47 protein-coding genes (2 of these 47 running past the window's edge) are annotated in these 57,671 nt (G+C 33.0%); 24 read left to right on the top strand and 23 right to left on the bottom strand.

What is annotated here, in order from left to right; all coding sequences use genetic code 11:
• Positions 1-224: the 3' portion of a M23 family metallopeptidase gene (locus FEF17_RS12055; RefSeq protein ID WP_139002650.1), read on the top strand. Its footprint begins 670 nt before the window's first position; only the last 224 of its 894 coding nucleotides appear in the window; its start codon lies beyond the left edge, outside the window; its stop codon occupies positions 222-224.
• Between the two features lie 215 nt (positions 225-439).
• Here the strand turns inward: FEF17_RS12055 and FEF17_RS12060 are convergent, their stop codons facing one another.
• Complete coding sequence (locus FEF17_RS12060; RefSeq protein WP_139002651.1) at positions 440-1,081, bottom strand: peptidase associated/transthyretin-like domain-containing protein; 642 nt, start codon at positions 1,079-1,081, stop codon at positions 440-442.
• A gap of 143 nt (positions 1,082-1,224) precedes the next feature.
• Positions 1,225-1,776: a DUF4251 domain-containing protein gene (locus tag FEF17_RS12065; protein WP_139002652.1), complete on the bottom strand. Its 552-nt coding sequence runs from the start codon at positions 1,774-1,776 to the stop codon at positions 1,225-1,227.
• Positions 1,777-2,030: 254 nt separating this feature from the next.
• On the opposite strand from FEF17_RS12065, the gene FEF17_RS12070 reads away from it, so the two are divergent.
• Positions 2,031-2,303: a hypothetical protein gene (locus tag FEF17_RS12070; RefSeq protein ID WP_139002653.1), complete on the top strand. Its 273-nt coding sequence runs from the start codon at positions 2,031-2,033 to the stop codon at positions 2,301-2,303.
• A gap of 32 nt (positions 2,304-2,335) precedes the next feature.
• Here FEF17_RS12070 and FEF17_RS12075 read toward each other — a convergent pair whose 3' ends face one another.
• From FEF17_RS12075 to FEF17_RS12090, 4 genes are all read right to left on the bottom strand, one after another.
• Positions 2,336-3,145, bottom strand: coding sequence for a DMT family transporter (locus tag FEF17_RS12075; RefSeq protein ID WP_246046848.1), 810 nt, complete (start codon positions 3,143-3,145; stop codon positions 2,336-2,338).
• 16 nt (positions 3,146-3,161) lie between these two features.
• The gene (locus FEF17_RS12080; protein WP_139002655.1) at positions 3,162-4,076 is read right to left on the bottom strand and encodes an EamA family transporter; all 915 of its coding nucleotides are present in this window, start codon (positions 4,074-4,076) and stop codon (positions 3,162-3,164) included.
• Between the two features lie 39 nt (positions 4,077-4,115).
• Positions 4,116-4,571: a cold-shock protein gene (locus FEF17_RS12085; protein ID WP_139002656.1), complete on the bottom strand. Its 456-nt coding sequence runs from the start codon at positions 4,569-4,571 to the stop codon at positions 4,116-4,118.
• Positions 4,572-4,773: 202 nt separating this feature from the next.
• A complete protein-coding gene (locus tag FEF17_RS12090; RefSeq protein ID WP_139002657.1) occupies positions 4,774-6,327 on the bottom strand; it encodes a DEAD/DEAH box helicase in 1,554 nt (517 codons plus the stop codon).
• Positions 6,328-6,530: 203 nt separating this feature from the next.
• On the opposite strand from FEF17_RS12090, the gene mgrA reads away from it, so the two are divergent.
• Entirely contained in the window at positions 6,531-7,544 is a 1,014-nt protein-coding gene (gene mgrA, locus FEF17_RS12095) for an L-glyceraldehyde 3-phosphate reductase (RefSeq protein ID WP_284698438.1), read from the top strand.
• A 4-nt stretch (positions 7,545-7,548) separates the two neighbouring features.
• Here mgrA and FEF17_RS12100 read toward each other — a convergent pair whose 3' ends face one another.
• From FEF17_RS12100 to FEF17_RS12115, 3 genes are all read right to left on the bottom strand, one after another.
• On the bottom strand, positions 7,549-8,232 hold the full coding sequence (locus tag FEF17_RS12100) for a hypothetical protein (protein ID WP_139002658.1): 684 nt from the start codon (positions 8,230-8,232) through the stop codon (positions 7,549-7,551).
• An 853-nt stretch (positions 8,233-9,085) separates the two neighbouring features.
• Entirely contained in the window at positions 9,086-9,490 is a 405-nt protein-coding gene (locus FEF17_RS12105) for a 3D domain-containing protein (protein ID WP_246046845.1), read from the bottom strand.
• A 193-nt stretch (positions 9,491-9,683) separates the two neighbouring features.
• Entirely contained in the window at positions 9,684-11,660 is a 1,977-nt protein-coding gene (locus FEF17_RS12115) for an alpha-ketoacid dehydrogenase subunit alpha/beta (RefSeq protein WP_139002721.1), read from the bottom strand.
• 160 nt (positions 11,661-11,820) lie between these two features.
• Here FEF17_RS12115 and FEF17_RS12120 point away from each other — a divergent pair, with 160 nt between their 5' ends.
• The 5 genes from FEF17_RS12120 to FEF17_RS12140 are packed head-to-tail and all read left to right on the top strand — an operon-like array spanning position 11,821 to position 15,778.
• Positions 11,821-12,771, top strand: a complete 951-nt coding sequence (locus tag FEF17_RS12120) for an isopenicillin N synthase family dioxygenase (protein ID WP_139002659.1) — start codon at positions 11,821-11,823, stop codon at positions 12,769-12,771.
• A gap of 6 nt (positions 12,772-12,777) precedes the next feature.
• A complete protein-coding gene (locus tag FEF17_RS12125; RefSeq protein ID WP_139002660.1) occupies positions 12,778-13,107 on the top strand; it encodes a translation initiation factor in 330 nt (109 codons plus the stop codon).
• Between the two features lie 3 nt (positions 13,108-13,110).
• Complete coding sequence (locus FEF17_RS12130) at positions 13,111-14,052, top strand: DUF1835 domain-containing protein (protein ID WP_139002661.1); 942 nt, start codon at positions 13,111-13,113, stop codon at positions 14,050-14,052.
• On the top strand, positions 14,042-14,911 hold the full coding sequence (locus FEF17_RS12135; RefSeq protein WP_139002662.1) for a nucleoside phosphorylase: 870 nt from the start codon (positions 14,042-14,044) through the stop codon (positions 14,909-14,911). Before FEF17_RS12130 ends, FEF17_RS12135 begins: the two co-directional genes overlap by 11 nt.
• 12 nt (positions 14,912-14,923) lie before the next feature.
• Complete coding sequence (locus tag FEF17_RS12140) at positions 14,924-15,778, top strand: substrate-binding domain-containing protein (protein WP_139002663.1); 855 nt, start codon at positions 14,924-14,926, stop codon at positions 15,776-15,778.
• Between the two features lie 79 nt (positions 15,779-15,857).
• Here FEF17_RS12140 and FEF17_RS12145 read toward each other — a convergent pair whose 3' ends face one another.
• The 3 genes from FEF17_RS12145 to FEF17_RS12155 form a co-directional block, all read right to left on the bottom strand.
• Entirely contained in the window at positions 15,858-18,035 is a 2,178-nt protein-coding gene (locus tag FEF17_RS12145) for a T9SS type A sorting domain-containing protein (RefSeq protein WP_139002664.1), read from the bottom strand.
• Between the two features lie 222 nt (positions 18,036-18,257).
• Entirely contained in the window at positions 18,258-22,031 is a 3,774-nt protein-coding gene (locus FEF17_RS12150) for a T9SS type A sorting domain-containing protein (RefSeq protein WP_170181006.1), read from the bottom strand.
• Positions 22,032-22,403: 372 nt separating this feature from the next.
• On the bottom strand, positions 22,404-24,209 hold the full coding sequence (locus FEF17_RS12155; protein WP_139002666.1) for a T9SS type A sorting domain-containing protein: 1,806 nt from the start codon (positions 24,207-24,209) through the stop codon (positions 22,404-22,406).
• A gap of 507 nt (positions 24,210-24,716) precedes the next feature.
• Here FEF17_RS12155 and FEF17_RS12160 point away from each other — a divergent pair.
• Positions 24,717-26,096, top strand: coding sequence for a T9SS type A sorting domain-containing protein (locus FEF17_RS12160; protein WP_139002667.1), 1,380 nt, complete (start codon positions 24,717-24,719; stop codon positions 26,094-26,096).
• Between the two features lie 79 nt (positions 26,097-26,175).
• Here the strand turns inward: FEF17_RS12160 and FEF17_RS12165 are convergent, their stop codons facing one another.
• A complete protein-coding gene (locus FEF17_RS12165) occupies positions 26,176-30,648 on the bottom strand; it encodes a T9SS type A sorting domain-containing protein (RefSeq protein ID WP_139002668.1) in 4,473 nt (1,490 codons plus the stop codon).
• 578 nt (positions 30,649-31,226) lie between these two features.
• On the opposite strand from FEF17_RS12165, the gene FEF17_RS12170 reads away from it, so the two are divergent.
• The gene (locus FEF17_RS12170; protein WP_139002669.1) at positions 31,227-32,612 is read left to right on the top strand and encodes a TlpA family protein disulfide reductase; all 1,386 of its coding nucleotides are present in this window, start codon (positions 31,227-31,229) and stop codon (positions 32,610-32,612) included.
• Between the two features lie 46 nt (positions 32,613-32,658).
• Here the strand turns inward: FEF17_RS12170 and FEF17_RS12175 are convergent, their stop codons facing one another.
• Positions 32,659-34,215 carry an NAD(P)H-hydrate dehydratase gene (locus FEF17_RS12175; protein ID WP_139002670.1) on the bottom strand — a complete coding sequence of 519 codons (1,557 nt, stop codon included), beginning with the start codon at positions 34,213-34,215 and terminating at the stop codon, positions 32,659-32,661.
• A 344-nt stretch (positions 34,216-34,559) separates the two neighbouring features.
• On the opposite strand from FEF17_RS12175, the gene thrA reads away from it, so the two are divergent.
• The 4 genes from thrA to FEF17_RS12195 all read left to right on the top strand — a co-directional run bounded on the left by thrA (position 34,560) and on the right by FEF17_RS12195 (position 39,682).
• Complete coding sequence (gene thrA, locus FEF17_RS12180) at positions 34,560-37,004, top strand: bifunctional aspartate kinase/homoserine dehydrogenase I (protein WP_139002671.1); 2,445 nt, start codon at positions 34,560-34,562, stop codon at positions 37,002-37,004.
• Between the two features lie 78 nt (positions 37,005-37,082).
• Positions 37,083-38,006: a homoserine kinase gene (locus FEF17_RS12185; protein WP_211342484.1), complete on the top strand. Its 924-nt coding sequence runs from the start codon at positions 37,083-37,085 to the stop codon at positions 38,004-38,006.
• A gap of 87 nt (positions 38,007-38,093) precedes the next feature.
• Positions 38,094-39,386 (top strand): threonine synthase, encoded by a 1,293-nt coding sequence (thrC, locus tag FEF17_RS12190; RefSeq protein ID WP_139002672.1) that lies wholly within the window; start codon positions 38,094-38,096, stop codon positions 39,384-39,386.
• A gap of 53 nt (positions 39,387-39,439) precedes the next feature.
• Positions 39,440-39,682: a CBU_0592 family membrane protein gene (locus FEF17_RS12195; protein ID WP_139002673.1), complete on the top strand. Its 243-nt coding sequence runs from the start codon at positions 39,440-39,442 to the stop codon at positions 39,680-39,682.
• 110 nt (positions 39,683-39,792) lie between these two features.
• Here the strand turns inward: FEF17_RS12195 and FEF17_RS12200 are convergent, their stop codons facing one another.
• A complete protein-coding gene (locus FEF17_RS12200; protein ID WP_139002674.1) occupies positions 39,793-41,421 on the bottom strand; it encodes an aminopeptidase P family protein in 1,629 nt (542 codons plus the stop codon).
• 136 nt (positions 41,422-41,557) lie between these two features.
• On the opposite strand from FEF17_RS12200, the gene gcvT reads away from it, so the two are divergent.
• The 5 genes from gcvT to FEF17_RS12225 all read left to right on the top strand — a co-directional run bounded on the left by gcvT (position 41,558) and on the right by FEF17_RS12225 (position 45,744).
• On the top strand, positions 41,558-42,640 hold the full coding sequence (gene gcvT, locus FEF17_RS12205; protein ID WP_139002675.1) for a glycine cleavage system aminomethyltransferase GcvT: 1,083 nt from the start codon (positions 41,558-41,560) through the stop codon (positions 42,638-42,640).
• Positions 42,641-42,668: 28 nt separating this feature from the next.
• Positions 42,669-43,508: a sugar nucleotide-binding protein gene (locus FEF17_RS12210; protein ID WP_139002676.1), complete on the top strand. Its 840-nt coding sequence runs from the start codon at positions 42,669-42,671 to the stop codon at positions 43,506-43,508.
• 43 nt (positions 43,509-43,551) lie between these two features.
• Positions 43,552-43,842, top strand: a complete 291-nt coding sequence (locus tag FEF17_RS12215; protein ID WP_139002677.1) for a 4a-hydroxytetrahydrobiopterin dehydratase — start codon at positions 43,552-43,554, stop codon at positions 43,840-43,842.
• A 64-nt stretch (positions 43,843-43,906) separates the two neighbouring features.
• Positions 43,907-44,650, top strand: a complete 744-nt coding sequence (locus FEF17_RS12220) for a YebC/PmpR family DNA-binding transcriptional regulator (protein ID WP_139002678.1) — start codon at positions 43,907-43,909, stop codon at positions 44,648-44,650.
• An 89-nt stretch (positions 44,651-44,739) separates the two neighbouring features.
• Positions 44,740-45,744, top strand: coding sequence for a DUF3500 domain-containing protein (locus FEF17_RS12225; protein ID WP_139002679.1), 1,005 nt, complete (start codon positions 44,740-44,742; stop codon positions 45,742-45,744).
• A 21-nt stretch (positions 45,745-45,765) separates the two neighbouring features.
• Here the strand turns inward: FEF17_RS12225 and FEF17_RS12230 are convergent, their stop codons facing one another.
• Positions 45,766-46,503, bottom strand: a complete 738-nt coding sequence (locus FEF17_RS12230; protein ID WP_139002680.1) for an NYN domain-containing protein — start codon at positions 46,501-46,503, stop codon at positions 45,766-45,768.
• Positions 46,504-46,677: 174 nt separating this feature from the next.
• Between FEF17_RS12230 and FEF17_RS12235 the strand changes: the two genes are divergently transcribed.
• On the top strand, positions 46,678-49,269 hold the full coding sequence (locus tag FEF17_RS12235) for a zinc-dependent metalloprotease (RefSeq protein WP_139002681.1): 2,592 nt from the start codon (positions 46,678-46,680) through the stop codon (positions 49,267-49,269).
• Between the two features lie 166 nt (positions 49,270-49,435).
• Here the strand turns inward: FEF17_RS12235 and FEF17_RS12240 are convergent, their stop codons facing one another.
• From FEF17_RS12240 to FEF17_RS12270, 7 genes are read right to left on the bottom strand one after another with little or no spacing between them, the layout of a single operon-like run.
• Complete coding sequence (locus FEF17_RS12240) at positions 49,436-49,984, bottom strand: 1-acyl-sn-glycerol-3-phosphate acyltransferase (protein WP_139002682.1); 549 nt, start codon at positions 49,982-49,984, stop codon at positions 49,436-49,438.
• A gap of 1 nt (position 49,985) precedes the next feature.
• The gene (locus tag FEF17_RS12245) at positions 49,986-51,068 is read right to left on the bottom strand and encodes an iron-containing alcohol dehydrogenase family protein (RefSeq protein WP_246046846.1); all 1,083 of its coding nucleotides are present in this window, start codon (positions 51,066-51,068) and stop codon (positions 49,986-49,988) included.
• 48 nt (positions 51,069-51,116) lie between these two features.
• Positions 51,117-51,734 carry a CatA-like O-acetyltransferase gene (locus tag FEF17_RS12250; protein WP_139002683.1) on the bottom strand — a complete coding sequence of 206 codons (618 nt, stop codon included), beginning with the start codon at positions 51,732-51,734 and terminating at the stop codon, positions 51,117-51,119.
• Complete coding sequence (locus tag FEF17_RS12255) at positions 51,734-52,438, bottom strand: HAD family hydrolase (RefSeq protein WP_139002684.1); 705 nt, start codon at positions 52,436-52,438, stop codon at positions 51,734-51,736. The genes FEF17_RS12250 and FEF17_RS12255 overlap by 1 nt, the downstream gene beginning before the upstream one ends.
• Positions 52,429-53,157: a 3-deoxy-manno-octulosonate cytidylyltransferase gene (gene kdsB, locus FEF17_RS12260; protein WP_139002685.1), complete on the bottom strand. Its 729-nt coding sequence runs from the start codon at positions 53,155-53,157 to the stop codon at positions 52,429-52,431. Before kdsB ends, FEF17_RS12255 begins: the two co-directional genes overlap by 10 nt.
• 38 nt (positions 53,158-53,195) lie before the next feature.
• Positions 53,196-53,771 carry a DUF4126 domain-containing protein gene (locus FEF17_RS12265; RefSeq protein WP_139002686.1) on the bottom strand — a complete coding sequence of 192 codons (576 nt, stop codon included), beginning with the start codon at positions 53,769-53,771 and terminating at the stop codon, positions 53,196-53,198.
• Between the two features lie 19 nt (positions 53,772-53,790).
• Positions 53,791-55,215, bottom strand: coding sequence for an ATP-dependent DNA helicase (locus tag FEF17_RS12270; RefSeq protein ID WP_139002687.1), 1,425 nt, complete (start codon positions 55,213-55,215; stop codon positions 53,791-53,793).
• A gap of 125 nt (positions 55,216-55,340) precedes the next feature.
• Here FEF17_RS12270 and FEF17_RS12275 point away from each other — a divergent pair, with 125 nt between their 5' ends.
• The 4 genes from FEF17_RS12275 to FEF17_RS12290 form a co-directional block, all read left to right on the top strand.
• On the top strand, positions 55,341-56,072 hold the full coding sequence (locus FEF17_RS12275) for a hypothetical protein (protein WP_211342482.1): 732 nt from the start codon (positions 55,341-55,343) through the stop codon (positions 56,070-56,072).
• Positions 56,056-56,877: a DUF3822 family protein gene (locus FEF17_RS12280; RefSeq protein ID WP_139002688.1), complete on the top strand. Its 822-nt coding sequence runs from the start codon at positions 56,056-56,058 to the stop codon at positions 56,875-56,877. Before FEF17_RS12275 ends, FEF17_RS12280 begins: the two co-directional genes overlap by 17 nt.
• Positions 56,877-57,416, top strand: coding sequence for a 16S rRNA (guanine(966)-N(2))-methyltransferase RsmD (gene rsmD / locus FEF17_RS12285; protein ID WP_139002689.1), 540 nt, complete (start codon positions 56,877-56,879; stop codon positions 57,414-57,416). The genes FEF17_RS12280 and rsmD overlap by 1 nt, the downstream gene beginning before the upstream one ends.
• A 168-nt stretch (positions 57,417-57,584) precedes the next feature.
• Positions 57,585-57,671: the 5' end (the start) of an ester cyclase gene (locus FEF17_RS12290; RefSeq protein ID WP_139002690.1), read on the top strand. Its footprint extends 831 nt past the window's final position; only the first 87 of its 918 coding nucleotides appear in the window; its start codon is at positions 57,585-57,587; its stop codon lies off the right edge, out of view.

The raw sequence follows: 57,671 nt of genomic DNA on the forward strand, positions 1-57,671 counted from the left end.
CTCATAATTCTAAAAGGCAAAGTAAAATAACGCCTTTATTTACCGAAGGAGCTGCTCTGGCTAGCCTGATTAAGGAACGCTCTATTTATGTGGTTAAACAAGGTGATACGCTTTCAAGAATTTCAAGGCGCAACAATGTATCGATAGCTTCAATTTGTGAGGTGAATGCCATAAGACGCAATGCAGTAATTCGAGTCGGTCAAAAATTATTGATTGAAAAATAGATGAATCTTCATATAAAAATCAAAAAGCTCTCTATTTTGAGAGCTTTTTAATATATTAATTATTAAATGTTGCTTTTTAGCGATTTTAAGAATCAATTACTTTATGTTTCATTTAATAAATAAACGTTCAAATTTATATTTAAAGTTTGGTAATAAAAACATCATATTTATCTCCTTATTACACTAATTTAACTTTATAAATATTAGAATAGGCCTTATTTGTAAGAATATATATTTTGTTTTAAAATTATATCTCTATTGGCGACAAATAATCCTTGTTCTTTATCTAATTTTACAATACCAGTGTAACCAATTCGTTCAAGCTTCTTTCTGCATCGATCGGTTAAATAGGGGTCTTCATCAAACATGAATGCATCAAGACTATATTCTGGAATTCCGGGTTCTTTAATAATAGGATGGATTTGTTTCGGCCCCATTTTTCTTGGATAAGTAAGAGGTTCGATAGCATTGCCTGGAACAAAGGCATAGAACGTATATTTACCGTTAGTGTCAGTTTTTACCCAACCTCGATGATTAACATATCGCTTTCCTTTTTTCTTTTTTGAAACGTAGTTACCGCTTTCATCTGGTTGATAGATATATAAAATAATATCTTTTGCTGGAGTCACTCCGTCACTTTGATAAATGGTACCCGTTATTTTAAGTTTACTAGAACGTCTTTCAAAATCTGGAATGGTGTCTGTGTTATTTAGGTTCTTTTCAGTGTAATCATAAATAGGGCTACGCTTTTTGTAATTAAGTGGAACCTCATCTAGGAGATAGGCATCTTGTGCATTAAGACTAGTTGAAACATTTAAAGCAAAAACAAAGCAGAATAAAACACCAAATATCTTCATGGGGCAATCTATTTAATTTTTATAAAGTTATGTGTTTCAATTCATTGATGCCCAAAAAACCTTATGAAACCTAAATATTTACGATGAAATGAAATTAAATGCAATTTCTATAGGTGAACGTCAACGTCTCATCTTAATACCATCTATTCTTTTGAAAGTTCTGGTTTTACATGTCCTTGATATGAAATACTGAAGCGTGAAGAACTATTTATTCTTATGGTACTATTTAAATTAGGAAAGAGCCTTAAGTAAACTCTAAAGTTTTCATTTTTATTATTTGCGTCAAAGCTAATATTATAGCTATTATCATTATTTTTTTCTATTTCGTAATTCTTGATGAGTCCCTTCAATACAATCGCACCGCCATTATTACCCCTACCATAACCCGTATTCATTTGACGCTCCCCAAAATATGGTAAATATGATGAAATACTATCTTTTGCAATTTTTAAGAAATTAGGATTACCAATTAAACTAATACTCCCTGCGTTGTTTCCAGGGCCTAATATTCCAGTATTTGATATTTGTTGCATAGCGTTGGTCATTTGTGGGTAAACCCATTCCGATTCAATAACAAAACGCTTTCCATTAACTAAATCATCTAATGCATCTATTTCCGCTTGGGTAGCTGTACTTTTTGATGAGCTACAAGAGACAAGCAATAAGAGTAATATAAAACTATATAAGTGCCTCATTTTCAATTAAATTACTAGTGTAAAGATACAAATTATAACAAAAAAAATGTTTTAAATAGCGTTAAAAATTGAAGGGATTTGTTCAAAAACGTTTAAAAATTGTAGAAATATTAGTCTGTAAAGAGTTAGGTTTTAACGATTACCTGTTATTAAATAGCAATTTACCGAAATAATTGGCATGCTATCAATAAATTTTGTGATGACAGGACTTAGCCCATAATTTTAAAATACCAAATCTCAAAAACTTATCTATTATGGATACTACATTTTCATTATTCAACCAAATTAATAGTTTATCGTATTGGCTACTTTTAGAAAGCAATTATAAAAGTTCTGTTACTTTAGATGCAGATAGTGATACTTATGTTGTTGCAATAAAGAAGGGTGCTGCCTATTTATACACCCATTCTATTAGTAGTTTTAGTAAAAAGAATAAGCGTTATTTACAGTTTGAACTTACTACAATTGTAAACCAATTGCTTCATATTAAAGATAGTATGAACGATATGAGAGTAAAAAGCGCTTAGTATAAAAAAACATAAAACTCAATTACTATTCTTTAATTTCGCTTATACAATGCATTAAGCGTTAACCCACAAATTATAAGTACTATACCAATTATGCTTAAAAAGGTATATACTTCAGCAAATAAGAATACTCCAAATAATACTGTAAACAACACTTCTAAGTACTTTAAAGGAGCTACTTGATTCGTACTTGCTATTTGAAAAGCCTTAGTCATATACACCTGACCAAAATAACCATAAACACCAAGACTTAATAATAAAAGTAATTGCAGAAATGTTGGTGTGATCCAATATTTAATTGACAAAACACCTCCTACAACAGCAGCAATAACCATAAAATAGTTAACTACAACAACGGGATGATCGCTTTTACCGATTTTACTTATGGTTATGTAGACCAATCCACTAAAAACTGCAGACGTTAATATTAAAATTAACCCATAACTATTTAACTGGCTATCAAATCCTTTTATTATAAGAACACCAATAAATGCCATTAAAAAAAAAGCCCATTGCCAAGGTTTTATTTTTTCTTTTAGAAAGAAAATAGCAAAAACAGCTGCAAAAACAGGAGCTAAATATCTTAAAGAAACCGCAGTTCCCATAGATAGGTATTTTATTGACATAAAAAACAGTGTCATTGAAGTAACACCGACAACCCCCCTAATAACCAAGAGCTTTCTTCTATTTCCAAGAATAGAAATATTATTTTTTATTAGGAATGTAAAAGTAAAAACTAGGGTGCCAATTGACCTAAAAAACACTATTTGATAAGCATTAATATCTATTAAATGCTTGACAGTTGCATTCATACATGCAAAAGCAAATGTGCTTATAAGCATAAATTTTATAGCATTCTTAACGTCCAAAAGGTCTAATTTTTAATTTTCTTTTTGATGTAATAAAATAAACACCTGTTAAAAGTACGATGGCAGCGACAATAGATTGCAATGTAAGTTTTTCATCTAAAACATACCATCCTAAAAGTAATGCAATGACAGGATTCACATAGGCAGATGTTGCAACTTTTTCGGTTGAAACGACTTTTAATAGATAGTTAAATGCGGTGAACGCTGCTATACCTCCAAAAACAATAAGAAAACTCATAGACCAAACCACAGGTTCGCTCCAATTAAATGGAGACACCCACTTTTCATTAAACAACAAGCTAGAAATGGCTAGCATTATACCTGCAGCAATCATTTGATAACCTGTACTTACAAAGTAATTGGTTGGCAAATTAGCTTTAGAAACAAAAATACTACCATAGCTCCAGCTTAAAACGCATGTTAAAATCATAAACATACCTAATAAACTGCCTTCCTTTATTAATAATTCTTCTTGACTTACAAGCATACACATACCAATTAAACCAAGAATAATTCCTATTAAAGACTTTGCTTGAATCTTCTTACCGTCAATAAGCCACATTAATACAAGGACGAATAATGGTTGTGTAGCGGCTTCTAATGCACCAAAACCACTATCGACAAATCTAAGTGACCAAACAAAAACACCGTTGCCATATACAAGAAATAAAAAGGCTGTAATAATTACATTAAGTAATTGATGCTTTGTAAGCTTTAGGCTTACACCCATAGCCATTGCTATGATGAATATTAAAATTCCAGAAGTAAGAAAACGAATGGATGCAAGAAAAAATGGTGCTAATTCTGCTACAGCAATTTTATTAAGAAGATACGTAGAACCCCAAATAACATAAATTGCAAAAAAAGATATAACTATAAGAAACGTTTTTTTATAAATACGCATTAAACCTTAAGCTACAATTTTGATATATGATGTAAGTGTTTAAATCTTTTTTACACGAACAGCATTCATCCCTTTTAATCCTCGTTCAAGTTCGTAAGTCACTTTATCATTTTCTTCGATACTATCAATTAAACCGGAGACATGAACAAAATATTTCTCTTGGTTAATACTATCAATTATAAAACCGAATCCTTTACTATGATCGAAGAACGAAACTTTACCTTCTTTAGCGCTTGGCTCCTCCTCTTCTCTATCTTCTTTCTTAGGAATACCCAATTCGATACTTTCTGCTTCAATTTTTTCTCGTAATGCTGGATCTGGCGGCGTGTCAGTCAGGTTACCGTTAAAATCTACATAGGCAAATTGAATCCCTTCCGATCCACTAGCCTCTTTTTCAGCTTTACGTGCTTCTTTCTTTTTTTGCTTTTCTTCTCTTTTCTTTAAGCGTTTTTTTTCTTTTTCAATTTTATTGAATGTTACTTGTGATTTTGCCATTATTGGATTTTAATTAATAAAAATTCTATTAAGTTATAAGGGAAAGATAATATTGTAAATCTCAATAAAAGCGCTACAAATACTATAATTTTTATCTGCTTAATTAGAAACAAAGATAAGACATACGAATCAATTTCTATGTCTGTAGGTAATTATTGCATCATCAATGGTTTTAATTTACCCAATTACCAACAAATTGAATCTACTCCACTGGTGGATACCCATGAATAGTTTCAAAAACTTCATCAAAATTAGAACGCAAATAAGCATTAAGCTTTTTTCTGTATTCACCTTTTAACCATTCAACAAAATTAAACGTGCTTTTGCTGATACATTTGGTGTAGCGGTTAATTCTAAAATCAATATCATCTCCAAGCTTTTTTGCCAATGCCAATGCATCATAAACATCTTCACTGTTTTCAATACAAATTTTGGCATGTTGCTCAATGGAACGCTCCAAAACTACTTTTGTAGATTCACCACTTCTTATGGACTCTACATACGTTTTTTGAATATCGAAATAGACCTCTTGAGAATTTGAAAATTCTTCACGAAGTTCATCAGGCATCTCGTATCTAAAGTTACTTTCTAATTCTTCATCACTTAATAGAGAATCTAAATAGTAGTTTGGCGATTTAAAAATCCTTTGCCAATCAAGATTATCACCCCAGGGTCCAAATCGGTGAAAATTATTTCCTAAATCAATTACTGAAAACGTCTTTTTATCTTTTAAAATTCTTGATCCACGACCAATCATTTGATAATATAAAGTCAATGATTTTGTTGCTCTGTTTAATATAATACTTTCTACGGTTGGCTCATCAAAACCTGTAGTAAGTATACTTACTGAAGTTAAAATGGCATCAGGTGTGTTTTTAAACCATTTTAAAATAAGTGCACGCTCTTTCTTTGTATTAGTATTATCTAGGTGAGCGATTTTATATCCCGCTCTTCTAAAGGTATCATAAACATGCAAAGATGTATTAATACCGTTGTTGAAAATCAAGGTTTTTTTACCTTTGGCGCGCTCTTCGTATGCTTGTATTAACTTGGATAACATATCATTATCGGTATACAAATCTTCAGAAGATTTTACTGTATAATCACCATTTGCACCAACAACCAATGACGTTAATCCAACATTATAAGAAAACATTTCGGCACGTGCTAAAAAGCCACGTTCTATTAAAGATTCAATACTCTCCCCGACTATCAACTCATCATAGTTGTCGGTCATTGGGAGTTCCATACTAGAACTTAATGGTGTTGCTGTAACTCCTAAAATAAAGGATTGACTAAAAAATTTAAAAAGCTTTGTAAAAGAGTTATAATGAGCTTCATCAATTATTACTAGCCCGATATCAGAAATATCAAGTTTGTCGTCATTCAACCTATTATTCAAGGTTTCAACCATGGCAACAAAGCAACTGTAGTTTCCTTGATCGCTCAGATCTGCTTTGCTGTCCACCACTTTATTAACAACACCAAACTCAGTAAGCATTTTAGAGGTTTGTTTACATAATTCGATCCTGTGTGTCATCACCAACACTTTCTTATTGTGATGCTTAAGATATTGTCTTACAATTTCAGAAAATATAACGGTTTTCCCTCCTCCAGTTGGTAATTGATATAACAAATGGTAATCGTCTGGGGACTCCTCAAAACTTTTAAATATTTTATTAATAGCTCCTTTTTGGTAGCTATATAAATCTTTACCTACTTTCCTATCTTCTAATTCGGTTGTTGAAATGCTCATAAAATCATCCTTCTCGGCCGCAAAAATAAGACCTTTAAAGCGTTTTTCACGAATCTTTAAACCTAAAGTTATAAACGATTGTAAATTTAAATGTTAACTATTTTGAACGAATGATTTTGTCAGTAATATTTAATTTCAAGTACACCGAGATAGAGACAATACTTAAAAAGTAATTTATATCTTTGAGTCACTAAAGAATTATTATGAATATAAACGATAAATCTGGGGTTATAAATTACAATGCTAATCCAAATCGCTATGATTCCATGGTGTACAATCGAACGGGGAAAAGTGGCGTTTTATTACCGGCACTTTCTTTAGGGTTATGGCATAATTTTGGTTTTGTTGACAGTATTCAAAATGCAAGAGAGGTAATCCGGTGTGCTTTCGATCTAGGTATTACACATTTTGATTTAGCTAATAATTATGGACCACCTTATGGTTCGGCTGAAGAAAATTTTGGAACTATTATAAAAGCGGATTTCAAACCATACAGAGATGAGTTGTTTATTGCAACAAAAGCTGGATATGATATGTGGCCTGGACCTTATGGTAATTTGGGTTCAAGAAAGTATTTAATAGCTAGTTTAGACCAGAGCTTAAAACGGATGGGATTGGACTATGTTGATATTTTTTACCATCATAGACCGGATCCAGACACACCTTTGGAAGAAACCATGGGAGCGCTTGCAGATATAGTAAAACAAGGTAAAGCACTGTATGTAGGTATTTCAAATTATGAAGCCAATGAAGCAAGTAATGCAGCTAAGTTGTTAAAAGAACTTAAAGTCCCATTTATATTGCACCAAGCACGTTATTCTATGTTCGATCGTTGGGTTGAAAATGGATTGTTAAACACATTGGAGGAACATGGAGTTGGTTGTATTGCATTTTCTCCATTAGCACAAGGGATGCTTACAGATAAATATTTAAAAGGTATACCAGAAGGTTCTAGAGCGGCTAAAAATATGACCTACCTAAATACCGAAACTGTGAATAGTAATCTTGAAAAGATTCAAAAGTTAAATGATATTGCCCAAAAACGAGGTCAGAAATTATCCCAAATGGCTATTGCATGGATATTAAGACAGCCACAAGTAGCATCTGTATTAATTGGAGCAAGCTCTGCTAATCAACTAAAAGAAAATATAAAGGCAATAGATAATCTGGAATTTGCTCAAGAAGAATTAGAACTAATTGATAAAATAGTTTCTTAGCGTTTTATTCTTTAACGACTATAACAGTAGCTTTAACACCGGTAGCAAGGTTCCATTGATTATGAGAAACTAACAAACCTTGATCGTCTACAACCTTAAATTCTGCGGTATTTGGTCCAGATTCCCCTTGGTTTAATGCCACAAAATCTATTTTATTAAATCCTTGCTGCAGATCTAGTTTAAAACCTTTAAATCCACCAGTTAGATAGACACGTGAATGTATGATGTCATCATTTACACGGACTTGAATGATATCTCCATCTGTAAATCCATGATCTCTATAAACTACATTTACGAATTTCGCTTTACTTCTGAAATCACCGAAATATTGATCGGTTGTACTTCCGTTTCTTCGTTCAACTTCTTCGGGTGAAAGCTTTAAATTATCTATATTTTTGTCAATTCTATCCTCATAAAGCTCCCCAGGGTTGCCAAATTTCTCTTTAGGAAACATAGAAAATTCATTCTTAGGATATTCTAAATTTCTGGAAATACGGGGTGTTGCCATATTATTTATATTACTCTTTATTGGGACAGAAGGTTTTATTGCAACTGCAGTAGAGGAGTCTTTTTTACTTTCAACTGCAGGAATAGAAATTGATTTATTCTTATTATCTATTTGAGCACTAATAGAAAGTCCAAAAAAAAGAAATACAATAAACAAAAAATTTAGTTTTATGTCTTTCATTATTCACTTCATGGATTTATTAACTAGGCTTTATGAGATGCAAAGATATTTCATTACAAATAAACCTACTTTACTTATGTCGATATTTTGAAAAATAATTAACAAAAACTATTCCGAATTGAAAATAATATTAAAATTTGTTTGACATTTTTCGTGTTAAGTCCTCTACTCTTCTGCATAATAATAGCCAAATGTGTTAAAATTTGTTAAAATAGTAATATGTTATGCATAGTACTGTAACAAAAAATATATTTTTTCGTCTACTTAGTATAAATCAATTTAAAAGAAAACAATAATGAGAACTTTAAACACAAATCAATTGACTAACACATCAATTCAAACAAAGAGTCATACTTGGAATATTAAAAGGCGTTATAGATAATACATCTTTTTAATTTTTAAAGAAGAATCAATAAATCAAAACAATCAAAAAACGGAAAATCATGAGAACATTAAACACAAACCAATTAACTGACACTCTAATTAAAACAAAGAGTCACACATGGAACACAAAAAGACGCTATAGATAATAGCGTCTTTTAACTCCTTCTTAATCAATTTAACCATCTTATAAAATGCGAACCATAATAAAACTTTCAAAGCGAATAAATAGTCTAACCGAGGAAACAATTTCTTCTAATAGGCGTATTTTAAATGTCTCACACCATGATCTTTTATGGAGAGGCGTAAAGCGATATGCTCATTAACTAAGTATAATTATTAGGCCTTATATTGTTGTATTTTTTTTCTATTTAAAAACCTTCTAAAGAATTAACAAAAGAAGAACTGCAAAAAGTAAAGGATGTTTATCCTTTTAATCTATCTGAAGCAGCAACAAAAAAACTCATTCGCTTTACTCTAATAAAGGAACCTGATATTTAAGAGTTACTTTTTTACGACCCCATAATTTGGCGGCTTTAACATTATTTCCCATATAAATATCAATTTTATTTTGCCATCTAGAATGCATTTTGTCTTTAACCAAATAAAGATGATCTAAGCCTTCAATAACAACTGGAGTATTGTGTTTTAGCCCTAAACGCAATAAATCTCTAGAAACAGCTATACACTTTAAACCAGGCGTTAAGCTATCCCCAAAAGCGGTAAGATAGGGATCTGAATCTGTTTGATAAACTAAAGAATTGTAAGCAGTAGCTGTTACTTCTATCGTCTTCCACTCATATTTTTGAGTGGCTTGTTCTTCACAAGAAAAACAAAAAAAAAGGGCAATTATAGAAAAACGTGTTAAACAATCCATTTATAAAGATATATAATTTGCTCTGTACTCTAGTCCTTATTGTCAAACCCAGAGCAAAAAAAAATTACTATGAGTCCCCAAAAATAATTGCTATACCACGAAACTTCAAAAATTATGTATTTCCAAGTCCAATTAACTGTTCCAATAATTGAATTAACAAAAGCCTTCGATGTAGGTATAAATATTGATAACCCTAATAATTTAAAAGTTTCTTTAATTCGCTTTCAAACCTGCTCTTTGCCAAATACTGATGCTCTAATTGGCTAGAAAATGGAATAGGTGTATCCAAACTAGCAACTCTTTTTACAGGAGCATCCAAAAACTGAAAACAATGCTCCATAATTAAAGCTGATATGTCACTTGCTATCCCACCAAATAAAGAATCTTCTTGAAGTATGATAGCCTTTCCTGTTTTTTTAACCGACTTATAAATAGTTTCAACATCCAATGGATGAAGCGTTCTCAAATCTAATACGTCGGCTGAAATACTTGGGTTAATTTCTAATGTTTCGAGCACCCAATGTACCGCTGCTCCATAGCTAATTATTGTAATAGAATCACCCTCAGAAAGTCTAGAAGCCTTTCCAAATGGTAATGTATAATAATCAATTGGAACATCTTGCCGAATACTTCTGTACAACGCTTTATGTTCAAAGTATAGCACAGGGTTTGGGTCATTGATGGCAGTCGCTAAAAGTCCTTTAGCATCATAAGGAAACGCTGGGTAAACGACTTTTAACCCAGGAGTTTTTGTAAACCAAGCTTCGTTGGTTTGTGAATGAAATGGTCCGGCTGCTACCCCACCACCACAAGGCATTCTAATAACAACATCTGCATTTTGGTTCCAACGATAATAAGATTTTGCCAAATAATTTACTACAGGATTAAATCCTGATGAAACGAAATCGGCAAATTGCATTTCAACAATACTTTTCATCCCAGCAATAGAAAGACCCATAGCCGTTTCAACAATAGCTGATTCACAAATAGGAGTGTTTCGTACACGGTCTTTTCCGAACAGATTAATAAACCCATCTGTAATTTTAAATACACCTCCATACTCAGCTACATCTTGTCCCATAATAACCAAATTACTATGACGCTCCATGTTCTGTTTTAAACCTTCAGAAATAGCATCTACAAATCTAATATTTTTTGATTCTTTATTTATTTCAATATATTGATATTCAAAACTTTGAAATACATCACCTAACTCTATACTTAAATCAGGAATTATCTTTTCTTCAGAAAAAGCAACTTCTAAATGCTCATTAATTTCATTAATTATCGATTCTTTAATATGAGTGTTTTCAATCTCGGTTAATAGGTTTTCATCTCTTAAAAATGACTCAAAATTAATTACAGGGTCTTTCGCTCCCCAATAATCCATAAGGTCCTGAGGAACATATTTTGTGCCACTTGCCTCTTCGTGACCACGTATTCTAAAAGTTTTAAACTCTATCAATACGGGTCTTGGATTATTCCTAATGCTCTTAGCTATTTCATTAATCTTAGTGTAAACCTCAATAACATTATTTCCATCAATTATATGAGATTCCATGCCATAGCCTAAGCCTCGATCGGCTATATTCTCACAATTATATTGTTCATTAGTAGGTGTGGAAAGACCATAACCATTGTTTTCTACGCAAAACAAAACTGGAAGTTGCCACACAGAAGCTACATTTAGAGCTTCATGAAAATCGCCTTCGCTAGTTCCTCCTTCTCCAGTAAAAACAGCAGTTACTTGATTTTTATTGTTTAGTTTAGACGCAAGTGCGATTCCATCAGCAACACCTAATTGCGGTCCTAAATGCGATATCATACCAACAATTTTATAGTCTTGAGTTCCAAAATGAAATGACCTATCTCTTCCTTTAGTAAATCCAGAGGCTTTTCCTTGCCATTGCGAAAACAAGCGGTATAATGGAATTTCTCTAGTAGTGAATACCCCTAAATTTCGATGCATAGGTAAGATGTACTCCACTTTGTTTAAAGCCATGGTAACACCAACCGAAATAGCTTCTTGCCCAATTCCAGAAAACCATTTACTTATTTTTCCTTGACGTAATAAAATCAGCATCTTCTCCTCTATCATTCTTGGTCTAAGCATGTTCTTATATAGAGCGAGTAATATATCTTGTTTTAAATCTGCAGTATTAAATGTCATATATGCGATAAAAATTATGGTATTCATAAAAATAACACCATTTCACTGCCAAATATAATATAAAAACTATGCATTAATCGAAAAATTACACATAACTCAACATATCGAACTTTGCAATGTTTTTGTACATTTGTATACTATCAAACTAAATTAACACCTCATGAATATTGTACCCAGTGTAAATTTGAATGATTTTGTTTCTGAAGATTCTACAAGAAAACAAAAATTCGTAAATGAAATTGGAAAAGCTTATGAAGATATTGGCTTTGTTGCTTTAAAAGGGCATTTCTTAAGTGATGCTTTGGTCGAAAATTTATACAAAGAGGTTAAAAGCTTTTTTAGTTTACCTACCGAAACTAAGCAGAAATATGAAATTCCTGGAATTGGTGGGCAACGTGGCTATGTATCTTTTGGAAAAGAAAGTGCAAAAGGGAAAAAAGAAGGAGATTTAAAAGAGTTTTGGCATTTTGGGCAGTATGTCGATAATAATGAAGCATTGAAAAAAGAATATCCGGATAATGTATATGTTGAAGAGCTTCCTGAATTTAATAAAATTGGTAAAGAAACTTATAAAATGCTCGAAAAAACTGCAAAATATGTTTTAAGAGCTTTAGCATTATATCTTGGTTTAGAAGAGACTTATTTCGATGCCTTTATCTATAATGGGAATTCTATTCTTAGACCAATTCATTACCCACCAATAAAAGAAGAGCCTAAAGAAGCAGTTCGAGCAGCTGCACACGGCGATATTAATTTAATAACACTTTTAATGGGAGCCCAGGGACGTGGCTTACAAGTCCAGAATCATAAAGGTGAATGGATTGATGCCATAGCAGAACCAGATGAGCTAATGATTAATGTTGGAGACATGCTCTCCCGTCATACCAATAATAAATTAAAATCTACAATTCACCGCGTTATAAATCCGCCTAAAGAACTTTGGGGTACTTCGCGTTACTCAATTCCGTTTTTCATGCATCCTATAAGCGCCATGAAATTAGATGTTTTAGAAAGCTGTGTGGATGATAAAAATCCTAAAGCTTTTGATGATATTACTGCTGGCGAGTTTTTAAATGAACGTTTGATTGAGTTAGGACTCATTAAAAAATAATTAGACGTGGATTTACAAGATCAACTAAAAAATCTATTTCCAGATCATATTCAAGAAGGAACAGATACCGAAACGACTAACGAATCTAATTTATGGTTACAAGACGATCCAATTATTTGTAAATATGAAAAGCGCAAAGGTAAACCTATAACTATTTTAGAGGGTTATACAGGTGCAAATGAAGATTTCAAAATTTTAGCAAAAGAACTAAAAACAGCATTAAGTGTTGGTGGAAGTTTTAAGGGAGACAAAATAATAATCCAAGGAAATTATCGTGATAAAATCATGAAAATACTTCAAGATAAAGGATTTAATGTTAAACGTGTAGGAGGGTAAATTATGAGCAAACAACCACTTCATATTACTAATGGCGGAGTTCTTACCAAGTATCTAAACGAACTAGAAATTGTAGGTGAAAAGATTACATGGCAAGAAATGTTATGTGAAGGCCCAACTCAAGAAATTGTTCACACGAATGAGTTTATTGAAGTAAGGCGAGTATTTCTCAGTGATTTTTATAATGTAGATTTAGATTTAGATAAAGTTGAATTGGCCTTGGGTCAATTAAGTAATCCAGATCGTTACTCTGAAGTCGTTCTTTGGTTTGAATACGATCTATTCTGCCATATTAATATGCTCGCGGTTATTAATCTATTGCTACAAAAGAAAATTTCTCTTCCAATTTATTTAGTTTGTAGTGGCAGGATTTCTGGTAGTAAAACTTTAAAAGGTTTGGGAGAACTAAGTCCAGAACAATTATTTAAACATTACGATAATAAGGTGCTGTTAACTTCTGAGGATTTAGATTTAGCATCTACGGTTTGGGGTATTTATTGTGGCAAAGACCATAATCTACTTAAACCTTATATTGTAAAACAGTCATCGTTTAAATATCTAAGTAACTGTTTAAAAGCTCATTTAGAACGCTTTCCAGATTCTATTAATGGCTTGAATATACTTGAAATGAATATTTTAAGAATTGTGAAAGATAATGCCATAAAGTCAAAACATCATTTATTAGGGTATGCACTTAATTATCAAGGCTATTATGGCTATGGTGACATGCAGTTAGAGCGCCTTATTGAAAAATTGGGTATCTTTTTTACTCAAGAGGAGGGTTCTTTAACACTAAATAGATTGGGACATGAAGCTTTGATTGGTCAGCATAACTTTTCTACGGAAATTGACAATAAAATGATTTTTGGAGGAGTAAATAAATTCGATTTTCAATTTAATAAGAAGTTGAATAAGCTTGTAAAAACAGTAATCAATGCCCATTAAAGAATCTGAACTTATCTTAAATCCAGATGGTAGTATTTATCATTTAAACTTAAAACCAGAAAATATCGCTGATACGATTATACTAGTTGGCGATCAATACCGCGTGGATAAGGTAAGTAAACATTTCGATTCCATAGAATTTAAGACTCAAAAGCGCGAATTTAAAACCCATACAGGAACGTTTAATGGAAAACGTATTACAGTACTTTCTACAGGTATTGGACCTGATAATATAGACATTGTATTAAATGAACTAGATGCGCTAGTAAACATTGATTTAAATACACGTCAGCCAAAAGAAAATCTAAAAAGTTTAGACATTATTAGAATTGGAACATCTGGTTCACTTCAAGAATCAGTTCCAGTGGATTCTTTTGTATTAGGCACCCATGGGCTTGATTTAAATGGGATGCTCCACTCCTACCGCCTAGATGATATATGCAATCCTGAAATAGAAAAAGCGTTTATAAAGCATACAAATTGGAGTTCAAATAAAGCAACACCTATAATTATAGAAAATAGCACCAAACTCGAAGGAAAGCTTTACAGCAAAAATACTTTTAAAGGAATAACGGCTACCTTAGGAGGGTTTTATGGACCTCAAGGAAGAGTTTTACGTTTAGCATTGCAGGATTCCAGTTTAAATAATAAAATCGATTCTTTCAATTTTAATGGAAACAAGATTACTAACATGGAAATGGAAACTTCTGCTATTTATGGACTGTCAAAGCTTTTAGGACATAGAGCTGTTTCCTTAAATGCGATTATTGCCAACAGATCCAATGGAACTTTTAGCAAAAACCCATCAAAAGTTATTGAAAATTTAATTTTATATACATTAAAAAAAATTACAGAATAAATTAGTCGATTAATGAAGAAAGTTAATATTGGTGGTGTTCCAGAGCATTTTAATTTAGCCTGGTATTTGACTTTAAAGAATGGCGAATATAAAGATATTGGCATTAATTTACGTTGGCATGATTATCCCGGTGGAACTGGCGATATGTGTAAAGCGCTTCGAAATAAAGATATTGATATTGCTGTAATTCTTACTGAAGGTATTATAACAGATATTATAAACGGTAACCCAAGTAAAATTGTACAAACATTTGTACAATCTCCTCTAATCTGGGGAATTCATGTAGCCCACGATTCTGAGTACAAATCTATCGAAGATATTAAAGGAACCAAAGCAGCAATAAGCAGGTATGGTTCTGGTTCTCACTTAATGGCATACATAAACGCTGAAAAAAACAATTGGAATTTAGAAAAAGATTTAAATTTTGAAGTTATTAAAAATTTAGAAGGTGCTGTTGAAGGATTAACAAATGGTACGGGCGATTATTTTTTATGGGAAAAGTTTACTACGAAACCATTGGTAGATAATGGAGTTTTTAGACGTATAGGGAACTGTACTTCGCCTTGGCCTTGTTTTGTAATTGCTGTTAGAAATGATTTTATTGGATCAAATAAGGATGATTTGGACGCTATTTTAAAAATTATTAATAATACAACTAGAGAATTTAAAGATATTCCTAGTATTGATAAAACTATTGCAAATAGGTACAAGCAACAAATAGATGATGTTCAAGAATGGTTAAATCTAACAGAATGGTCTCAAGAATTGATTGATGAGAATACCATAATGACTGTTCAAAAGGAACTCTACAACCTTAACATCATTCCTAAAATTGTAGGTTATAATAAACTGGTTACCAAACTTTAACCAGATATTCTGTCTTTAACATTTATATAAAACAATTAAATTTTAAAATTTAAGGCATTTGTTTTTTCAGTATCGTTTATTAGAATTTTATAACACGCCTAACAATGTATTGATTATTATCCTTGATTGATACTTTTAAAATATAAATCCCTTGAGATAATTCATCTAAATTCTCAATTTGAATTATCTTATTGCTACTCATAAGAGATCTGGATGTGATTTGTTTTCCTAACAAATTATATAAGGTGATTTCAAATATTTGATTACCAAAGTTTTGAGATAGATGAACAGATATGTTCTCTTTAAAAGGATTTGGAGAAATCTGGAGAGCTTTTAAATTAAATTCGTCATTACTCAAAGTATCATCTGTGGTAGGATTACAATCGTCATCTATTCCATTACCAGGTACTTCTATCAGTCCTGGATTAATAGCTCCGTTACCATCATCACAGTCATTATTAGTTAAACTATATCCGGTACCTGGGTTCGAACAAAAACCAGTTCCTAAATCATTTTCATCCCCGTAACCATCTAAATCAGCATCTACATAATATAGGGTTTGTCCAATTACAGAATCATCAGCATCATCTATTAAACCATCACAATCATTATCATCTCCATCGCAAATTTCTGTAGCTCCTGGATTAATTGCAGGGTTAACATCATCACAATCGTCGTTAGTATTTGATTCTCCTAATCCTGGGGTACTGTTCGAAGATGAGGTAGTTGAGCTTGAACCGTAACCATCACTATCACCATCAACATATCTTAAATAATTACCATCACAATCTTCATCTACATCATTCCCTGCTACTTCTGTAGCTCCTGGATTAATTGCAGGGTTACCATCATCACAATCATCATTGGTGTTTGATTCTCCTGATCCTGGGGTACTGTTCGAAGATGAAGTGGTTGAACTTGAGCCGTAACCATCACTATCACCATCAACATATCTTAAATAATTACCATCACAATCTTCATCTACATCGTTGCCTACTACTTCTGTAGCTCCTGGATTAATTGCTGAATTTCCATCATTACAATCTACATTTGGGTTATCTGCATATCCATCCATATCATCATCATCTACCGCAACATCTGACCATAATTTTAAATCAAAAGTTGGGGTCACAGGTGTTGTCGTTCCTAAAAAGTAAACCCGAACATAATAGGTTTCCCCAATTGTAAATTCGGGATTTGAGCTACTAAAAACAATTTCTTCGTCTGCTAAGACAGTGGAAGCATCATCTGAACAAGCAATATAACTCAATGCATTACAGTTTCCAGAATACAAAGTTAAAACACCATCAAACGTAGGATCCAAATAAATATGAATATCATCTGTTTGAGCAATAAATGTATACCATATATCATCTCTGGCATTACCTGTTTTGGTATTGCATGTCTCGGCATCTACATTGGTACCTGCTCCCCCGCTCAAATCTCCAGGGATAGCTGTAGCATCTCCTACAACGGCTTTGTTCAGTTCTTGGATTATATTAATTGCCCCCTCACAAAAATCATTATTTGGTGGTCCAACTGCGTTAGTAATATAGGTAGGCGGAAATTTAAACCAACCACTTTCTTGTCCTCCAGAACATGTTGATCTTACATAAATCCAATACGATGTACTGGCAGATAAAATTTCTCCTGTACTTACATTTGTAGTTGGTGCTGTTGTACTTCCCGAGCCTATTATATTTGTATCTACATCTCCTCCCGCTAATACGATGCGCCAATCGTAGCCTGTTGGGGTACTTAAGGCAGGACCGCTCCAATAAAAATCTATTCGTCCATCAGACTTATAGGTAATACCCCCGGGTCCTCCTGGCATATTACAAGTAGCATTTGTTAAATTCTGTATGGTTAAATCATGAAACTCCGTATCGGTTCCGCAACCAGCATTCAAATTGATATGAATTTCTATGGAACTAACATTTATTGGATCTATCTCTAAAGAGGAAGTGTTGCTTCCTAGAACATTGGTAGTGTTGGAAGCATCACGAATTGTGATAAAATCTGCATTGAAAATATTAGTACGGTTTGAGGTAAACCTGTAATGGTCTGAGGTGTTTAAACCACTTATAACAACATATTCTCCTGCTTCAATACCAAAGGCTATTTGATGTTCCTCTCCATCATTAATATCTACACCACCTGGAATAGCAGTACCATCGTAAAGAGTGTCATTATCACATTGTGACAGAGCAGGTTGAAAGGTTAAAATAGCAATTAGTAGGTAAAGAATTCGACTCATAAATTTAAATTTAGAATTGAACAATAAAACCCTATAATTATTTCATACGTGGTCTTACACTTTAAATTAGTTCAATTATTGAAATTCTCGAAGATTAATAGTTAACAAACCTTTAATTTCGATAAAGATGATATAAATGCTTATTACTCTGTTACTATAGACTTAAAAAAACAAAAAGGAGCAAGGTTATACCCTACTCCTTTTTAATTTATATTAAATTAACTATTCCTGCGGTTTTGATGAAATAATTTTTTTCACTGAACTTTCTTTACTAGTCGTCAGGCGAACAAAATACATCTGATCATCTCCGTTTGATAAATCAATAGTTTTAGTTCCGTAAGTACCTTTTGTATAATTCATGTCTTCTACTTGTCTAATTAAGGCACCTTTAACATCATAAACATTAATTTGAACATCAGTCTCGTACTCAAATTTGTAGCTTATATTAACTTGATCTCTAAACGGAACTGGGTATGCCGTTACTTTTGAATTATCAATTTTACTCCAAGGATCAACTACAACTTCACATCCCAATTCTCCTTCAGAAGGCACATTGCCTTGGAACTCACCATAGCCTGATCTAGGAACAAAACCATTAGGTGCATCATCTTCAGAAGTATCAGTACAGGCTACAGTATGCGCAATTACGTATACCATTCCACCACCAGGTACTGTTATTTTCTTTTCAGCATCTGTTGAAGTACTCCATCCTTCGGCAAAACCTAAGCCTTCGGCTGTAAGGTTGTATTGCCCAGGGGCAACTGTATAATTTCCGCTACCTTCATTAGTAGGATACGGATCACAACCTACATATAAATGTATTTCATCAAATCCAGTACTATCATCTTTTGGTGTAAACTCTACAGTAATTGTGTAGTCTAGATTATAATTTACAGTTACATAACCTACGTATTCACCTTTATCAAGAAGGCATCTTCCAGCACCTCTATATAAATCAAGAGTATATGGTTCGGCAGAAGGTTCAATGGCATTGGTCCAACCCCATCGTCTAAAGCTATCTTCTCTAAAGCATCTACTTGTACCACTTACGTAACCGCCATTACTATCTAAAACTAATTCATCAATGGCAGTCTTATCGGCATTTAAAGCAACACCAAAGGCAGTACCACATTCTGTACAGTCTACTACAGGAATTGTTACTTTATCACTATCAGTACAAGCTCCATCTTCAATAGGAGATGTGTAAGTATATGTTACTTCATAATCTCCTGCAGATATGCCTCCAACTGGCACCGTAAATAAACCTCCTGCAGTAATATATGGACCACTCCATGTACCGCCTACTGGAGACCCCGTAAGTTGGACACTACCACCTTGGCTACATAAGGCAGCTGGTGATAGGCCAGCATCTACAATTGGTTTAGGATATACATTAAAATCTGTTGAAGCTCCAAATGACGTTACGCAATTATCATCCGTTTTAATTTCAACAAAGAACTTATAACTACCTACTGCAGTTGGTGCATCAGGACAGTCAGAATTATTGTTATATGTTAAATTATACGGAGATCCATCTTTAGTTGCTCCTATCCAGTTAATTGTGGCATTAGGTACACCGTTTACATTTGCATAAGCGCAAAGTGTTGTTGGTTTTTGGGTATCATTTTCACAATAACTTGTTGGTGTAACATTTGGTCTTACTTTTGTGCCGCCTACTCTTAAAGTTTCACTACAAGATTTCATACAACCATTTCCATCTGTAACTGTAACAGTATATAGCCCGGGTAAAGTAATATCACCTGTATTAGCTGAAGTTGATATAGTATTACCATCAAATTTCCATACATAACTTGTACCACCGCTAGCTGTAAAGCTTGTTTTATCTCCTGGGCAGATAAAAGTGTTGCCTGTTATGCTGCAATTAGGATTCTCATAAATGGTTACTTTAACTTCATCAGTATCTGTACACCCTTTATCATCTGTAACCGTTAATGTATATGTATACATTCCTGGTCCTGCTCCACTAAAAGTTGGTTCTGCTACACTAGCATCACTTAAATAAGTCGCTGGTGCCCAACTATAAGAATAATTTGGTGTGCCTCCACTTGCTGAACCATTCAATACCACAGACCCTGTTCCATTATCATCACAATCTGTCTTATCTGATCCTGCATTTGCTGTTGGATTCTCATAAATGGTTACTTTAACTTCATCAGTATCTGTACACCCTTTATCATCTGTAACCGTTAATGTATATGTATACATTCCTGGTCCTGCTCCACTAAAAGTTGGTTCTGCTACACTAGCATCACTTAAATAAGTCGCTGGTGCCCAACTATAAGAATAATTTGGTGTGCCTCCACTTGCTGAACCATTCAATACCACAGACCCTGTTCCATTATCATCACAATCTGTCTTATCTGATCCTGCATTTGCTGTTGGATTCTCATAAATGGTTACTTTAACTTCATCAGTATCTGTACACCCTTTATCATCTGTAACCGTTAATGTATATGTATACATTCCTGGTCCTGCTCCACTAAAAGTTGGTTCTGCTACACTAGCATCACTTAAATAAGTCGCTGGTGCCCAACTATAAGAATAATTTGGTGTGCCTCCACTTGCTGAACCATTCAATACCACAGACCCTGTTCCATTATCATCACAATCTGTCTTATCTGATCCTGCATTTGCTGTTGGATTCTCATAAATAATTGTAGCCGCTGTATCCACATCTGAACAACCTCTTGCCGTTGTAACTTCCACACTTATTATGTCTCCATCACTCAATCCAACACCATCCACAACAGTATAGGTGTTACTAGCACCACTCTGTAAACTTTCGCCTCCATCTACAACACCATTGGTATTGGCATCCGCAAAAAATTCATAATTTGTCACAGGTATATTTGAAGATGCTGTAAAAATTACGTCTTCACCAGGACAAACCCCTGTAGTTGATATACTGGCTACTGGTGTCAAATCTAAAGTTAATTGAACTGGAGGTGCAGGGAAATCTTTTAATTCAGAGGTGCCTGAAGAACCTGATGTTCTTGTTCTACAAAAAACTGTACTTAGATTAAAACAAGGGTCTAAATTCCCAAAAATTGATGTTAGATTTATCGCTCCTTCAGCCCATTGATTTACCATATATTGCCATAACCCTGTAGAAACCGGAGCTTGATTGTATACTGGAAAAGGAACATTAGTAACCACGGTATTATTTGTGCCATATATATCTCCCGCATCATATGTCGTATAGATAACATATTCATAATCTTGAGGGTCAGTGTTTGGTATTTCTTCCCACCTTCTAACGACTACCGTAGCATCACCACCACCTTGTGTAAATTCTATAGTAATTAAAATATCGCCTATTGTTCTCCCTCCTTCGGTACCAAGAGATGTAAAACCACCACTAAGACCATCTGGATTGGTTGTTTCCATTAAAGATTTTTGTAAAAATTCGAAGTCAATATAACTGCTTCCATTTATCACCTGCCTATCAGCAGCAAAAAGCACCCATAAATCATCAGCATTTCCTGATTTAATAACACCATTAATACCGGCTAAAAGCGTTGGATCTCCGTTAGTAAAGTGAATGGCTACATTTTGTATTTCATTTTTATTAGGAGAAGAGCCTTCTCCCCAAGTGTAAGTTCCTGGGTCATCATCAATTTTATTAGAACTTGTGAAAATGGTAGGATCCATATTAGTTATGTCATCTTGGAAAAAGAAAGTATTTGGATATAATAAACCACTCCCATCTGGTAAAAATAATCCTCCAGGAGAACTGCCAGGTAAATCCGTTGGATTACTAAAGAACCAATCTCCAACATTGGCATTTGGTGTCCCTGCGAAAGCGTCACCATCCACACCAAAACCACCTTTTGGTGTTTGCACTGGTGCTGTCCCTTGAATATTCTGAGCTTGAGAAAACTGTATTGCCATTAAAATAACTAACAATGGCATTAATAAATTCTTCAGTAGCTCTTTATTTTCATAAAGCGCTTTAAGTTTGGTAAAATTGTACATAAACATAACATTTAAATTAAGTTAATTAATTAATGAGTTTACATAACAATACAATAAGAAAAGTCGTAGAATGAGGGTTTTTACGAATCTTATTTAAAAAATAAAATTAGCATAACATGTTGTTGACTAAAAAAGTAGTAAAATTGTGGGCATTCAATTTGCTATTAATCAAATGCTTTAATAAAAGGAGAAATAACTCACAAATTCTGTAAGCTTAGTAAATTTAATAATTTTAGGATGAAGCCTAACATTAAAAATGACTTATTAGTTGATTTGTATTTTATAATCGATGAACTACAAAATCTCTCTATAATTAGACCATGTGCCTAAATAATAAAATAGAAATTATAGATAATTACTTACCGTAACCTTCTAGTTTATAATTATTTTCTTAGTAACTGTTCCTATTTCAGAATTAAGTTTCACCAAATAGATACCGCGAGAATATTGAGATACATTTATTGTATTCACTCTAGAATTATTAACAAGGTCTAATTTATAAACCTCTTTACCAAGTATATTAAAAATCCTTATTTTACTTATATTTTGATAGCCGCTATTTTTAATATGTAGAGCATCTTTTACTGGATTTGGAAATATTGTAATGTCTTGATCAAGTTCTTCATCGGCTAATGAAAGTCCTGGGTTTCCGCCAGAACAAGCGTGATTTATAGTTAAAGACTGACTGCATATACCACTTGATGAACTTCTATTTTGAATGTCTTGAGAACCCATTATATCTTCATTACTTAAACCTCTTAACATTTCACCACTAGATAAGGAATAATGCATAACTACATTTGTATCAATTACATGTCCCAATTGATGTGCATGCCCTAACTCATGTACTGTAACACTTTCAAAATCTACCTCTCCTGATTGAGGATTGTTAGTTTCGAAATTCCAATTAATAGCATCGTTAAAAATTATATCTGTATCTGTAACATACCACTTAATTTGTCCATCTTGATAACAGGCAGAATACGCTGAAAATGTTTGCCCTAGTGTGCTAAGCGGTAAGGTTCCAAAAGTTACAAGATTAACACCGTCATACGAATCTAATGTTGACGTCGTTGTAGTTGACCCCACTATCCAGTTCATACCAGACTCACAGCTCCAGGTTTCCATAGCACTTTCGAATGGAGCCATGGCTTCTGAGGTGCTAAAACCTTCATTAATTGTCCAGCTCATACCTCCCATTCCGTTTAAATCTATATGTTGGGTTTGGAAATCTTCGTCGCCAGAGCCTATATCATAAGCTAAATTAATTTGCGAATAGTCTATTGTTAAGCTTGTATTGGATTCAATAGATCCATTTGAAGGTGTATTAACCATAAATGTACCGGTTCCAGCTTCATCTGGGATTTCTACCTCAATTTTTGAGTCAGTCCAACTTAAGACTTGATTATCTAGCGCATCAGTATGCAATGCACCTCCATAATTAGCGTTACTAAACCCTACAGTTCCTTTAATGGTCCCAAAACCAGATCCATTAATAGTTAAAACACTCTTGGTTCCTGCGGAGTTTTCCGTTGCACTAAAAGATGCAATAGCTGGCGCCATAATAGACTTGCTGCTGTTAGTTTTAGTAAAAGTGCTAATATCTTTATTTAATACAAAATCGTTAACTATAACTGGTTGTTTACCACTATAAGAAATAATTTCATTGTAAAAGACATCTTTTATATTATCTATAATAGAGAACATATTGCTTACTCTATCATTTCGTTCATCATATTTATAAAATCCTTGGTTTGCTCCCAACGAATTAAATTTTGAAAATGAAATAGCTGATTTATTTTGAGTACTACTAGATTTAGTTTTTTCTAACATAAAAACACCTTTATCTCCTTTTCTAAGATTTAAACTATGTGATACTACTACAGCCTTCATATCTACAACACCACCTGCCGTAATAATCTCTATAGATTCTGAAATTAATTCCCCCTTAAATACTTTGTATACTTTAATAATATTAGAGGTTGAAATCCTTGAATGAGTGTTATCCAAATAAGATTTTTTTGAAATCACCTCACCTTCAATAATGGCATCTGATAACTCTATTTGTTTGTCAATTGAAATTTTATTAATCAAATTATGGTCTCGACTTTGACTATATAAGGAAGAAATAGAAAAAAAGAGACATACAATACTCAGTTTAAAGTAATACTTAGTCATAATATGGTAGATTTGGGATAACTAAACTACAAAATTATGACATATTATCCGATAAAAAAGTATTTAATCGATGAAATACGTTTATTTTAACAAATTATGTAAGAAAAAGAATATAATAACTATAAATATATGTTGGTTAATTATTTTCCAAGTTACAATACCACAGTTTACAGAATAGTTAGTGGTTAAATGTATTAAACTTGAATAATCTATAATGATAGCTTATTTTATAATAGCAAATAGCCTGGAATTCATTTTATCTAAAAATGAAAACTAGCGCATTAATGAGCATTTAAAATTTATACACTTCTTAAAGTCAAGATATTAACTAAACTGTTCAATTTTCAAATAATGTAGAATTCAATATTTAAATCAAAAACAACTAAATTATACATATTTTCTTACTTTATAGTGCATATATTATGCATTTTATCGATAAAATGACATATTATTAGGTTTAAATGTTATAATACTTTTATATTTATCCCAAATCTTAACCTATTTATTATGAAAAAAATTACGTTCATTTTAGCATTGTTTGTGCTAATGCCAACTTTTTTTTGTCAAGCACAACTTTTTAGTTCTAAGAAAAGTATTAATAATTCTACTGGAAACTTACCAAGTGTAATTGATTCTGGCAATTTAGATAATGATTCCAATATAGATATTGTAATAGGCACTACTTATGGTGGTACTATTGAATGGTATAAGAATAATGGAAATGGAACTTTTAGTTTACAAACATTAGTTACTTCTACACTTACTGGAGTACTTGGATTGGCTATAGCCGATCTAGACAACGATTTAGATAATGATATAGTGGCATCTTCATATTTTTCAGGACAAGTTGTCTGGTATGAAAATGATGGTTCTGGAAATTTTGGCTCAGCGCAACTAATTGCCTCTGGCATTGGTGAAGCTGGAACTGTTAAAGTTGGAAAGATTGATAATAATAATACTATTGATGTTGTAGTTGCTGCAGGAGCATCTGGTGAGGTTAGATGGTTTTCAAATAATGGAAATGGCACATTTACCAGTAGTTATGTTGTTGGAAACAATGGATTAACACCACGAAGTATTGATTTGGCTGATTTTAATGGTGATGGAGATTTAGATGTTGTTGTTGGCTTTAGGGATACTCAAAATGTTGAACTTTATGAAAATCAACTGGCAAATAGTGGTTCAACTACTTTTTTGAGGGATGCGAACGGTTCTATTTCATCTAGTAATTCAGATCTAAACGAAGTTTCTTTTGGTGATGTGGATAATGATAATAATCTCGACATTATTAAAGTAAATAAAAACGGCATGACTTCATGGTATAAAAAAGAAAGTAATGGTACTTTTAGTGAACATAATTTATCAACAACATATAGTAAACCAGCTACAGCAATGGTAGCAGATTACGATGATGACTCTACAAACGATATCATTGTTGGGTATGCAAATAGTGGAACCGACCCATTGACATGGCGCGACAACTCTGGTCCAGAGTCATTAATTGATAATACCCAAGACGATATAAACCAAATTACAATAAATGATTTTGATGGTGATGGTGATTTAGATGTTGCTAGTATCTCTCAAGGTCAAAATGATTTAAATTGGTTTGAAAATTTAACTTATTCGCCATCTTTAAGTGTAGTAAACAAAAATATTACGTCGTTTAAAGTTTATCCGAATCCAGCTAAAAATGAAATCAATTTTCAAGTAAATAATTTTAGCAATAATTTTAATGTTGATATTTTTAATGTAACTGGTAAAAAAATAATAGAAGCCACCATTAGTATTGGAAATCCTAAGTTGGATATTTCTAGTTTATCCAAAGGTGTTTATCTATTAAATATTAAAGATTTTAGCACAACCTTAAAGTTTGTAAAACTGTAAGTTAAATACAGAGTTTTAAGTAAAAAAAAAGGAGTGGTTGTAAACCACTCCTTTTTTTTTTTTGATTAATTAATATTTACTATTGCGGACTAGAAGATACTATCTTCTTAACAACAGTTCCTTCTTTAGTTGTTAATCTTACAAAGTACATCTGGTTATCCATTCTTGAAAGATTAATTTTAGAGGTATCCACGGTACCTTTAATGTAATGTGTATTATCAGAATATCTGATTAACGCACCTTTCATATCGAATACTTCAATCTTAACATCAGTATCGTAATCGAATGAATACTTAATATTCACTTCTTGATCGAATGGTACTGGGTAAGCCTTGAAGTCTAAAGTTTTAGACAACGAATCGTCTGTACTAGGAGGATTACAAGTGCCTTCTTCTATGCCACAACCACATTCACCTGGAGATGTTTTATTAGCATCGTCAGGACATCCGTCACAACCATCTGGTAAGCCATCACCGTCTGTGTCTATAGTATCATCAAATCCTGGGCAAATATCTACATCACCACAGACACCATCACCATCTGCATCATTGAACGGATCATTTGGACATACATCGCAAATATCACCGATGCCATCGCCATCAGTATCTAATTGATTTTCATTATCATCATTTGGACAGTTATCACAGGCATCACCGTAAGAATCGGTGTCTGAATTAGCTTGATCCATATTAGCTACGGACGGACAATTATCACATGGATAATCTTCCACACTATCACCATCGCTATCATTATTCAGGCAGCTAGTATTTTCTCCAGAGAATGAAATCATCCCATTTTCGTTGTCAGATAGTATTTCACTCATACTAGTGCACATACAAAGTACTTGACAAGTCACTGCATGAGCAATAACATATATTGGTCCTGTTACATCAGTAACTTTAACACTATAGTTTCTTACATAACCTAAGTTAGATGGATTGTAAGGATATTGGCCAGGTGCCACTGTATTTGTCCCATTTTTCTTTGGATATGGATCACAACCCACATATACATGAGCTTCGCTCATTACATATCCTGGTTCCTCAATATCATAAGTAACTGTTACCATACCATTCGAATAATTAACAATAACATCACCAACATTAGTTCCTTTACCAGTATCGCATTGCGCCGCTCCTGCATATAAAGGCATTGTGTATTCACCTTCGCATTCTAGATAATTAGTCCAACCCCATCTTCTAAAGTCTGGGATAAAGCAATTAGCTCCTTCATCGTCCATAGCGAAGGCTGTTTCACATTCACCAACTAAATCCCACTCTTCAACATATTCAACTGTAACCGTTTGAGCTGCATTACCAGCGCAGTCTGATTTATTAAATACATACTCATAGGTTGCAGAACATTCATCTGAACCTATAAGATTTTTATAGGCTTTTATAGGCTCTCCACTATCACAATTATCACTCCAAGTAGTTTCCAAATACTCCGGTACATCTCCGTTACATACATAACCATCAGGCAGAGGAGTAATTGTTGGAGCTATCGTATCATCAATTGTATAAACATGTGCCCATGTATCACTGTTTCCTTCACAGTCTGTATAAGTCCAAGTGTATGTACGAGTACCTTCACAAGTGATAGGGTCTGGATCGTCTGTAATTACTGGACCTGTTGGTGTAAGAACATTTCCACAATTGTCATTGACTGACGGAGGTGTAATACCATTTCCATTTGCATTTACCTCACACTCGACTGTGGACGCTCCATTTGCATCTAATACCTCAAACCCTTCGTACTCAATCGTTACTGTGTGTACATAATCTTGAGTGTTTCCTTCACAATCTGTATATGTCCAAGTGTAGGTAATGTCACCTTCACATACTGGACTTGCAGATACAACTACAGCACCAGGCTGTAATATATTACCACAGTTATCTTTTACCTCTGGTAATGTTGGTGGAACAATGTCTGCCTCACAGGCAACAGTAGCGCTCGTTGGTGTAATTGCTCCAAACGGCTCGTACTCAATCGTTACTGTGTGTACATAATCTTGAGTGTTTCCTTCACAATCTGTATATGTCCAAGTGTAGGTAATGTCACCTTCACATACTGGACTTGCAGATACAACTACAGCACCAGGCTGTAATATATTACCACAGTTATCTTTTACCTCTGGTAATGTTGGTGGAACAATGTCTGCCTCACAGGCAACAGTAGCGCTCGTTGGTGTAATTGCTCCAAACGGCTCGTACTCAATCGTTACTGTGTGTACATAATCTTGAGTGTTTCCTTCACAATCTGTATATGTCCAAGTGTAGGTAATGTCACCTTCACATACTGGACTTGCAGATACAACTACAGCACCAGGCTGTAATATATTACCACAGTTATCTTTTACCTCTGGTAATGTTGGTGGAACAATGTCTGCCTCACAGGCAACAGTAGCGCTCGTTGGTGTAATTGCTCCAAACGGCTCGTACTCTACATTTATAGTTTGAGTAACATCAATGAATTTACCACAGTTATCTGTAACTCTATATGTTCTAGTTATAGTAGGTTCACATGGATCATTATCAGATTCATCTTTTACCCAAGTTACCGTTGGAGTTCCACAATTATCAGCTGCATCAATAACAACATTTATATTAGGGTCTGGAATATTATCTATACAAGCTACAGTAATACCCTGTGGGTTTGAAGCAGTAGGGTCCTCATTGTCAGCAGCAACAGTAAAAGTCCTCGTACAACATTCAATTTGCCCACACTCATCACTTGCCACATAATGAACTGTTAACGAACCACCATTACATACAAAACTTGTAAAATCATAACTTCCTGTGTACTCAGTTCCATCGGAAACACAATCACCATTTATGGTTCCTCCAATATAAATTTTTTCAGTAACTATTCCTACTCCATTAGAGTTCGTGAACAAATCAACAAAATCATCAAATGCATCACTAATTCCTTGTTCAGATAAACAAGCTCCCAAATCTGGATCTGTAGGACATGTAATACTTAAATCTGAACCTGGCTCTGAATCAATAGAAGCTGTACTAAAACAACTAGAATCTGGTAATCCTGTAATAGAATCGATGGTTCCTGCAGTTGCATAAACCGTATAAGTTCCTGCTTCAGTAACCACAAACTGATTCCCTGTTACTCCTGTGTAAACACCATCTTTAAACCAACTATAAGTAATAATTAACTGGCCTGGATTAATTAAACTTGCCGTTAATACAGTATTTCCTGCAACGCAATTTTCTGCAATTTGAGGTTCAATTTCTAAAGTATCACCAAAATCAAAAGGACCTACTAAATCTTTAAGTTCCGCAACAAATGAATCGGAAGAACGCGTTTTTACTAAGAAGCTTCCAAAAGGGCTTTCACATTGTTCTCCAGCATCGGCATTACTATCTAAACCAAATGCTGTCGCATTAATGGCTATTTCTGCAAATCCAAATTGTGGATATAACCCATCATCAGATATATCTCCTCCTCTATCTATTGTTGGCCAAGGTGTTCCCTCAACCGCACTATCAGCATTTACTTGAGCCCAAATAGCAGTAGCTCCTCCTTTAGGAACAATTTGAGCATAGCCATAGGTGCCAGCATCTAAACCACCATCATAATAATCAAAACCGCCATTTCCATCTCCAAATAAGAATGGTAAATTTGGTCTATCATTTAAAAGTTCTAACTCAGCTTGACCAATACCTACTAAATCAATCCAAACAAACACGCGAATATCTGCTACATTACCTCCGTTAGTGTAATTAACAGATAAAATAATATCTCCTAATTGCGATGGAATACCATCAGCCTCAAATTCAAATGCAGTATGACCACCTTGTTGGCCATAACTTGGATCTTCGTAAACAATGGATTCATTCTCAACTTTTATTTTACCTCTAAAATATTCAAAATCAATATAACTAGTACCATCTTGACTACGCGTGGAGGCTCCAACAAAAGCAAATTCTTGCCCAGCGAATGCACCACCAAATGGGGCTTCTCTTCTTAAATGGGCATATACATCAATAATATCATTTTTTTGAGGAACATCACCATTTTTAATGGTCCAAGTCATTGGATTTTGTATGTTCTTATCACTGGTTGCTCCAAAAACAGTCCCGTCTTTAAATTTACCATTAGTGCGCTGATCTCTTGCATATAATCCATCAATCCAAGTTCTAAAAGTGACAGGATCAACCCAAAATGGCTCTTGTGACATATCCAATCTTACAGCGATATTCTCTCCAGTATCTAAACCACTGGGATAGATGGAAGTATCTATTACACCCAGTCCTGGTGCTCCGTTCATATAGTCGAACCAATCGTCGGTCCCGGATGCCGGTAAATTGCTAAAGGAAAGAACGTCGGCTTCAACATCTGCATCAACGCCAAACCCTGCAATTGGATCTGTTTGGAGCGGAACAGCTTGAGCCATTAAATTACTTACACTCAACAAAAAAAGCATAACTACAGCTAAACTGGTTATACTTTTAAATGTTTTTCTTAGTAAACTAAGACAACACGCCATTAAATTTAAAGAGGTTTCACTCTTTGGTTTTTGGGTAAAATTGTACATTAACATAACATTTTGGTTTAATTAATAAATGATGTCAACATAAATTCGGTCTAAACAACAAATGCCGGTTCTACAAAGTAAAACCAACTAAAAGTTGTCAAGTAAAAGGTAAGACGAGGGCATCTTTAATTTGCTATTAATCAAGTATGCTCTTAAAATAAAATAAGTGAAATGAAGTAAAATTGTAGATACGAGGGTAATCCAAATGTACCAAATAAAAATGCTTAATACAACTTGTGTTTTTCACTTTTAGATTATCCGCATAAAAGTTTAGACCATCTACATTCAATAGTTTTTTATTGAATAATTTTTAGATAAACCCACATTTTTATTCGATAATCTGTTTTTTTTTTAAATATGTTGAAAACATAATAATCTAACAGCCCCTATAATTGTTAATATTTACTAAAATATAACTCCCTTAATCCTACGAATTATTACATTCGCTTAAATTTTTTTAAAAATGAAATAAGCCATAACTAGAAGTTGATAACAATCGAAATGATTGTTGGCGAATTACATTTCTGTGCTGAGCAATGTCGAAGCATGACCGATAAAAAACAATAAAATTTAAACAGATGAAAAATTTCTTTTTTTTAACTTTTGTAATCCTAGCTATTGTATCCTGTAAAAATGAGAAAAGTGATAAAAAAGTGGATTATGCTATTATCTCTGGAATCATTAAAAACAAACCTATTGGAGAGCTAACTATTAATAGCTACGACAGAACTTTTAGTGAACCTATTAAAGTTGCTGATGACGGAAGTTTCGTTGATACATTGAAGATTAAAACGAATTCTTACGTTCTTTTTGACAGCAAGAATCCTGTATTTCTTCGTCTTACAAAAGGAGATAACTTAAAAATTGACTACGATGCCAATGATTTCGAAAACTCTTTAACTTTATCTGGGCAAGGTGCTTACGTAAACAAGTATTTATTAGCAAAAATGAAAACTGAAAAAAGTTTTTTAGGGAATCGTTTTGAGACCTACAAGCTAAATGAAACCGATTTTAAAGCTAAATATAATGATCTTAAAAATTCAAGTTTAGAATTGATGAATAGTTCGGAGGGCCTTGATGAAGCGTTTAAAGCATTAGAAGAAAAAGACCTACACTATTATTATTTGGCTAGGTTGAATGAATACGAAAACTACCGCCGTTATGTTACTAAAGATGATACGTTTAATATTTCTGAGGACTTTTTAAATGATTTAGATAACCTGGATTATACTAACGAAAAAGATTTTGAATTCTCACAGAATTATAAAGGCTTAGTAAATAGTCATTACAAAGATTTAGCTGATAAATTAGCTAAAAATGATTCCATTGATAATGACATTGCCTTTTTAAAAACTTTGGGTTCAATTGAGAGTGAAGCTATTAAAAATGGATTGTTATTCGATTTTGCAAATAACTCCATGAGCTACTCCAAGGACATTGATGCTTTCTACAGTTTATATGCGAATAACTCCAGCAATTCCGAAAATAACTTAGTTGTAAAAGAGAAGTATGACAAATTAATGGCACTTGCCCAAGGACGACCATCTCCAAAGTTTTTCGATTATGTTAACTATAAGGGTGGTACCACATCTTTAGATGATTTAAAGGGTAAGTATGTTTATGTTGATGTATGGGCTACATGGTGCGGTCCATGTAAACGTGAAATTCCTTATTTAAAGGAAGTTGAAAATAAATATCATGATAAGAATATTGAATTTGTTAGTGTTTCTATTGATAAAGCTGCGGATAGCGACAAGTGGAAAAATATGATTGAAGATAAAGAGTTAGGTGGTATGCAGCTGTTTGCAGATAATGATTGGAATTCAAAATTTGTTAAAGACTACCAAATTCAGGGGATTCCTCGATTTATATTAATTGATGCTGAAGGAAACATTGTAAATGCCAATGCACCTAGACCGTCTGATCCTAAATTAGTGGACTTATTTACTGAACTCAATATCTAATTGATTATATAATTTAAATAAAAAAAGCCGCTGGAAGCGGCTTTTTTTATTCTTCCGCATCGGCAGTATCATCAGTTTCTTGAATATTTTCTGGCTGTTTAAATAAATCAATAAAAGCTTCACCTAAATAATCAATTATATGGCTAGCAACTAGACTTTGGTAGCCAAAATATTCAACAGCGATATCAGCGGATTTACCATGTAAAAAGACGCCAAAAATAGCCGCAACAGAAGGATGATAACCTTGAGCTATTAAACCCGTTATAATACCTGTTAATACATCACCAGATCCGGCAGTCGCCATTCCCGGATTTCCAGTGGTGTTAACATATAACTTGTCATCAAAAATAATGATGGTATTTGCACCTTTAATTACAAGAATCGACTTATGCTTCTTTGAAAAGGCCTTGGCTTTTTTCAATTTATCAAAATCATCTGTCCATGAACCAATAAGTCTTTCTAATTCTTTTGGATGCGGCGTTAAAATAGACTCGTCTGGTAATAATTTTATTAGAGACTTCTTTTTAGAAAGTATATTTAAACCATCAGCATCAATAACCAAAGGGGCTGTATTATGCTTTAAAAAAGTCCCAAAGGCAGAAATGGTGTCATTATTAGTTCCAGCACCAATACCAAAAGCAATGACACTTGGTTTAATTTCAAAATCTATGGAAGTTATCTGTTCTTCGTCATTATCTGTTATAACCATAACCTCTGGCAACGCTGCTTGTATTGGTACATAACCACATTTTGGAACATAGGCCGTAACCAAACCAGAGCCTGCCGATAATGCTGCTCTACTAGTTAAACTTACTGCTCCAATTTTTCCATAACTACCTCCAATAATTAATGAATGACCAAAATTACCCTTATGAGAAAACTTATCTCTAGGAATATAATTAGGTAAAACTTCATGCTTGCCAATTAATTCAACATCTGTTTGGGTAGTTTGCAAAAACTCTGGATCTAAACCAATATCTAAAACTTCCCATTGAACAGTATATTTCGCGGTTTCAGGTAAAAAGAAAACTAATTTGGGCGAAGCAAAACTTAAGGTAAACCCAGCATAAACAACAGCATCTTCATTCTCAACGGCCTTATCTGTATAAAGTCCAGATGGTATATCCACAGATAAAGTAAACGCTTGAGTCTTTTTAAAATGAATAAATAATTCTTTAATCCAAGATTGCACTAGTCTATTAAGTCCTATTCCGAAAATGGCGTCTACAATAATATCGTCTCTATGCATTTCGGGAAAGTCTTCGGAACAACTTAACAATTCTGGCCAATTTTTAGTGACATTCTTCACGCGATCATAGTTGATTAAAAAATCTTTTGATCGTTTATCACTGCAATTAACAATATAGGTTTTTACGTTATAACCATGTGTAATTAAGTGTCGAGCTATCACCAAGCCATCTCCCCCATTGTTGCCAATGCCACAAAAAACATGAATAGGAACCTGTGCCCCTTGCATGCGTAAATGCATCCAATTAAAAATTTGAGTGCCCGCACGTTCCATTAAATCGGTTGATGAAATGCCTTGACGTTCGGTGGTTATTTTATCTCCTTCATAAATCTGCTCCTTAGAAAATATCTTCATCTCTTATTTTTTTATTATTGATTTTTCAGTTCTAGTTTATATTCGTTAGCATTATTAAACGAAAATTGATTCAGTATAAGAATATTGTAAAAAGTTTTGATTAGTTTTTTTATTAGGCTAAATGTAATACTTTTGGAGTGTATATATCAATACCATGAGTCCAAGTATTTTAAATACAATAGCAATTTTAGCTTTAAACCTTAAGGCTAATGCGTCTGTTTTAGGATTCAACACAAATATTACGACCCTTTGGGGTTGCTAATAATATACTCTTCAGGTAACTATTGTGGTTCAATTAATCACAAATTCATAAATATTATTTTTAACAAACAATTCATTAAAAAATGAAGGTTTTAAAATTCGGAGGGACTTCTGTAGGTTCTTCAAAAAATATAAATAACGTCATCAATATTTTAGAAGATTATTCTAAAAGTGATTCCATTATATGCGTAGTTTCTGCTGTTGGCGGAATTACAGATAAACTTTTACTTGCAGGTAAGCAAGCTCAAAATAAAGATCAATCTTTTCAGGAAACATTCAATTTAATTAAAGAAATTCATTTCGATATAATAAATGAATTAAATACCCAAAATAGTGAATCTATTTTAAGCTTTGTTGATGAAAAACTTAACGCTTTAAAAAGTTTATTAGAAGGTATTTTCTTAATTAACGAACTATCGCCTAAAACTTCCGATAAGCTCGTAACCTTTGGTGAAACCCTTTCTTCATTTATTATAGCAGAAACTATGAAAAATAGAAATATCTCTGCTGAAAGGAAAAATTCCCAAGAACTTATAATAACGAATTCCAACTTTACGAAGGCTGAAGTTGATTATACCGTAACCAATAAAAATATTCGAGAGTATTTTAAAACTGCATCACAAAGAATAACCATACTTCCAGGATTTATTTCTAAATCGGTTATTGGAGAACAAACCACGCTAGGTCGTGGGGGGTCGGATTTTACGGCAGCCATAATAGCAGCTGCTTTGAATGTAGAGCAATTAGAAATTTGGACTGATGTAAGTGGTATGTTCACTACCAATCCTAAAATGGTTAAGCAGGCCTACCCTATTGATAAAATATCGTATCAAGAAGCTATGGAATTATCACATTTTGGTGCTAAAGTACTATATCCCCCAACTGTGCAACCAGTTTTAGATTTAAATATCCCAATTCACATTAAAAATACACTGGCACCAAATGACAATGGTACCGTGATTTCTAATGATGATGTTAATAGTAGTAATCCTGTAAAAGGCATAAGTAATATTGGAAACATTGCTTTACTTACACTTCAGGGAAGTGGTATGGTGGGAATTCCTGGTTTTTCTAAACGATTATTTGAAACACTTTCTCAGGAAAAAATAAATGTTATTTTGATTACTCAAGCTTCATCAGAACATTCTATTTGCCTTGGTATAGATTCGAATGACGCTGAAAATGCAAAAATAGCTATTGACACAACATTCGAAAACGAAATAGCGCTTCATAAAATCGACCCTATTCTTGTTGAAACAGGACTTTCTATTATTGCTCTTGTTGGGGATAGCATGAAGAACCATCAAGGTATAAGTGGAAAAATGTTTAGCACCTTGGGTAAAAACAACATTAATATTAGAGCTATTGCTCAAGGTGCTTCAGAAAAAAATATCTCAGCCGTTATAGCTGATAACGATGTTAAAAAAGCATTAAATACCTTACACGAACAATTTTTCGAAGCTAAAACAAAACAGTTAAATGTATTCATTACGGGTGTTGGTAATGTAGGTGAACGTTTGGTCGAACAAATAAAACAACAGAAGAAATATTTAAAGGAAAACTTAAAAATAAGCCTTCGCGTTGCTGGATTATCCAATTCTAAAACCATGATATTTGATGAATCTGGTATCGATTTAAAAAATTGGAAAGAACAATTAGCCGAAGGAGAAAAAGCATCTTTAACTGGCTTTTTTGAAAAAACAAAAGCGCTTAATTTACGAAACAGTATATTCGTGGATGTCACGGCAAATTATGATGTGGCCAATTTATACGCTAATTATTTAAGGCAAAGTATTGCTGTAGTAGCTTGTAATAAAATTGCCTGCTCGAGTGATTTTGAAAACTATAAATTACTTAAGCGATTGTCATTAAAATATAATGCGCCTTTCTTATTCGAAACTAATGTAGGTGCTGGGTTACCTATAATTGATACTTTAGGCAACTTAATGGCTTCTGGGGATAAAATAACCTCTATCCAAGCGGTACTTTCGGGAAGTTTAAATTTCGTGTTCAACAATTTTAACGACCATACTAAATTTTACGACATTGTTAAACAAGCAGGCGCAGAAGGTTATACCGAACCAGATCCTCGAATTGACTTAAGCGGTGTTGATGTTGCTCGTAAAATATTGATTTTAGCCAGAGAAAGTGGTGTTGAAATGAATTTAGAAGATATTGAAAACACTTCATTCCTATCTGAAGCTGGATTAAAAAGTGATTCGGTTGATGATTTTTATCAAACTTTAATTGACGACGAAGCGCATTACCAAAATTTATATGCATCAGCTAAAAGCAATAATTGCCAACTAAAATATGTTGCAAAGTTTGATGGTGAAAACGCAAGTGTTGGTTTACAAGAAATTCCAGAAGGGCATCCTTTTTATAATTTGGAAGGTAGCGACAATATAGTGATGTTCTATACGCAACGTTACCCTAAACAACCAATGATTATTAAAGGTGCTGGTGCTGGTGCCGATGTAACGGCATCAGGCTTGTTTGCAGATATTATTAGATTGGCAAATGATTAGTTTTTTAAGAATATGGAATTACATAAAAGAAGCTCTAGTTACTGTTCCAGTGCACCGGAGAATTATTTAGTAGATATGATGAATGAAATTAAAATATTCTCCCCTGCAACTGTTGCTAATGTGGCATGTGGTTTCGACGTTTTAGGGTTTTGCCTAGATAATGTTGGGGACAACATGGTTATTAGAAAAACTGAAAAGAAAGGTATTTCTATTACCAATATTGAAGGTTTCGATTTACCCTATGAAACCGAGTTAAATGTAGCTGGTGTTTCCGCCTTAGCCATGTATGAAGTGTTAGATGTAGATTTCGGATTTGAAATAGAAATCTACAAAAACATAAAACCTGGAAGTGGCATTGGAAGCAGTGCTGCAAGTGCCGTTGGTAGCGTTTTTGGCATGAATGAACTCATAGGAAGACCTTTTAATACAACACAATTAACCGAATTCGCCATAAAAGGGGAAGCATTGGCTAGCAAGTGCGAGCATGCTGATAACTTAGCTCCTGCCCTATTTGGTGGGTTCACCTTAGTAAAAAGTGTATCGCCGTTGAAGATACTTGAAATTCCAACTCCAAATGAGTTGTATGCTACTATCATTCATCCACAGATAGAGATTAAAACCTCTGAGGCAAGAGCAATTCTTCCGTCTAAAGTAGCATTGAGTGATGCCATCGCCCAATGGGCCAATGTTGGTAGCTTGGTTCACGGATTACATACAAACGACTATAATTTAATTAAAGAGTCGTTACATGATGGTATTGTAGAACCTTACAGATGTAAATTGATTCCACATTTTAAGGAAATAAAAGAAAGTGCTTTAAATGTTGGAGCATTAGGCGTTGGGATATCTGGATCGGGTCCATCTATATTTTCATTAAATAAAGGATTAGAAACGGCAAATAAAGTGAAAGATGCGATGCAAAATGTATATAAAAATACAGGTATTGAATTTGATATACACGTATCAAAGATTAATACCGATGGAATTAAAATAATAGGATAAGTGTTATTGTCATTTTGAACACAAGTGAGGAATCCCATAATACACAAGTAATCAAAATATTCTTGCCTTTACAAGAAACAAACAAAAATGAAATACTACTCTTTAAATAAACAAGCGCCAGATTCAACATTTAAAAATGCAGTGATTAAAGGGCTTGCCCCAGATAAAGGTTTATACTTTCCTGAAAGCATTACACCTTTACCTCAATCATTTTTTGAGAATATTGATAATTTATCCAATACTGAAATTGCTTATGAAGCCATCAAACAATTTGTATGTCCAGAAATTCCTGAAGCAACTTTAAAAACAATTGTCGATGAAACGCTTTCTTTTGATTTCCCTGTTGTTAAATTAAATGACAACATTTCAACTTTAGAATTATTTCATGGACCTACCATGGCATTTAAAGATGTGGGCGCACGATTTATGGCACGCTGCTTAGGTTTTTTTAATAAAAATAACGATGAAGAAGTTACCGTTTTAGTGGCTACTTCTGGTGATACTGGTGGTGCTGTTGCAAATGGGTTTTTAGGTGTAAAAGGTGTTAATGTAGTTATTCTTTATCCTAGTGGTAAAGTAAGCGATATTCAAGAAAAGCAATTAACTACATTGGGTCAAAATATAAAAGCCTTGGAAGTTAATGGCACTTTCGATGATTGCCAAGCCATGGTAAAAACAGCTTTTTTAGATGAGTCCCTAACAAGTAAAATGCAGTTAACTTCTGCCAACTCTATTAATGTTGCTCGATGGTTGCCTCAGTTATTCTATTTTATGTTTGCATATAAGCAACTACATAATAAATATGAGGATATTGTGTTTTCTGTACCAAGCGGAAATTTCGGAAATATTTGTGCAGGCATGATGGCACAGCAGTTAGGACTGCCAATTAAACATTTTGTTGCTTCTAATAATGAAAACAACGTTGTAACTAGATACCTTATTTCGCAATTGTACGAACCAAAACCATCAGTTCAAACCATATCGAATGCTATGGACGTAGGTGCACCGAGTAATTTTATCCGTATTGAAGAAATCTATAAAAACAGATTTGAAACCTTAAAAACAAATTTGTCTTCTTATAGTTTTAGTGATAACGACACCAAGGCTGCTATGCTCGAAATTTATGATAACTATAATTACGTTGCCGATCCACATGGTGCTGTTGGATATTTAGGTTGCAAAACCTATTTAAAAGATAACCCAAATGTCCATTGTGTGTTTTTAGAAACAGCACATCCCACTAAGTTTTTAGATGTGGTTGAAGAGGTTATTAAGAAAGAACAATCTTTGCCTAAACAAATACAATCTGTTATGGGTAAAGACAAAGTATCTAAAGTTATTTCTTCGTATGAAGATTTAAAGGCTTTTTTATTGAATTAATCTTATTAATTCCCAAATGATACAAAATATATTTCTGAAGAAAATAATAAAACATGACTGAAGTAGACTGGATTGGTTTTTTAGGTGTTTTTCAAATACTACTCGCCTATTTTTTAAATGTTTTCGAGAAAATCTCTAAAAACGACTTATCATTTATACTTCTTAATCTTATTGGTGCATCAATGGCTTGTTTGGCTTCCGTTCTTTTAAAATATTGGCCTTTTATAATATTAGAAGCTATTTGGGCAATAGTGTCGTTGTATTCTCTTTTCAGGTTTAAGACTATATCAAACTGATTTAATCTACATGAATACTATCGGTTTCCACAATAATATAATAAAGCTTTCATTCTAATAATTATAATTGAGTAGCGAAATTGCTTTTAAGGAGCAATCTAAGAATTTGTTTAATCTAGATTAGGTAGTTCAAAATCATCTAGAGCACTTGATTCTTTCATTAAATTCTCTATTGCCTCAACAGTTCTAGGAGCTTCACCTGACAGATTTATAGGTCCATTTTCTGTAATAAGAATATCATCTTCAATCCTTACGGCTATCCCCCACCACTTTTTATCGCACGGACTCCCATCCGGGATATAAATCCCAGGCTCTACAGTTATAACTGTATTGGGTTTAAAGGCTTCATAGGTTCCAGGGTCGTGAACGTCCAAACCTAAATAATGCGATGTTCCGTGAGGGAAATACGTATGTTTTTCATCTACTGAAGAAATTATCCCCAACTTTTGTAAACCTTCATTGATAACAATCTTTGCAACGTCATTCGGTTCATTAAAACTAGCACCTACAACTGAAGCTTTAATCCCCGCTTCTTGAGCCTCATACACCAAATTATAAATCAATTTTTGCTCAGAAGTAAACTTTCCGTTAGCCGGTATGGTTCTAGTTACATCTGCCGTATACCCATGATATTCTGCCCCTAAATCCATTAGTACCAAATCGTTCTCTACTTTCATTTTAGTGTTTTCAATATAGTGCAAAACGCAACCATTATTACCAGCACCTACAATACTTGGGTAGCCTTCGTATTCGCTACCATACTTTTTATAAACGTATTCATGAATTCCTTGTATCTCAGATTCAGACATATTTGGGTGCATTGCCTTCATAACTTCTCGCTGCCCCATAGCAGATATTCGAATGGCTTTTGTTAATAAAACTAATTCTTCCTCCGTCTTAATCTCACGTAATTTACCCATTAGTTCAGGAAGCAAACTTACATTTAAATTACTTTTATTTTCTGCTACTTTTGAGACAAGTTTTTGTTTCAATTCCATGCGTGTTGCATCATCTTGAGATTGGGAATATTTAATTATAATCTCATCCTCGTTTAAATCGGGATAATAAGAAACCGCACGTCCAATAGTTTGTGCAACATTGGCACTATTATCAACTTCTGTAGCTTTAATAAGTTGATAAATCCTTATTTGATTTTGGGAAATTGGCGTAAAATTGTCATAATTAATTTGCTCCTTAAATGTTCCTATTAAAGAATGTAAATCGGCTTTATTGCCTTTCGAGTCTCTATAATCATCATGAAAATTATGAAAGAGAATCCTATCAAAATCCGAATAATTAATTCCAGAATCAACAAACTCACTTCCATTATATACTTTTTCAAAACCTAGATTCTTTTTTGCCCCTTCAACGCCCAACCTATGTCCTGTCCACATTTCGGCTAAGGGATTTTTTTCTTGAACATATAACACCTCATTAAAAGTGTTTTCATTATCAGCATTTATATCTTCAGAAAAAATTAAAAGCACTGCATGAGGCTCCTTATAACCTGTTAAATAATAAAAATTGGGGTCTTGATGATAGACATAATCAACATCGTTCGCTCTATTTCTAATAGGGTTTGCAAAAAACACAGCTATACTATTATCAGGTAATAATTCTCTAAGCGCTTGTCTTCTTTCTTTATGAAAATCTTTTGTTAGATAATCAGCTGGTAATCCATCTTGAGCAGAAATCAAAACAGAAAATAAAACTAAGAGGCAATTTAAAAAAAATTTCATGTTATAAAATTTAATTCCTAAATATACTGATTATAATAATCTTAAAAGCCCAATCTAATTTCTTAACGCTCTTTATGAAATTTGAACTAAGAATTTTCAATACATTTGCATCACTCAAGATTTAAAGTAGTTATTTATGAAAAATACGGCCTTAAATGAAACTCATATTGCATTAGGTGCTAAAATGGTGCCGTTTGCAGGATATAACATGCCCGTTCAGTATGAAGGTGTAAACATAGAACATCAGACGGTTAGAGAAGCTGTTGGAGTATTTGATGTATCCCATATGGGCGAGTTTTTAATTGAAGGCGAGTATGCTCTTGATTTAATACAAAAAGTATCTAGTAATGATGCTTCAAAATTAGCGATAGGAAAAGCACAATACAGTTGCTTACCAAATGATGATGGTGGTATTGTAGACGATTTAATTATTTATAAAATTAAAGAAGACACTTACTTATTGGTAGTTAATGCAAGTAATATAGAAAAAGACTGGAATTGGATACAGTCCAAAAATGATGTTGAGGCAACCATGCGAAATTTGAGTGAAGACTATTCACTTCTTGCTATTCAGGGCCCAAAAGCAGTTGAAGCCATGCAAAGTTTAAGTAGTCATGATTTATCTGCTATTAAATTTTACAATTTTGTAGTTGGTGATTTTGCAGGTATTGATCATGTCATTATTTCAGCCACAGGGTATACTGGAAGTGGTGGTTTTGAAATTTATTGTAAGAATTCTGAAGTAAAACAAATTTGGGATAAAATTTTAGAAGCTGGAACAGATTTCGGTATAAAACCAATAGGTTTAGCTGCAAGAGATACGCTGCGTTTGGAAATGGGTTATTGCCTCTACGGTAATGATATTGATGATACTACATCACCGATAGAAGCTGGTTTAAGTTGGATAACTAAATTCACTAAAAATTTCACTAACTCTGAAGCCTTAAAAGCCGAAAAAGAACACGGAGCAGAACGCAAACTTGTTGCTTTTGAACTTGACGACCGTGGTATACCAAGACATGGTTATGATATTGTTGATGGTAATGGTAACAAAATAGGCAATGTAACTTCAGGTACCATGTCGCCATCTTTAGGTAAAGGTATTGGATTAGGCTATGTTCCAACAATATTTTCGCAGGTCGGTAGTAAAATTAATATTCAAGTTCGCAAAAAAGCTATCCCGGCAACGGTGGTTAAATTGCCTTTTTACAAAGTTTAATTAGGCTATTTTATTTGGCAAATTGTAGATGACGGGGAAGCAACAAAATAGTAAACATCGTATATTAATTTTAGGTGGAAGTGGTTTCTTAGGAGGTGCTCTTTATAAAGAGCTTTGCCCCTATTTTAAGACCTACGGCACTTATTATAAAAGTAACAGACAGCTTGAGAAGAATCATCACTTTTTTCAATACAATATAGAGGAAGACGATATTTATGAAATTTTAGATATTGTTAAGCCGACTATCATTATTTCTGCACTTAGAGGTGACTTTTCAAAACAGGTTATTGTTCATCAACATCTTGCGGAGTATGTTTATAAGCATAAAATAAAATTACTTTTCTTATCGTCAGCTAACGTATTCGACGCTTATATAAAGTATCCTAGTTATGAGGAAGATAAGACTTATAGCAATAGTATTTATGGGCATTTCAAGATAAAAATTGAAAATATGCTGTTACGCTTGCCTAAAAAACAAATTGCCATTTTAAGAATGCCTATGGTTTTTGGGTCTCAAGCACCTCGTGTGCAAGAAATTATACAATTGGTCAAAGAAAAAGAACCCATAGAAATATTTCCTAATTTAATAATGAATGTTACGACCGATTCTAAAGTAACGCAACAGATACATTATATAATTAACAGAAATAAATCTGGTATTTTTCATTTGGGAAGCGATGATCTGGTTCATCATAATGATTTTATAAAGGAAATTATATCAACGTTAGAAATAAAAGAAAAGGTTTTATTCAAACATGTTTATACCACTAATGATGACCGGTATTTAGCGGTCTTGCCTAAATTCAATAAACTACCAAAACATTTACATCTTAAAAGCTCAGAAATTTTAAAAGAGCTAAAAATATAATTAAAATTAATTAAATTGAAGTAAAATTTAAGACTACCCTAATATGACAAAACTTTCTGAACAAGATATAGAGAAAAAATTATTACGATTTCCAGATTGGGAATATTTTGACAATGCCATTCATGCAGAATTTGAATTTGAAAATTTTAAAGATTGCTTTAGTGCTATGAGTCGTATTGCTTTTGAGTGTGAAGCATTAAATCATCATCCTAATTGGAGTAACGTTTACAACGTACTCTCAATTTCTTTGTCTACTCATGATGCCAATGGTGTGACCAACAAAGATTTTAAATTGGCAGAGGCTATTGAAAATATTGTTGAACCAGAGGAATAATTTGGTTTTAACCCATACATTTTTAACTTTACAACCGATTAAAATATAACATAAATTAACTACTATGGGAAGAGCTTTTGAGTTTAGAAAAGCAAGAAAAATGAAGCGTTGGTCTGCTATGAGTAAAGCCTTTACTAGAATTGGTAAAGACATTGTAATGGCAGTAAAAGAAGGTGGTCCTGATCCAGATAGTAATTCAAGATTACGTGCTGTAATACAAAATGCCAAAGCCGTAAATATGCCTAAGGATAATATCGAACGGGCAATAAAAAGAGCTAGTGATAAAAATCAAGGTGATTATAAAGAAGTGGTTTTTGAAGGCTATGCTCAGCATGGTATTGCAGTTCTGGTAGAAACTGCTACAGATAATAACACAAGAACCGTAGCAAATGTTAGAAGTTATTTTAACAAATGTGATGGTAGTCTTGGAACATCAGGTTCGGTTGTCTTTATGTTCGATCATACTTGTAATTTTAAAATTATGGGTGAAGCTTTGGACTTAGAAGAATTAGAGTTAGAGCTTATAGATTTTGGTGTTGAAGAAATTTTTGAAGATACCGATGAAGATGCGGATGGCAATGAAGTTAACAGTGTGATGATTTATGCGCCTTTTGAAAGCTTTGGTAAAATTCAACATTATTTAGAAGAAAATAATATTGAAATTTTGTCTTCTGGCTTTGAACGAATCCCTCAGGTAACAAAACAGCTCACTCCAGAGCAAGCTGAAGATGTCGAAAAACTTTTAGAAAAGCTTGAAGAAGATGATGACGTACAAAACGTTTATCATACCATGGAAGAAATAGAGTAATAAAAACAAACATTCGTAAATATTAAAAAGAGGGCATTGCTCCTCTTTTTTTTGTAAATTATGTGACCTATTATTAATACAATAAAATTATGAGGTTATTTAAAGTATTAGTTATGTTGTTTATGTTATCAGTTTCAAACGCGCAATCAAATGAAGTCCTCACATTTCTAAATACTTTGAATGAAAATCAACTTAGTAAAACAATTTTATCGTTTGATAATACAAGTAGGGAAACTTGGCATTTCTTGCCTGGGACTATGTATAAAAGACATGGTATTGCTTTATATGATTTGGATGAAACTCAAAAAACGCATGCATTCAATTTATTAAAATATCATTTAAGCAGCACAGGATATTTAAAAACAAAAAAAATAATTGAGCTTGAACGCTATCTTGGAGAGCTGTCTGGAAAAAAAGTTTTTAGAGATCCTGAAAAATACTATTTTGCTTTCTACGGAAATCCAAAAAAAGATTCTTTATGGTCGTGGTCTTTTGAGGGACATCATATCTCTTTAAATTTTACTGTATCAAATGAAAAAATTTCCGCATCTCCAAGATTTATGGGCACCAATCCTGCAGAGATAAAGGAAGGTCCTTTAAAAGGACAGCGCGTATTAAATAAAGAAGAAGATTTGGCTTTTGAATTAATAAATTCAATGGGTGAAGAGCAAAGGGCTAAAACCATATTTAAATCAATTGCATTTCCTGATATATTGACTTCTAACAAATCTAAAGTTGCACCATTAGAAAATGAAGGGATAAAAGCTAAAAACCTCAATGAAAAACAAAAAGCCATATTAACTAAATTAATTAAAGAGTACTTGTTAACCTTACCTCAGGAATTAGCCAAAGAGCGTTACCGTGCTATACAAATAGCCGAATTTGATGATATAAGATTTGCATGGGCGGGATCAACAGACTTAACTAAAGGACATTATTATAGAATTCAAGGAGATACTTTTTTAATTGAATTTGATAATACTCAAAATAATGCTAACCATGTCCACTTAGTATGGCGAGAATTTAATGGTGATTTTGGGAGGGATTTAATAAAAGAACATTACGAAAAATCAGATCATCATAAACAAAAATAAAAGGGTTAATTTATAATTTGTTTATTTATTCTTTACATAAATAAGTTTAAATCTTGCATTGGCTTGATCCCGTTGCTCAATTTCGAAGTTTTCTCCAAGTGATTTAAATAGTGGTGTTAGCTTGGAAAAACCAAAGTTACGTGAATCAAAATTTGGTTGTTTTTTTAAAATTAAGGAGCCAACATCTCCTAAAAAAGCCCATCCATCCTCATCCGCAGCATCATCAACTGAATTCTGAAGAAGTTTAATCACTTTTGGTGTTATATTATATAGGTTTTCTTTTTTCTTCTTACCGCTTTTTACTCCTTTATCATTATCTTCATCATTGGCAAGAATTTCTAAATAAATAAACTTATCACAGGCCACAATAAATGGATTCGGTGTTTTCTTCTCTCCCATACCATAAACAACCATGGCTGCTTCACGTAAACGAGTTGCTAATTTTGTAAAATCACTATCAGAAGATACTAAGCAAAAACCATTTACTTTTTCTGAATATAAAATATCCATAGCATCAATTATCATGGCTGAGTCTGTGGCATTTTTTCCTGTAGTATAACCATATTGCTGAATAGGTGTTATAGCATTTTCTAACAACACATTTTTCCATTTTGATAAATGTGGCTTTGTCCAATCACCATAAATTCGTTTTATGGTTGGTGTACCATATTTAGCTATTTCCTCCATCATTTCAGAAATATACTTGGATGGTATATTATCACCATCTATAAGCACTGCAATTTTTGTGTCTTTAATCATTTGTTAAAAATACTTAAAATAAAGTGACTAGTTCAATGGCATAGGGTTTATCTTTTTTAACCTGTTGTTTTTAACAAAACTATAAGATAATGAACCTCTCTTAATACCTAAATTTGCAATCGACTATTTTTTTAATAAATAATGAGGATTTGAAATCTATTAAAATCATTAATTATGATAATAAAACCATTTAAAGTATCGCAAAATTTTTTAATTACCCTATTAATGTTATGTGTTTTTTTACCTACTCACTCTAACGCTCAGAAAAAGAGAAAAAAGAAAAAAGACAACATTGAGACTGCAGCCGTAGCTCCTCCAAAGAAAACGAAAGAAAAAACTATAGCAGAACTTGTAAAATCCTCAAAAGAAATTAATGGTTTATTTAAGCTATATCAAGATACTATCACTGGGTCTTTACAAATGCTTATTAAAGAAAATCAAATTGGAAAAGAGTTTATCCATTTTGGCCAGATTGCAGAGGGCCTTGCTGATGGTGGTTTTACTATTAGAGGTGCATATAGAGGCTCTAAAATTTTTAAGGTAAAAAAGTATTTTAATAAGATTGAGTTTGTTACCCAAAACACCTCCTTGTATTTCGACCCGAACAACGCTATTTCAAAAGCTAAGGATGCCAACATAAGTGAGGGGAATATGGCAAGTTTAAAAATCGAAGCCCAGGACCAAGAGAAAGGTCTCTACCTTATAAAAGCAGATGAACTATTTTTAAAAGAAACATTATTACAAATAAAACCTGCGAGTCGACCTAGTACTCCGCCAACAGCTTTTAAATTAGGCAATCTTAATAAAGATAAAACCAAAATTGAAAGTATTAAAAACTATCCTGAAAACGTAAATGTTAAAGTAGAATATGTCTATTCTAAGCCCTCCACCTTAAATAATGGTTCCAATGCGGTATCTGATGGGCGCAATGTTAGCATAAAGGTCTTTCATAGCTTAATTGCGTTACCGGATAACGATTATGAACCCAGATTTGATGACCCTAGAGTTGGCTATTGGATAATGAAAATTAATGATCAAACTTCAACAAGTGCAACGCCATTTAGAGATGTCATCCATCGCTGGCATTTAAAAAAGAAAAATCCTGAAGCTGAAATTTCAGAACCTGTTAAACCCATTACTTGGTGGATGGAAAATACCACACCCTTGGAATGGAGATCTACTATAAAAGGCGCGGTTTTAGAGTGGAATAAAGCCTTTGAAAAAGCAGGTTTTAAAAATGCTATCGTTGTAAAACAACAACCAGATGACGCTGATTGGGATGCTGGAGATATTCGGTACAATGTGCTTCGTTGGACATCTTCTCCTAGTCCACGTTTTGGAGGTTATGGCCCTCATTTAGCAAACCCAAGAACTGGAGAAACATTTGCATCAGATATTATGCTAGAGTATAATATATTTAGGAATTCAGATTACGCTACCAAACTATATGGTAATGTTGATAATGTGTTTGACCCCTATCATATGGAAGAAAGCTTAAATTCTGAAAATTATTGTATGCTAGCTCAAGGCATGCAAGCTAATATCCATTTTGCACAAACTGCGGCAACCGTTTTTGGAGCTTCTGATTACGATTTAAATGAAATTCAAAAGCAAGCACTTAAAGGAGTTGTAATACACGAAATCGGACATACACTAGGATTGAATCATAACTTTAAAGCTAGCCAGTTATACTCCCCTGAGCAGCTTGCTGACCCTAAATTCATTGAAGGCAAGTGTTTAACAGCCTCTATTATGGATTACGCTATTACTAATGTAACCAGAGATCGAAGTAAGCAAGGGCAATATAACGACGTAACCATAGGTCCTTATGATGTTTGGGCTATTCAACTAGGATATAAACCATTTAAAAGTGAAGCTGACCGACAAGCTTTATTAAATGAATCAACAAAACCAGAACATATATTTGGTAATGATGCCGATGATATGCGTTCCTCTGGTAAAGGTATTGATCCAAGAGCTATGATTTTTGACCAATCTAGTGACCCTATTGCTTATTCAATTGATCGTATAGGATTGGCTGACGATTTAATGAAAACAGCAAAAGAAAAATTTACAAACAATGGAGCGTCATTTCATGAATTAAGACGCGTGTACTATACCTTAAGTGCTCAAAAATCTATCGCAGCAAGGGTTATCTCAAGATATATTGGAGGAGTTTATGTAGATCGAGCTATGGCAGGACAAGAAGGCGGAAAGCAGCCTTATACACCTGTAAGTATAGAAGAACAAAAACGCGCAATGAATGCTTTAAAAACTTATGTTTTTGCCCCTGATGCGTTTAATGCTCCAAATGATTTATTTAATTATTTAGCCAGACAGCGACGCGGATTTGATTATACGCAGGAAGATCCAAAAATCCACGCTCAAATATTAGGCTATCAGAAGAATGTTCTGAATCATATTTTACATCCTAACACACTTCAAAGGATTACAGATTCTCAATTATATGGTAATAAATATAGCCTGTCTATGATGATGACAGATTTAAACAATGCTATTTTTAAGGCTGACATCTATGGAAATGTGAACACATTTAGGCAAAATCTTCAGATTGAATATGCGAAAAACTTAATAAATCTATTAACAGGAAAGCAAAAAGATCGTTTTAGCCATAATGCCAAATCATTGGCACTCTATAGTTTAAAAAATATTAGAACCATGGCAGCACCTTCTGGTAATATTGAATCTAGGGCTCATAAGCATCATTTAAGAACCCTTATTGATAATGCTTTAGAAGATATTTAATATTGTATGTTAGTAATATTAAGAAAAGCTACTTCAAAAATGGAGTAGCTTTTTTTATTGAGAGCGTATGTTTCTTTTTAGGGACAATCAATTGTTTACTTTATGTTTCACACGCTTATTTTATAAAATAAAATCAAACTCTATGCCATAAATCAATATGCAATTATTATGAGTATTCTGGAATCTTACCTTTTACTCCTTCAAAAAAACGTCTCATAGTTTTAAAATCGTTTTCAATATTCTCTGCTGGGTAAAAAGGTTCTGAAATTTTATTTTGTTTATTCTCGAAGTCCAAAGTGAACATGATAATAGGCACATTAGCTTCTTTGGCTATATAATAAAACCCTGTTCTCCATTTATCTACTTTTCTTCTTGTACCTTCTGGCGACAATGTCATTCTAAATTCCTCTTTATCTTTAAAGAGTTTTGCTATGGCCTTTACTTTATTTTCAGACTTATGTCTATCAATAGGTGCACCTCCTAATAATCTAAACAACCACCCTATCGGGAAAACAAATAGTTCTTTTTTACCAACAAAATTGGTTTTTACTTTTAAGACTGAACGGAGTAAAACACCAATATAGAAATCGTGCCAACTCGTATGGGGTGCCGCAATAATAACTGCTTTTTTTACCGTGTCTTTCGATAAGTTAGTATTCCCTACTACTTGCCATCCTAAAACTTTAAAATATATAAATTTGGCAAGCCATCTCATACTACATTTTTAAATAAAGTTCCTTGAGCTTTTTAGGTGTGATAGATTTTTTCCAATTTTTACCAATAGCATTTTCCCAAAGGGGTTCTAAACTTAATGCAATACTTATCATCGTATCAAGATCCTTATCACTTAAATCTGCACATATACCGGTAGGTAACTCAATATCATGTTTACTTTTCATAGCTTTGAAAAGTTTAACATCTTTAGGATAAAACTCTTCTAAATGATCAAATACAATACAGTTACCTATACCGTGCTTGGTTCCTAAAACATAAGATAGTCCATAACTCATAGCATGAGCTACACCAACTTGAGAATAAACAATACTCATACCTCCATGCCATGACGCCATCATAAGTTGATCTTGTGTCTCTTCTTGTGTTAAATTATCTTCCAAGAAAATAGCTTTACATTGCTCGTAAGCCATATCGCCATAACTCTTACTAAAAGCATTTAGATAGGTCCCATTTAAGGATTCTACACAATGAATAAAACAATCCATTCCAGTATAAAACCACTGGTCTTTTGGAACGTTCTTGGTTAATTCTGGATCAAGAATAACCTGATCAAAAGGTGTGTAGTCTGAATTTATGCCTAATTTTTTTGACGGCCCAGTAAGTACAGTTGTACGTGAAACTTCAGCACCAGTTCCAGAAATAGTAGGTATTCCTACATGATATATACCCTTATTTTTAACGATGTCCCAACCTTGATAGTCTTTTGTTTCACCATCATTTGTTAGCATTATTGAAACAGCTTTTGCAAGATCTAACATGCTGCCACCTCCAATACCAATAATACCGGAAGGACGTTCCTTGCAACCTAAAATAATATCCTCAACAAGCTTATCTACTTGAGATGTTTTAGGTTCCTCATTAGCAGATTCATAAATAATTCTATCATCGTAAGCCAGCGGTATTCTTGAAGTTAGCCATGGATAACTTTTAAAAACATCATCAACTATATATATAAATGGAGCATTCATATTTAAGCGATTTGGGGACAATATTTCGCCTAATTGATTGAAACTACCTCTGCCAAAAATAACTTTTGACACCATTGGAAAGTTCTTATAACTCATTTAATATATTCTCTTTTACGAAATGTAAAAATAATACTATTTTAATTCTTACTGGTTCAAATATTGTTGAAATTTCTCAGAAAATAATCCTATGTGATATCCATCAACCAAAGCGTGATTGACACTAATACCTAGATTCATTTTCATTTTTGTCCCAGTCTTAACAGCCTTACCAAATGCAACTTTTGGAACGGACTCTACTTGTCCTGAGACGGGTTCTTTTTGACCTGTAAAATTAACCCAAGGCATTGCGGAGCAATGAATACAATCCAATCCGGTTTTTGGTGGATATAAATCTGTTGAACTTTCTACACGTTCTTTTTCAGCTTCAACATTATTAATGAAAACATTTAAGTCCTCAGCATAATTAATAAATGAAAAACCATAGGTTTTATCTGTCCTCATTATAGTTGCTGATGCATGAATAATATCATATCCAACTACATTTTCGTTTTCAATTCTATATTTTAAATTTTCAACATTGTTCATAGCTTTCATACAATCATGTAAATACTTGGCAAAAAAGCTTATGTTATTATTCTTAGAAAAATTATAAGCTTTAGTAACATCAAAAGGGATGGTTAGAGCAAAGTACGGATCCTTTAACCCCATAAAATGTTTATAATGTGCTTTCCTATTCCAATTATTAATATCAATGATCTTCACTACCCTAAAATATTTAATAGATCCCTTAAGGAGGCTATCGTTTTGTAATGCTTTCCATTAGTTTCTCTTTTTTGAACCTCCTCATGTGCCCAAGTTGTGTGAAATGGAATGTGAATGGCATTAGCATTTAAATTAATTAAAGGCAACACATCTGATTTTAAGGAATTTCCTACCATCAAAAATTCTTCAGGTTTAATGTCTAAATGATTTAAAAGCTTAGAATAATTATCGTCCTTCTTATCACTTAATATTTCAATATGATGAAAATAGTCTGTTAAGCCAGACTTCTGTAATTTACGTTCTTGATCCAATAAATCGCCTTTAGTAGCTAAAATGATTCTGTATTTTTTGGATAGTATCTTTAATACATCCTCTACGCCTTCTAAAAGATCTACCGGTTTTTCTAACATGTCCTTTCCAATATTTAATATAGCATCGATTGTTTTGGAAGAGACATTATAGTTGGATAACTCTAAAGCACACTCAACCATGGACAATACAAACGCTTTAACTCCATAGCCATACAAAGGAAGATTATCAATTTCTACTCTAAATAATTCTTGATCAATTTTATTTGGTGTTTCGTAATTTGATAAGAGCTTAGCGAACTCCATTTCAGCTTCCCTAAAATATGTTTCATTAACCCAAAGCGTATCATCTGCATCGAAACCAATAACTTTAATATTAGTATAATCTATTTCCATAATTTTTTTGCACGTTCCAAATCTTCAGGAGTATCAATTTCAACTCCTTCAACATTCGTTTCAATCATTTTTATTCTTTTTCCATACTCTAAATACCTTAATTGCTCGAGCTTTTCTGTAGCTTCTAAAGTAAGCATTGGCAAATTATAAAAATCTAAAATAGCTTGCTTTCTAAAGGCATAAACCCCTTTATGTTTGTAATATTTTACAGAAACACTTTTGTCTCGGTGATAAGGTATTGGGCTTCTCGAAAAATATAAAGCAAAATTGAAGTTGTCTAAAATTACTTTTACTGTGTTTGGATTGTTAATTTCTTCTTCATCGGTAATATGAACCATTAGTGATGCTAAATCAATTTTCTTGTCAGAATCATTTTTAAAAGCATCAATTAATTTGCTTAACGATTCCTTATCGGTAAAAGGCTCATCCCCTTGTACATTAATAACAATATCAATATCCATATTCTCGACAGCCTCAGCAATTCTGTCGCTCCCGCAATCATGCTCCTTGATGCTCATTATAGCTTTTCCGCCATTATTTACAACTTCATTAAATATGATTTCGCTGTCGGTAACTACGAAAACATCATCAAATAAATTAGTACCGACAGTAGCTTCATAAGTCCGCATTATAACAGTCTTACCCCCTAAATCCTGCATAAGTTTTCCTGGAAATCGAGTAGCACTATATCGTGCAGGAATCATGGATATTATTTTCATATAAACACCTTTTATATCAATTCAAAAATAGCTAAATATTATTGCTTTTTCAGTTTAGAGGATTTAAACTTTTTGAAGGTGAAAAATATTATTAAAAAAATAAAAAGCACCAATATAATGGCTATAAGCGGCAAGAACACCGATACAATAGCCATAACTATTGAAACCCCAGTCTCAATAGTAGTTACGATTGGGTTTGCCAAACCTCCAGATGTAGCTGTTGAGGCTAATCGTGCTGTACTTGTTGATCCTGTTATCACTGCCGCAGTACCACCACCTGCAATAATAGCAAGTGACCATGTTATAACTGGACTTAAATCGGCAACTGTAGATAACATCACCGTTGTGCCAGCCAGTGCAGCCAAAGGAACTGCAATGCTATCCAGTAAATTATCGACGTATGGAATATAATACGCACAAATTTCAATTAAAGTAGCAACACCTAGAGTGATTAAAGCCGTAATGCTTCCCACCCACTCCCAAGACTCATTGAGTTGCCAAACATTGAAATATGATGCTAAACTTAAAACAAATAAAGGCAAAAATACTCTAAAGCCTACCGATGCAGCTAATCCAATACCTAAGCAAATACTAATAATGGTTTCTATTGTCATAATTAATAAATATCAAAAACTATTCCTCAAAAAAATCTTCTCTAAATCCAATAAGATATAACTTTTCTTTAGCTCGAGTTATTGCTGTATATAACCACCTTAAATAATCCCTATCTATCCCATTAGGTAAATAGGGCTGTTCTACAAAAACAGTGTTCCATTGTCCTCCTTGCGATTTATGACAGGTTATAGCATAAGAGAACTTTACCTGTAATGCGTTAAAATGTTTACTACCTTTTACCTTTAAAAATTTTTTGTATTTGCTTGTTTCATTTTCAAAGTCTTTCATTACTTCGTTGTATAGTCTATTTGAATCCTCGTACGCAAGTGATGGGGTTTCAGCATTAATTGTATCTAACATAATAACGGTTTCAAACGGCCGCATTCTGGGATAATCAACCATTCTAACCTTTACCTCGGCAAATCGAAATCCATAAAGTTCTTCAATTTTAAAAATCTCCAAAATCTCAATAATGTCGCCATTTGCAATAAAACCTGCTTCAGTAGTTGGTTTGATCCAAAAATAATTATTCTTAACCACCATTAAGTAATCACCAGCACTAAGCTCGTTTTCATTAAATAATATGCGACTTCTTATTTGTTGATTGTACAGATTAGCGCGTTTGTTACTTCTAACAATAATAACTGTTTCCTCATTTCCCAAATTACTATAAGCATCATTAATGGCATCCATAATTTCATAACCATCGACAAGTCTTAAAATATCTTTATATCCTTTCAAATTAAATTTAAAGGCTTCAAAAAAGGAATTAGATATAGCTTCACGCAGTAAAGTTGCGTTCTCAAGAATACCTGAATTCTGTTGTTGCCTTACAACTTCGTCTAATTCCATTTTGGTCACTTCCTTACTATAATTTAAAGCCAATGTATTTTCGTTAAGTGCTGGACTTAAGTCTAACTTTACTGGTGGAAGCTGCGCAGTATCCCCAATTAACAGTAACTTACATTGATGACCAGAATAAACATATTGTATTAAATCATCTAACAAAGAGCCATTTTCAAAAAGTTTAGATTCACTTGGAGTATCAGGAATCATTGAAGATTCATCAACAATAAACAAAGTTTTTTTATGCTTGTTAGGTTGTAATACAAATTTAACACCTCCATTCTTTTCTTTTTTAGGAAAGTAAATCTTTTTATGAATGGTAAAGGCTTCTTTCCCAGAGTAATTTGAAATAACTTTAGCTGCCCTACCAGTAGGCGCCATTAAAACAGCGCTTTTTTTTGCTTTCCATAAATTAGTCACAATAGAGCCTACAATAGTGGTTTTTCCTGTTCCTGCATACCCTTTTAATAAATAAAGAGAATTAATCGAATCACTAAAAATAAACACAGCAAGTTGTTGTAAAACAATATCTTGCTTTTGCGTTGGCTCAAAAGGGAACTGTTGTTTAATTAAGGAATAAAATTCGCTTGACGTCATTTACAAACTTAAGTGTTTAAAGAGATTTCAAAGATAGAAATGATTTTTACTCGCATTAGGTTTTTACGATTAAAAAAAAATTGTAGATTTGCTAAAACCGTTAATCTAATTTTAATACTTCGAATATGATTTTTTACATTATTCTTGCAATCGCAGTAACAATTGGCCTTGTTTGGTTAGTTGATAAGTTTATACCTAATAAGTTTAGACCAATTGTAATGATTGTGCTATGGGTTATAATAGGATTTTTAGCCTATAACACCTTCATGTCTGTATATATGCCTATCCAATTTAATCAGGAAAAGGATAAGCGATATGCAAAAGTAATTGAAAGCTTAATTGATATAAGGGATGCTCAATTAGCACACAGACAAGTTACTGGAAAATTTGCCGGTAATTTTGATGGACTAGTAAAATTTATAGATACTGCAAAGTTTACCATTACACAACGTCGTGATTCTAGTGTTTTAGATGTTGAAATGACTAAACGTTTTGGTGGTGTAGAAACTTATAAGGATATTGTAATTATTGATACGTTAGATTTCGTTCCTGTTAAAGATTCTTTATTTGGTGCAGACCCAAGATATAAGAAAATGATGAATGTACCTGTTGGCTCAGAAGGAGCTAAATTTGATTTGAAAGCAGGGTTTTTAGATCAGAATGGAATTAAGATTCCTGTATTTGAATCATCTGTTAAAAAATCTGTGATTTTATTTGATCAAGATAAAGACCTAATCAATGCAGAGAACCAAGTAGTTTCTGTTGAAGGTGTAAATGGAGATGCTCTTAAAGTTGGTTCTATGGATGAAGTAAACACAAATGGAAACTGGCCTAAGGTATATGGCACAAACGAGTAATATTCCAAAAATAATAATAAATCAAGAACTGTCCATTCAAATTAGTTTGAGTGGACTTTCTTTTTGCATCCTACAGAAAGACAATAATACCATTACATACCTAAAACATTTTGACTTTGAAAAAAAATTAAATCCATTTGAGGTTTTAGATCATTTAAAACATTATTTTGAGACAGAACAAGAGCTTCAAACAACCTTTTCATCGGTTAAGGTCATCTATATAAATGAATTATCTACTTTAGTTCCTGAACCATTATTTAATGAAGAATGTATCGCAGATTATTTAAAGTTTAACTCGAAAATTTTAAAATCAGATTACATTTCGTACGATAAGATTGAGGCAAATAATAGTGTTAACGTATATGTGCCTTATGTTAACATCAACAATTACATCTATGAAAAATTTGGTGCGTTCATTTATAAACACTTCTCAACTGTAATAATAGAAAATATATTATTAGAAGAAAAAAATTCGAATGCACAGAGAGTTTATGTACATATAGACATCGATCATTTCGAAATTCTTATATTAAACAAAGGTAAACTTATCTTATACAATACTTTCGAATACAAAACCAAAGAAGATTTTATATACTATATTTTGTTTTCTTGTGAACAATTAAATCTAGATCCAGAAACAATTGAGCTAGTATTATTAGGTCGCGTTAAAAAGGAAAATGCTATTTATAAAATAGCATATAAATATGTTAGAAATGTCGAAATAATTAATTTGAAAATAAACTTTATCCTTCCTGAAGACTTGAGTGAAAATAACTCTAATTATATATTATTAAATAGCTTTTAATGCGCATTATATCCGGTCTATACAAAAGTAGAAAAATAATTGCTCCAAAAAACTTACCTGTTCGCCCTACTACCGATATGGCAAAAGAATCCTTATTTAATATCCTTAATAATCATTTTTATTTTGATGATATAAAAGTGCTAGATCTATTTGCAGGAACAGGTAATATAAGCTATGAATTTGCCTCAAGAGGTACTGAAGATATTTTATGTGTAGATCAAGATTTTGGCTGTATTAAATTCATAAAACAAACTGCTGAAAAATTTAGTATGCCTATAAGTACAATTAAAAGTGATGTTTTTAAGTATTTAGAAAAAGCAACTCTAAAGAGCGATATTATTTTCGCCGATCCTCCCTATAATTTTACCGAAGAACAGTTTTCTAAAATTCCAGAGCTTGTTTTTAAAAATGAATTATTATTAGAAAATGGTCTTTTAATAGTAGAACATTCAAAACATACAGACATGACAAAATCAAGTCATTATAGCTATTCAAAAAGTTATGGTGGTAATGTTTTTAGCTTTTTCGAATCAACTTAACATTCATTATTCTTTAATAATTATCTTTTTTTCAGTAAATTAGGCTTCTCCTTAATAATAGCAAACCCTAATCTATCAAAATTCAACCTTTAAAGGTGACTCAATTTTGTTCGAGTTTATTACCCATTGTTTAATGGTAGCTATTAATTAACTAAAAAACACTAACCAATGAAAAAACTTTTTGTATTCTGGTTGGCAACTATTTTGTTTGTTGCCTGCCAAAACGAACCACAACGCTATTTCTCAGAATCTCCA

Origin of the sequence: Hyunsoonleella aestuarii, from assembly GCF_006148925.1 — a bacterium.
Taxonomy (GTDB): domain Bacteria; phylum Bacteroidota; class Bacteroidia; order Flavobacteriales; family Flavobacteriaceae; genus Algibacter_D; species Algibacter_D aestuarii.

Coding starts and splice junctions, on each gene's coding strand:
- FEF17_RS12160 (WP_139002667.1), top strand. CDS start 24,717: ATGAAAAAAATTACGTTCATTTTAGCATTGTTTGTGCTAATGCCAACT.
- FEF17_RS12200 (WP_139002674.1), bottom strand. CDS start 41,421: ATGAAATTTTTTTTAAATTGCCTCTTAGTTTTATTTTCTGTTTTGATT.
- FEF17_RS12235 (WP_139002681.1), top strand. CDS start 46,678: ATGATAATAAAACCATTTAAAGTATCGCAAAATTTTTTAATTACCCTA.
- FEF17_RS12195 (WP_139002673.1), top strand. CDS start 39,440: ATGACTGAAGTAGACTGGATTGGTTTTTTAGGTGTTTTTCAAATACTA.
- FEF17_RS12140 (WP_139002663.1), top strand. CDS start 14,924: ATGAAGAAAGTTAATATTGGTGGTGTTCCAGAGCATTTTAATTTAGCC.
- FEF17_RS12060 (WP_139002651.1), bottom strand. CDS start 1,081: ATGAAGATATTTGGTGTTTTATTCTGCTTTGTTTTTGCTTTAAATGTT.
- FEF17_RS12065 (WP_139002652.1), bottom strand. CDS start 1,776: ATGAGGCACTTATATAGTTTTATATTACTCTTATTGCTTGTCTCTTGT.
- FEF17_RS12275 (WP_211342482.1), top strand. CDS start 55,341: ATGATTTTTTACATTATTCTTGCAATCGCAGTAACAATTGGCCTTGTT.
- FEF17_RS12240 (WP_139002682.1), bottom strand. CDS start 49,984: ATGAGATGGCTTGCCAAATTTATATATTTTAAAGTTTTAGGATGGCAA.
- FEF17_RS12155 (WP_139002666.1), bottom strand. CDS start 24,209: ATGACTAAGTATTACTTTAAACTGAGTATTGTATGTCTCTTTTTTTCT.
- mgrA (WP_284698438.1), top strand. CDS start 6,531: ATGAATATAAACGATAAATCTGGGGTTATAAATTACAATGCTAATCCA.
- rsmD (WP_139002689.1), top strand. CDS start 56,877: ATGCGCATTATATCCGGTCTATACAAAAGTAGAAAAATAATTGCTCCA.
- FEF17_RS12150 (WP_170181006.1), bottom strand. CDS start 22,031: ATGTACAATTTTACCAAACTTAAAGCGCTTTATGAAAATAAAGAGCTA.
- FEF17_RS12120 (WP_139002659.1), top strand. CDS start 11,821: ATGAATATTGTACCCAGTGTAAATTTGAATGATTTTGTTTCTGAAGAT.
- FEF17_RS12070 (WP_139002653.1), top strand. CDS start 2,031: ATGGATACTACATTTTCATTATTCAACCAAATTAATAGTTTATCGTAT.
- FEF17_RS12270 (WP_139002687.1), bottom strand. CDS start 55,215: ATGACGTCAAGCGAATTTTATTCCTTAATTAAACAACAGTTCCCTTTT.
- FEF17_RS12280 (WP_139002688.1), top strand. CDS start 56,056: ATGGCACAAACGAGTAATATTCCAAAAATAATAATAAATCAAGAACTG.
- gcvT (WP_139002675.1), top strand. CDS start 41,558: ATGAAAAATACGGCCTTAAATGAAACTCATATTGCATTAGGTGCTAAA.
- FEF17_RS12075 (WP_246046848.1), bottom strand. CDS start 3,145: ATGCTTATAAGCACATTTGCTTTTGCATGTATGAATGCAACTGTCAAG.
- FEF17_RS12100 (WP_139002658.1), bottom strand. CDS start 8,232: ATGAAAGACATAAAACTAAATTTTTTGTTTATTGTATTTCTTTTTTTT.
- FEF17_RS12185 (WP_211342484.1), top strand. CDS start 37,083: ATGAATGAAATTAAAATATTCTCCCCTGCAACTGTTGCTAATGTGGCA.
- FEF17_RS12210 (WP_139002676.1), top strand. CDS start 42,669: ATGACGGGGAAGCAACAAAATAGTAAACATCGTATATTAATTTTAGGT.
- FEF17_RS12245 (WP_246046846.1), bottom strand. CDS start 51,068: ATGAGTTATAAGAACTTTCCAATGGTGTCAAAAGTTATTTTTGGCAGA.
- FEF17_RS12145 (WP_139002664.1), bottom strand. CDS start 18,035: ATGAGTCGAATTCTTTACCTACTAATTGCTATTTTAACCTTTCAACCT.
- FEF17_RS12255 (WP_139002684.1), bottom strand. CDS start 52,438: ATGGAAATAGATTATACTAATATTAAAGTTATTGGTTTCGATGCAGAT.
- FEF17_RS12115 (WP_139002721.1), bottom strand. CDS start 11,660: ATGACATTTAATACTGCAGATTTAAAACAAGATATATTACTCGCTCTA.
- FEF17_RS12175 (WP_139002670.1), bottom strand. CDS start 34,215: ATGAAGATATTTTCTAAGGAGCAGATTTATGAAGGAGATAAAATAACC.
- FEF17_RS12170 (WP_139002669.1), top strand. CDS start 31,227: ATGAAAAATTTCTTTTTTTTAACTTTTGTAATCCTAGCTATTGTATCC.
- FEF17_RS12225 (WP_139002679.1), top strand. CDS start 44,740: ATGAGGTTATTTAAAGTATTAGTTATGTTGTTTATGTTATCAGTTTCA.
- FEF17_RS12135 (WP_139002662.1), top strand. CDS start 14,042: ATGCCCATTAAAGAATCTGAACTTATCTTAAATCCAGATGGTAGTATT.
- FEF17_RS12230 (WP_139002680.1), bottom strand. CDS start 46,503: ATGATTAAAGACACAAAAATTGCAGTGCTTATAGATGGTGATAATATA.
- kdsB (WP_139002685.1), bottom strand. CDS start 53,157: ATGAAAATAATATCCATGATTCCTGCACGATATAGTGCTACTCGATTT.
- FEF17_RS12090 (WP_139002657.1), bottom strand. CDS start 6,327: ATGAGCATTTCAACAACCGAATTAGAAGATAGGAAAGTAGGTAAAGAT.
- thrC (WP_139002672.1), top strand. CDS start 38,094: ATGAAATACTACTCTTTAAATAAACAAGCGCCAGATTCAACATTTAAA.
- thrA (WP_139002671.1), top strand. CDS start 34,560: ATGAAGGTTTTAAAATTCGGAGGGACTTCTGTAGGTTCTTCAAAAAAT.
- FEF17_RS12220 (WP_139002678.1), top strand. CDS start 43,907: ATGGGAAGAGCTTTTGAGTTTAGAAAAGCAAGAAAAATGAAGCGTTGG.
- FEF17_RS12265 (WP_139002686.1), bottom strand. CDS start 53,771: ATGACAATAGAAACCATTATTAGTATTTGCTTAGGTATTGGATTAGCT.
- FEF17_RS12165 (WP_139002668.1), bottom strand. CDS start 30,648: ATGTACAATTTTACCCAAAAACCAAAGAGTGAAACCTCTTTAAATTTA.
- FEF17_RS12085 (WP_139002656.1), bottom strand. CDS start 4,571: ATGGCAAAATCACAAGTAACATTCAATAAAATTGAAAAAGAAAAAAAA.
- FEF17_RS12130 (WP_139002661.1), top strand. CDS start 13,111: ATGAGCAAACAACCACTTCATATTACTAATGGCGGAGTTCTTACCAAG.
- FEF17_RS12105 (WP_246046845.1), bottom strand. CDS start 9,490: ATGGATTGTTTAACACGTTTTTCTATAATTGCCCTTTTTTTTTGTTTT.
- FEF17_RS12215 (WP_139002677.1), top strand. CDS start 43,552: ATGACAAAACTTTCTGAACAAGATATAGAGAAAAAATTATTACGATTT.
- FEF17_RS12080 (WP_139002655.1), bottom strand. CDS start 4,076: ATGCGTATTTATAAAAAAACGTTTCTTATAGTTATATCTTTTTTTGCA.